General features: G+C 63.9%; 55 protein-coding genes and 2 tRNA genes (2 of these 57 running past the window's edge). 28 read left to right on the forward strand and 29 right to left on the reverse strand.

The features are described 5' to 3' along the window. Nucleotides 1-552, forward strand: the 3' end of a protein-coding gene (locus tag ACO055_RS02940) for a TRAFs-binding domain-containing protein (RefSeq protein ID WP_422061125.1). 1,212 nt of this gene lie to the left of the window's left edge; 552 of the gene's 1,764 nt are visible here — the last part of the coding sequence; the start codon falls outside the window, past its left edge; its stop codon occupies nt 550-552. Here the strand turns inward: ACO055_RS02940 and ACO055_RS02945 are convergent. After that, on the reverse strand, nt 544-1,842 hold the full coding sequence (locus tag ACO055_RS02945) for an RsmB/NOP family class I SAM-dependent RNA methyltransferase (protein WP_422061126.1): 1,299 nt from the start codon (nt 1,840-1,842) through the stop codon (nt 544-546). The genes ACO055_RS02940 and ACO055_RS02945 overlap by 9 nt on opposite strands. A 73-nt stretch (nt 1,843-1,915) precedes the next feature. On the opposite strand from ACO055_RS02945, the gene ACO055_RS02950 reads away from it, so the two are divergent. Next, nucleotides 1,916-2,098, forward strand: coding sequence for a DUF1674 domain-containing protein (locus ACO055_RS02950; RefSeq protein WP_422061127.1), 183 nt, complete (start codon nt 1,916-1,918; stop codon nt 2,096-2,098). A 17-nt stretch (nt 2,099-2,115) separates the two neighbouring features. Here the strand turns inward: ACO055_RS02950 and ACO055_RS02955 are convergent, their stop codons facing one another. From ACO055_RS02955 to ACO055_RS02965, 3 genes are all read right to left on the reverse strand, one after another. Next, nucleotides 2,116-2,670, reverse strand: coding sequence for a cytochrome b (locus ACO055_RS02955; RefSeq protein WP_422061128.1), 555 nt, complete (start codon nt 2,668-2,670; stop codon nt 2,116-2,118). A gap of 12 nt (nt 2,671-2,682) precedes the next feature. Next, nucleotides 2,683-3,465 (reverse strand): SapC family protein, encoded by a 783-nt coding sequence (locus tag ACO055_RS02960; RefSeq protein WP_422061129.1) that lies wholly within the window; start codon nt 3,463-3,465, stop codon nt 2,683-2,685. Between the two features lie 137 nt (nt 3,466-3,602). Next, the gene (locus ACO055_RS02965; RefSeq protein ID WP_422061130.1) at nt 3,603-5,027 is read right to left on the reverse strand and encodes an FAD-binding oxidoreductase; all 1,425 of its coding nucleotides are present in this window, start codon (nt 5,025-5,027) and stop codon (nt 3,603-3,605) included. Nucleotides 5,028-5,210: 183 nt separating this feature from the next. Here ACO055_RS02965 and ACO055_RS02970 point away from each other — a divergent pair, with 183 nt between their 5' ends. Together ACO055_RS02970 and ACO055_RS02975 are read left to right on the forward strand one after the other, a co-directional pair. Then, complete coding sequence (locus tag ACO055_RS02970) at nt 5,211-5,729, forward strand: hypothetical protein (protein ID WP_422061131.1); 519 nt, start codon at nt 5,211-5,213, stop codon at nt 5,727-5,729. Nucleotides 5,730-5,845: 116 nt separating this feature from the next. Then, a complete protein-coding gene (locus ACO055_RS02975; protein WP_422061132.1) occupies nt 5,846-7,246 on the forward strand; it encodes a DEAD/DEAH box helicase in 1,401 nt (466 codons plus the stop codon). Between the two features lie 12 nt (nt 7,247-7,258). On the opposite strand, the gene ACO055_RS02980 is transcribed toward ACO055_RS02975, so the two are convergent. Further along, the gene (locus tag ACO055_RS02980) at nt 7,259-8,275 is read right to left on the reverse strand and encodes an NADP-dependent oxidoreductase (protein ID WP_422061133.1); all 1,017 of its coding nucleotides are present in this window, start codon (nt 8,273-8,275) and stop codon (nt 7,259-7,261) included. 92 nt (nt 8,276-8,367) lie between these two features. Here ACO055_RS02980 and ACO055_RS02985 point away from each other — a divergent pair. Continuing rightward, a tRNA-Ala gene (locus tag ACO055_RS02985) sits at nt 8,368-8,443 on the forward strand. Between the two features lie 310 nt (nt 8,444-8,753). Here the strand turns inward: ACO055_RS02985 and ACO055_RS02990 are convergent. The 4 genes from ACO055_RS02990 to ACO055_RS03005 form a co-directional block, all read right to left on the reverse strand. Next, nucleotides 8,754-9,800 (reverse strand): aspartyl/asparaginyl beta-hydroxylase domain-containing protein, encoded by a 1,047-nt coding sequence (locus ACO055_RS02990; RefSeq protein ID WP_422061134.1) that lies wholly within the window; start codon nt 9,798-9,800, stop codon nt 8,754-8,756. A 53-nt stretch (nt 9,801-9,853) separates the two neighbouring features. After that, nucleotides 9,854-10,762, reverse strand: a complete 909-nt coding sequence (locus tag ACO055_RS02995; RefSeq protein WP_422061135.1) for a DUF4349 domain-containing protein — start codon at nt 10,760-10,762, stop codon at nt 9,854-9,856. A 72-nt stretch (nt 10,763-10,834) separates the two neighbouring features. Further along, on the reverse strand, nt 10,835-13,123 hold the full coding sequence (locus ACO055_RS03000; protein ID WP_422062399.1) for an ATP-dependent helicase: 2,289 nt from the start codon (nt 13,121-13,123) through the stop codon (nt 10,835-10,837). 56 nt (nt 13,124-13,179) lie between these two features. Then, on the reverse strand, nt 13,180-14,046 hold the full coding sequence (locus ACO055_RS03005) for a Rossmann-like and DUF2520 domain-containing protein (RefSeq protein ID WP_422061136.1): 867 nt from the start codon (nt 14,044-14,046) through the stop codon (nt 13,180-13,182). Nucleotides 14,047-14,174: 128 nt separating this feature from the next. Between ACO055_RS03005 and ACO055_RS03010 the strand changes: the two genes are divergently transcribed. Continuing rightward, complete coding sequence (locus ACO055_RS03010) at nt 14,175-15,434, forward strand: MFS transporter (RefSeq protein WP_422062400.1); 1,260 nt, start codon at nt 14,175-14,177, stop codon at nt 15,432-15,434. On the opposite strand, the gene rsmD is transcribed toward ACO055_RS03010, so the two are convergent. Further along, nucleotides 15,431-15,973, reverse strand: a complete 543-nt coding sequence (rsmD, locus tag ACO055_RS03015; RefSeq protein ID WP_422061137.1) for a 16S rRNA (guanine(966)-N(2))-methyltransferase RsmD — start codon at nt 15,971-15,973, stop codon at nt 15,431-15,433. The two genes, ACO055_RS03010 and rsmD, sit on opposite strands and share 4 nt — an antisense overlap. Then, entirely contained in the window at nt 15,973-16,821 is an 849-nt protein-coding gene (locus tag ACO055_RS03020) for a pseudouridine synthase (protein WP_422061138.1), read from the reverse strand. Before ACO055_RS03020 ends, rsmD begins: the two co-directional genes overlap by 1 nt. Nucleotides 16,822-16,975: 154 nt before the next feature. Here ACO055_RS03020 and ACO055_RS03025 point away from each other — a divergent pair, with 154 nt between their 5' ends. Both ACO055_RS03025 and ACO055_RS03030 read left to right on the forward strand, forming a co-directional pair. Next, nucleotides 16,976-17,413: a response regulator gene (locus ACO055_RS03025; protein ID WP_422061139.1), complete on the forward strand. Its 438-nt coding sequence runs from the start codon at nt 16,976-16,978 to the stop codon at nt 17,411-17,413. Nucleotides 17,414-17,515: 102 nt separating this feature from the next. Continuing rightward, nucleotides 17,516-19,075: an AmpG family muropeptide MFS transporter gene (locus ACO055_RS03030; RefSeq protein ID WP_422061140.1), complete on the forward strand. Its 1,560-nt coding sequence runs from the start codon at nt 17,516-17,518 to the stop codon at nt 19,073-19,075. Here the strand turns inward: ACO055_RS03030 and ACO055_RS03035 are convergent. The 8 genes from ACO055_RS03035 to purB all read right to left on the reverse strand — a co-directional run bounded on the left by ACO055_RS03035 (nt 19,072) and on the right by purB (nt 26,649). Then, on the reverse strand, nt 19,072-20,412 hold the full coding sequence (locus ACO055_RS03035; protein ID WP_422061141.1) for a bifunctional folylpolyglutamate synthase/dihydrofolate synthase: 1,341 nt from the start codon (nt 20,410-20,412) through the stop codon (nt 19,072-19,074). The two genes, ACO055_RS03030 and ACO055_RS03035, sit on opposite strands and share 4 nt — an antisense overlap. Nucleotides 20,413-20,547: 135 nt before the next feature. Beyond that, on the reverse strand, nt 20,548-21,399 hold the full coding sequence (gene accD / locus ACO055_RS03040; RefSeq protein WP_422061142.1) for an acetyl-CoA carboxylase, carboxyltransferase subunit beta: 852 nt from the start codon (nt 21,397-21,399) through the stop codon (nt 20,548-20,550). Next, entirely contained in the window at nt 21,396-22,187 is a 792-nt protein-coding gene (trpA, locus tag ACO055_RS03045) for a tryptophan synthase subunit alpha (RefSeq protein ID WP_422061143.1), read from the reverse strand. Before trpA ends, accD begins: the two co-directional genes overlap by 4 nt. Beyond that, a complete protein-coding gene (trpB, locus tag ACO055_RS03050; protein ID WP_422061144.1) occupies nt 22,184-23,419 on the reverse strand; it encodes a tryptophan synthase subunit beta in 1,236 nt (411 codons plus the stop codon). The genes trpA and trpB overlap by 4 nt, the downstream gene beginning before the upstream one ends. 98 nt (nt 23,420-23,517) lie before the next feature. After that, entirely contained in the window at nt 23,518-24,150 is a 633-nt protein-coding gene (locus tag ACO055_RS03055) for a phosphoribosylanthranilate isomerase (protein ID WP_422062401.1), read from the reverse strand. A gap of 105 nt (nt 24,151-24,255) precedes the next feature. Beyond that, nucleotides 24,256-24,930 (reverse strand): orotidine-5'-phosphate decarboxylase, encoded by a 675-nt coding sequence (gene pyrF / locus ACO055_RS03060; protein ID WP_422061145.1) that lies wholly within the window; start codon nt 24,928-24,930, stop codon nt 24,256-24,258. After that, nucleotides 24,927-25,271, reverse strand: a complete 345-nt coding sequence (locus ACO055_RS03065; RefSeq protein ID WP_422061146.1) for a lipopolysaccharide assembly protein LapA domain-containing protein — start codon at nt 25,269-25,271, stop codon at nt 24,927-24,929. Before ACO055_RS03065 ends, pyrF begins: the two co-directional genes overlap by 4 nt. Nucleotides 25,272-25,338: 67 nt before the next feature. After that, on the reverse strand, nt 25,339-26,649 hold the full coding sequence (gene purB / locus ACO055_RS03070; protein ID WP_422061147.1) for an adenylosuccinate lyase: 1,311 nt from the start codon (nt 26,647-26,649) through the stop codon (nt 25,339-25,341). A 199-nt stretch (nt 26,650-26,848) separates the two neighbouring features. On the opposite strand from purB, the gene ACO055_RS03075 reads away from it, so the two are divergent. After that, the gene (locus ACO055_RS03075) at nt 26,849-27,337 is read left to right on the forward strand and encodes a calcium-binding protein (RefSeq protein ID WP_422061148.1); all 489 of its coding nucleotides are present in this window, start codon (nt 26,849-26,851) and stop codon (nt 27,335-27,337) included. Nucleotides 27,338-27,409: 72 nt separating this feature from the next. Here ACO055_RS03075 and radC read toward each other — a convergent pair whose 3' ends face one another. Then, nucleotides 27,410-28,105, reverse strand: a complete 696-nt coding sequence (gene radC, locus ACO055_RS03080; RefSeq protein WP_422061149.1) for a RadC family protein — start codon at nt 28,103-28,105, stop codon at nt 27,410-27,412. 173 nt (nt 28,106-28,278) lie between these two features. On the opposite strand from radC, the gene ACO055_RS03085 reads away from it, so the two are divergent. The 8 genes from ACO055_RS03085 (at nt 28,279) to ACO055_RS03120 (ending at nt 34,792) form a co-directional block, all read left to right on the forward strand. Next, a complete protein-coding gene (locus ACO055_RS03085; RefSeq protein ID WP_422061150.1) occupies nt 28,279-31,422 on the forward strand; it encodes an intermembrane phospholipid transport protein YdbH family protein in 3,144 nt (1,047 codons plus the stop codon). A 20-nt stretch (nt 31,423-31,442) separates the two neighbouring features. Next, on the forward strand, nt 31,443-31,631 hold the full coding sequence (locus tag ACO055_RS03090; protein WP_422061151.1) for a YnbE family lipoprotein: 189 nt from the start codon (nt 31,443-31,445) through the stop codon (nt 31,629-31,631). A gap of 9 nt (nt 31,632-31,640) precedes the next feature. Then, complete coding sequence (locus tag ACO055_RS03095) at nt 31,641-32,039, forward strand: YdbL family protein (protein WP_422061152.1); 399 nt, start codon at nt 31,641-31,643, stop codon at nt 32,037-32,039. Between the two features lie 232 nt (nt 32,040-32,271). Continuing rightward, nucleotides 32,272-32,601: an AtpZ/AtpI family protein gene (locus ACO055_RS03100; RefSeq protein ID WP_422061153.1), complete on the forward strand. Its 330-nt coding sequence runs from the start codon at nt 32,272-32,274 to the stop codon at nt 32,599-32,601. 61 nt (nt 32,602-32,662) lie between these two features. Next, nucleotides 32,663-33,415 carry a F0F1 ATP synthase subunit A gene (locus tag ACO055_RS03105; RefSeq protein ID WP_422062402.1) on the forward strand — a complete coding sequence of 251 codons (753 nt, stop codon included), beginning with the start codon at nt 32,663-32,665 and terminating at the stop codon, nt 33,413-33,415. Between the two features lie 42 nt (nt 33,416-33,457). Beyond that, nucleotides 33,458-33,688: a F0F1 ATP synthase subunit C gene (locus ACO055_RS03110; RefSeq protein WP_037515205.1), complete on the forward strand. Its 231-nt coding sequence runs from the start codon at nt 33,458-33,460 to the stop codon at nt 33,686-33,688. Nucleotides 33,689-33,756: 68 nt separating this feature from the next. Continuing rightward, nucleotides 33,757-34,254, forward strand: coding sequence for an ATPase (locus ACO055_RS03115; RefSeq protein WP_422061154.1), 498 nt, complete (start codon nt 33,757-33,759; stop codon nt 34,252-34,254). Beyond that, nucleotides 34,247-34,792, forward strand: coding sequence for a F0F1 ATP synthase subunit B (locus tag ACO055_RS03120; RefSeq protein WP_422061155.1), 546 nt, complete (start codon nt 34,247-34,249; stop codon nt 34,790-34,792). Before ACO055_RS03115 ends, ACO055_RS03120 begins: the two co-directional genes overlap by 8 nt. Before the next feature lie 80 nt (nt 34,793-34,872). Here the strand turns inward: ACO055_RS03120 and ACO055_RS03125 are convergent, their stop codons facing one another. Beyond that, nucleotides 34,873-35,658, reverse strand: coding sequence for an SDR family NAD(P)-dependent oxidoreductase (locus ACO055_RS03125; RefSeq protein WP_422061156.1), 786 nt, complete (start codon nt 35,656-35,658; stop codon nt 34,873-34,875). A gap of 21 nt (nt 35,659-35,679) precedes the next feature. After that, nucleotides 35,680-36,399: an SDR family oxidoreductase gene (locus ACO055_RS03130; RefSeq protein ID WP_422061157.1), complete on the reverse strand. Its 720-nt coding sequence runs from the start codon at nt 36,397-36,399 to the stop codon at nt 35,680-35,682. Between the two features lie 71 nt (nt 36,400-36,470). Between ACO055_RS03130 and uvrC the strand changes: the two genes are divergently transcribed. The 7 genes from uvrC to ACO055_RS03165 all read left to right on the forward strand — a co-directional run bounded on the left by uvrC (nt 36,471) and on the right by ACO055_RS03165 (nt 43,049). Further along, a complete protein-coding gene (gene uvrC, locus ACO055_RS03135; protein ID WP_422061158.1) occupies nt 36,471-38,405 on the forward strand; it encodes an excinuclease ABC subunit UvrC in 1,935 nt (644 codons plus the stop codon). A gap of 13 nt (nt 38,406-38,418) precedes the next feature. Further along, nucleotides 38,419-38,811 (forward strand): PaaI family thioesterase, encoded by a 393-nt coding sequence (locus tag ACO055_RS03140; RefSeq protein WP_422061159.1) that lies wholly within the window; start codon nt 38,419-38,421, stop codon nt 38,809-38,811. Beyond that, nucleotides 38,799-39,536: a DNA repair protein RecO gene (gene recO / locus ACO055_RS03145; protein ID WP_422061160.1), complete on the forward strand. Its 738-nt coding sequence runs from the start codon at nt 38,799-38,801 to the stop codon at nt 39,534-39,536. The genes ACO055_RS03140 and recO overlap by 13 nt, the downstream gene beginning before the upstream one ends. 93 nt (nt 39,537-39,629) lie before the next feature. Next, nucleotides 39,630-40,631, forward strand: a complete 1,002-nt coding sequence (gene leuB, locus ACO055_RS03150) for a 3-isopropylmalate dehydrogenase (RefSeq protein WP_422062403.1) — start codon at nt 39,630-39,632, stop codon at nt 40,629-40,631. A gap of 5 nt (nt 40,632-40,636) precedes the next feature. Then, nucleotides 40,637-41,842, forward strand: coding sequence for a trans-sulfuration enzyme family protein (locus ACO055_RS03155; RefSeq protein WP_422061161.1), 1,206 nt, complete (start codon nt 40,637-40,639; stop codon nt 41,840-41,842). Between the two features lie 17 nt (nt 41,843-41,859). Then, the gene (apaG, locus tag ACO055_RS03160) at nt 41,860-42,261 is read left to right on the forward strand and encodes a Co2+/Mg2+ efflux protein ApaG (RefSeq protein WP_422061162.1); all 402 of its coding nucleotides are present in this window, start codon (nt 41,860-41,862) and stop codon (nt 42,259-42,261) included. Continuing rightward, nucleotides 42,258-43,049 (forward strand): LysR family transcriptional regulator, encoded by a 792-nt coding sequence (locus ACO055_RS03165; RefSeq protein ID WP_422061163.1) that lies wholly within the window; start codon nt 42,258-42,260, stop codon nt 43,047-43,049. Before apaG ends, ACO055_RS03165 begins: the two co-directional genes overlap by 4 nt. A gap of 4 nt (nt 43,050-43,053) precedes the next feature. Here ACO055_RS03165 and ACO055_RS03170 read toward each other — a convergent pair whose 3' ends face one another. Beyond that, nucleotides 43,054-44,367 carry a serine hydrolase gene (locus ACO055_RS03170; protein WP_422061164.1) on the reverse strand — a complete coding sequence of 438 codons (1,314 nt, stop codon included), beginning with the start codon at nt 44,365-44,367 and terminating at the stop codon, nt 43,054-43,056. Nucleotides 44,368-44,377: 10 nt separating this feature from the next. Next, a complete protein-coding gene (parE, locus tag ACO055_RS03175) occupies nt 44,378-46,357 on the reverse strand; it encodes a DNA topoisomerase IV subunit B (RefSeq protein WP_422061165.1) in 1,980 nt (659 codons plus the stop codon). 168 nt (nt 46,358-46,525) lie between these two features. Between parE and ACO055_RS03180 the strand changes: the two genes are divergently transcribed. Next, nucleotides 46,526-47,359, forward strand: a complete 834-nt coding sequence (locus ACO055_RS03180; RefSeq protein WP_422061166.1) for an outer membrane protein — start codon at nt 46,526-46,528, stop codon at nt 47,357-47,359. A gap of 54 nt (nt 47,360-47,413) precedes the next feature. On the opposite strand, the gene ACO055_RS03185 is transcribed toward ACO055_RS03180, so the two are convergent. Together ACO055_RS03185 and ACO055_RS03190 are read right to left on the reverse strand one after the other, a co-directional pair. After that, entirely contained in the window at nt 47,414-47,806 is a 393-nt protein-coding gene (locus tag ACO055_RS03185; protein WP_422061167.1) for a PaaI family thioesterase, read from the reverse strand. Continuing rightward, complete coding sequence (locus tag ACO055_RS03190; protein WP_422061168.1) at nt 47,803-48,486, reverse strand: GcrA family cell cycle regulator; 684 nt, start codon at nt 48,484-48,486, stop codon at nt 47,803-47,805. The genes ACO055_RS03185 and ACO055_RS03190 overlap by 4 nt, the downstream gene beginning before the upstream one ends. 109 nt (nt 48,487-48,595) lie before the next feature. Here ACO055_RS03190 and ACO055_RS03195 point away from each other — a divergent pair, with 109 nt between their 5' ends. Next, complete coding sequence (locus ACO055_RS03195; RefSeq protein WP_422061169.1) at nt 48,596-49,468, forward strand: ABC transporter permease; 873 nt, start codon at nt 48,596-48,598, stop codon at nt 49,466-49,468. A gap of 18 nt (nt 49,469-49,486) precedes the next feature. Here ACO055_RS03195 and hspQ read toward each other — a convergent pair whose 3' ends face one another. Beyond that, nucleotides 49,487-49,873: a heat shock protein HspQ gene (gene hspQ / locus ACO055_RS03200; RefSeq protein ID WP_422061170.1), complete on the reverse strand. Its 387-nt coding sequence runs from the start codon at nt 49,871-49,873 to the stop codon at nt 49,487-49,489. A gap of 173 nt (nt 49,874-50,046) precedes the next feature. Between hspQ and ACO055_RS03205 the strand changes: the two genes are divergently transcribed. Beyond that, nucleotides 50,047-50,673 carry a Yip1 family protein gene (locus ACO055_RS03205; RefSeq protein WP_422061171.1) on the forward strand — a complete coding sequence of 209 codons (627 nt, stop codon included), beginning with the start codon at nt 50,047-50,049 and terminating at the stop codon, nt 50,671-50,673. 64 nt (nt 50,674-50,737) lie between these two features. On the opposite strand, the gene ACO055_RS03210 is transcribed toward ACO055_RS03205, so the two are convergent. Together ACO055_RS03210 and ACO055_RS03215 are read right to left on the reverse strand one after the other, a co-directional pair. Beyond that, a tRNA-Ser gene (locus ACO055_RS03210) sits at nt 50,738-50,827 on the reverse strand. 92 nt (nt 50,828-50,919) lie between these two features. Next, the gene (locus ACO055_RS03215) at nt 50,920-54,162 is read right to left on the reverse strand and encodes an amidohydrolase family protein (protein ID WP_422061172.1); all 3,243 of its coding nucleotides are present in this window, start codon (nt 54,160-54,162) and stop codon (nt 50,920-50,922) included. A gap of 137 nt (nt 54,163-54,299) precedes the next feature. On the opposite strand from ACO055_RS03215, the gene ACO055_RS03220 reads away from it, so the two are divergent. Further along, nucleotides 54,300-55,407, forward strand: the 5' portion of a protein-coding gene (locus ACO055_RS03220) for a CaiB/BaiF CoA transferase family protein (RefSeq protein ID WP_422061173.1). The gene runs 71 nt beyond the window's last position; 1,108 of the gene's 1,179 nt are visible here — the first part of the coding sequence; it begins with the start codon at nt 54,300-54,302; its stop codon lies beyond the right edge, outside the window.

A 55,407-nucleotide genomic window follows, 5' to 3' on the forward strand; every position in this document is an offset into this window, starting at 1 on the left:
CCCGAGGGGACACGGCGCGGCTTATATGCGATCCTGTTCGCCGACTTCGCCGGTTTCTCGAAGCTCGGCGAGGCCGAGCTACCGATTTTCGCGGCCGAAGTGATGGGCGGGATCGGCCGTATTCTCGACGATTTCGGCGGCGCCGTGCTGTTCCGCAATACCTGGGGCGATGCAGTTTACGCGATTATCGACAATCCCGCGACCGCGGCGCGAATTGCGCTGGCGATGCAGGAAAAGCTCAATGTGTTGCCTGCGGGCCTCGGCCTGGAAGGCCACAAAGCCGGAATGCGAACCGGCATTCATTTCGGCCCCATCTATCGCGGCGTCGATCCCATCGTCGGCAACGAACTTTGGTATGGAACCGAAGTGACGCGAACGGCACGCATCGAGCCGGTCACGCTCGTCGGGCAGGTTTATTGCACCCAGCCGCTCGCCGCGATGCTAGCGCTCGAAAGCGCGCGCGATTTTGACTGCGACTATGTCGGCAAGGTTCAGCTGGCCAAGGATTATGGCGAGTTGGCGCTCTATCGCCTTTCTCGCCGTTCAAGCTGAAGGGGCGCGGAGCTTCGCGACGAAAAAGCCGTCGAGTCCGCCCACATCGGCAAGCATGCCGGGAAGGGTACGAATGAAGCCGCTGGCATCAGGCTCGATCCCGTCGGGCAGCTCATCGGGGGACGCCGGTTCGATGACCCAGTCGGGATGCCGTTCGAGGAATGCCGCGACCTGATTTTCACCTTCGGCCTTTTCGAGCGAACAGGTCGCATAGACAAGCCTGCCGTCGGGCTTCAGCCAACCAGCGGCGCGGTCGAGAAGCTCGGCCTGAAGCGCCGCCATTTCCTCAATCTGGCGCGGTTCGATCCGGTGAAGAACGTCGGGATGCCGGCGTGAGATGCCCGTTGCGGTACAGGGGGCATCGAGCAGTATAGCGTCGACGCGCCCCTCGGGCTCCCATTTGCGAACGTCGCCCTGCACGACCTCGGCAGGAAGGCCGGTGCGCGCCAGATTGTCGGCCAGCCGGACAATTCGCTTGGCGCTTGAATCCACCGCGACGACGTCCCAGCCGGCAGCCGCCAGCTGCATCGTCTTGCCACCCGGCGCTGCGCACAGATCAAGCACGCGGCGTCCTTCGCCTTTGCCAAGCAGGCGTGCGGGCAGGCTGGCCGCCAGATCCTGTATCCACCATCCGCCTTCGCCAAAGCCGGGCATGGCCTCGACGGCCTGACCGCGTGGCAGGCGGCGGTGAAGCGGCGCGAGTGTCGGTGCGTCAATCCATTCGTCCGCGCCCGGTTCGACCGCAAAGCTGAGGTCGACCGGCGGGGCAATGCTCCATGCCGTCGCGGCCGCCGCAACAATATCCTCGCCCCATTGCCCAGCCCAGCGCTCGGCGACGGCTTCAGGCAGATTGGCGCTTTCGGGAAGCTCCCAGCCATCCTGCTGCGCGCGCGACAAGATGGCATGTACCAGTCGCCGTGGACCGCCCGCCACCAGCGGCAGCGCCGTCGCGACCACGGCATGCGGCGGAGTCTTGAGGACAAGCAATTGCGCGAGCGCGAGCCGCAACACGGCGCGCGACTTCACATCGTCGGGAAGCACCTGCGATGTCGCGCCGTCGATCAACGCATCGATGTCGCCCATCCAGCGCAGCGTTTCGGACACGATCGCGATTGCGAACGCACGGTCGGCTGGTGCAAGCCCCTGCGTGGCGGCGTGCGACGCAACGTCGAGCGGATCGCCGCGGCGCAACACGGCATCGATCAGGCGCAGCGCGGCGCGCCGCAGCCCGGTGCCCGGAGGATCGGCTTCAGCCGGACCACGACCGCGGCGAGGGCGGCGATCAGCCATGGTTATGGTTGGCTTGCGGCAAGGGACGTCCTATGTTGGGCCGGTCATGGCCAAAAGCAGCGAAACAAACGATATGGGCGGTACGCCCCGTGCGACCAAGCGCCCCGCCCATGTCAAGGCGCCGGCGAACTGGACGAACGCTCCGCTGCCTGCGCCCGAACCGATCCACGAAGAGAAAGCCGAGGATCAGCCCGGCGGTCGCAACCCCGTGCGCTATGGCGACTGGGAGCTCAAGGGCATTGCGATAGACTTCTGATCGTCGCCGCCCCGCGATCAAAGGGGATTCATTCGCGCGAATAGCCGGTCGCGATCGATAAACTGATGCTTCAACGCAGCGACGATATGGAGCGCGACCAGCGCCAGCATCATCAGCCCGAGCGTTTCGTGCCGGTCGTGCAGCACATCGGCGACCGCTTTGCTCGGCGCGGCGATCGACGGAATGGTGAACAGCCCGAAGAAATCGATGGGCCGGTCGGCGGCTGACATCCACACCCAGCCCGACAGCGGCAACAGGATCAACAGGGCATAAAACAGGAAATGGACGAGACCGCTCGTCCACCGCTGCCACGACGGCATCGCCGCGGGTAGCGGTGGCGCCCTATGTGTCAGCCGCCACAATAGCTGGAGCAACGTCAGCGCCAGGATCGCCATGCCCAGCGCCTTGTGGACGCCCATTGCCGCGCGATGAGCGTCGCGCGGCAGGCCTTCGGTAAGCATGGCGAGGCCGATATTGGCGACGACTGCCAGACCGATCAGCCAATGAAGCCATATGGCCACCTTCGTGTAGCGCGGACCGGCGGTCGTTCCGGCTTCGGCGTTGGTGGCCACGGGTCAGTCTCCTCAGGCGACGGGGTTCGGAACCTCGAGGATTTCGGGCACCTTTCCTGCGCGAACCTGTTCGGCAAACACATCGCGCATCAGCTGAAGCGAAAAGAGATGTGCGAAGATCAGGCCGAGGCTGCCGTTCTGCATCATCTTGCGCAGGACGTCGCCGCGCAGCTCGCGCAGCTTGTTCTCGTCGACCATCTGGAAGCCGCGATAGATATAGGGCTTGTCGCTGCCTTCGGGCTGGATCGCAACTTCACCGTCCATCAGGAGGTCGGCCTTCTTGAGTTCTTCCATGAAGAAACCGGTGCGCTGGCCCGCTTCCTCGAAATTCTTGCAGAATTCGAGCACAGCGTTGACGGGGGCGGTCGGCTGGCCATTTTCGAACAGCGCATCGCCTTCGTCGAACTGACCGATCGCGCCCGAGCTGGGGTCAAAACACAACGAAAGGTCTTCGCTGTCGGGATTGAGGCGCGCGAGCAGGAACGGATAGCGGCGGATATAGGCGGGGACATAGACCGGATTGATCAGCTTGCCATCGGCATCGACGAAGGTGTTCACGCCCTCGTTGAGGCCCATCAGCGCGAGCGGCACCGGATTGTCGCCTGCCGAGAAGACGATCGGGAAAAAGCGGCATGCCGATACGAACTCGTCCGACGTCAGCGGAACCGCGTGCTGGTTGACGAGGAACTCGGCATTGTCGAGCGGACGCGCGTGAAAGTCTGCATGATCGACGCTCGAAAGCGGAACTAGATCCTTGTAGAAGAGCGGCAGGTTGTTGTCGGGCGCGGTCGCCATGATGAAACTCCAGGTAAAATGCCCCAAGACAGTTGGGGTGAAAAAGCCAATGGCGCGCCTTATTGGCCCGCGCGCCGCGACGCAAGGGCAGATGGCCCCATTTATCGCGCAGGGTAGAACCTACTCCAAAAGCCTAGTCAGCCGATCAGCTTTCCCGGATTGAACAGGCCGGCGGGATCGAGGCCGGCCTTGATCGCGCGGAGCGCCGCAAGGCGCGCAGGACTGTCGAGCTCGGCCAGGATATCGCGTTTCATCTGGCCGATACCATGCTCGGCCGAAATCGATCCGCCAAGCTCAATGACATGCTCATACACAAGGCGGCTTGCGGCAGCACCATGTCCGGCAATCCAGGCAGCGCCATCGACGTCGACTGGGGGTTGGACGTGATGATGGATATTGCCGTCGCCAAGATGGCCGAACGACACCGCCCGGGCACCCGGAAAGGCGGCGTCGAGGCGTCCGGGATTGTCGGCGATGAACCGCGGCATCAAATCCACCGGGACGCTGACATCATGTTGCAAGGCGGGCCCCTCGGCACGCTCGGCCTCCGAGATGGAATCGCGCAGGCGCCAGAAATCCTCGCTCTCGCGGTCGTTTTTGGCGATTGCGACGTCTCCGATCAGGCCTGCGTCGAGTGCGGCGGCCAGTTCAGCTTCGAGCACCGCCGCCAGTGCGTTGTCGTCATCGCCGGCGAGTTCGACCAGCACATGCCATCGATGAGTGCTCGACAGCGGATGCCGCGTCTGTGGAATATGGCACAGGACGGCTTCGACGCAGCGTTCCGGGATGATCTCGAATCCTTCGAGCGGCGCGCCGATGGCGGCGTCGAGCCGACGCAGCAGCACAAGAGCCATGTCGGGCGATTCGAGCCCGATCCACGCTGTTCGCCGTGCCGCTGCCGCCGGCACGAGGCGTAGGCTGGCGGCGGTCACAATACCCAGCGTCCCTTCGGCGCCGCAGAACAGATGCCGCAGATCATAACCGCGATTGTCCTTCTTCAGCGGCGCTAGCCCGTCGAAAATGCTGCCATCGGGGAGCACCGCCTCTATTCCCGCGACCAGCGCGCGCATTGTGCCGTGGCGAAGCACCTGCGTTCCGCCTGCGTTGGTCGACACCAGCCCGCCGATTGTCGCCGATCCTTTGCCGCCAAGCGTCAGCGGAAAACGCAGCCCCCGATCCAGCGCGGCGTTGTGGAAATTCTCGAGTATCACACCCGCCTCGGCAACGGCGATGCCTGCCTTAACGTCGAACACGCGAATCTGGTTCATTCGCCTCAGGCTCAGCAGGATCTGATCGCCGGTCGCATCCGGTGTTGCTCCGCCCACCATGCCGCTATTGCCGCCTTGCGGGACCAGCGCCGCTCCTTCCGAAGCGCAAAGCCGGACGACCGCGGCCACCTCTTCGGTCGTGGAAGGCGACAGCAACGCCGCAGCGGCACCGTGATATTTGCCGCGCCAGTCGGTCAGCCACGGCGCCATCGTGTCGGGATCGACGGTGTATCCCCTCGACCCCAACAGGTCCGACAATGCTCGAAGCAGCGCGGGCGAGGGTGGACGTCTCATGCAGCTGGGCTTCCGGAAATGATTGGCAGCCGACGCCTGGGGCATCGACAGCAATTCATTTGGTGTTCAATCATGGTTGTTAAAGCGGGCATGGACGAATATCGAATTTTCGTCCAGCATCGATGCGGGAGCCAAAGTGAACATCATTTTCCGTCAGGTCGCCGAAGGGATGGCAGCACGGTCGTGCTGACGGTCGCGGCCCTGTGGATGATGGTGGCGGGTCCCGCGGCCGAGGGGCCGGCGTTGCCCGATGCACCTGTGGCGGTTGCGATGCCCACCCCCGACGCATCCTCCTCGTTCTGGCAGGTCGTGATCGAGCAGCAGCTTATCATTCGTGTTCCTGCGCAACGATCGTCGCTCAACAATTTCGGCGCCGCGCTGATCCGTGACGTCCGCGTTCGGCAGGTGCCGATGGAGTGGAAGGAAAAGAAGGCGCCGAAATGCGTCGCGATGCGAAATATCCTGGGCATGCAGGCAACCGAGCGCGACAGCATCGACATCATCACGCGGCAAAAGCAGCGGCTGCGCGCCCAGCTCAACCGCGGCTGTCGGGCGCTCGATTTCTATGCCGGCTTTTACATGCAAGGCACCAAGGACGGCCAGCTTTGCGAGGATCGCGACCAGATTCACGCACGTACCGGTGCGAAGTGCGAGATCGATAAATTCCGCCTGCTGGTGGCGGTGCCGCGCGACGAGGATTGATCGCACGCGGATTCGCCGCCTTTTCTTGACTTTTCATTACCGTTTCCCCAATGGCCCCCGCAGTAACGGTTGGCGTGGGACGCCGTGCTGACACATTTTCCGGACAGTTTGACCTTATGAAATTTGCCGACCTCGGCCTTTCCGATGAACTTTTGCGCGCCGTTACCGAATCCGGCTACGACGAACCGACGCCGATTCAGGCGGGCGTGATCCCGTCGGTCCTGATGATGCGCGACATCATCGGGATCGCGCAGACTGGGACGGGCAAGACCGCGTCCTTCGTGCTGCCGATGATCGACATACTTGCCCACGGCCGAACCCGCGCGCTGATGCCGCGTTCGCTGATCCTCGCACCGACGCGCGAACTCGCGGCGCAGGTAGCGGAAAATTTTGAGAAATATGGCAAGTATCACAAGCTCTCGATGGCCTTGCTGATCGGCGGCGTGCAGATGGGCGATCAAGTCAAGGCGCTCGAAAAGGGCGTCGACGTTCTGATCGCCACGCCCGGCCGACTGATGGATCTGTTCGAGCGCGGCAAGATATTGCTCACGGGCTGCAACCTGCTCGTGATCGATGAAGCGGATCGCATGCTCGACATGGGCTTCATCCCCGACATCGAGAATATCTGCACCAAGCTGCCTGCGAATCGGCAGACGTTGCTTTTTTCGGCGACGATGCCGGCGCCGATCAAACGGCTCGCCGACAAATTCCTGTCGAATCCGAAGACGATCGAGGTTGCGCGTCCAGCGAGCCGGAACGAGAATATCGAACAATTCCTCGTCAAGACGTCGGAGCGCGGCAAGAAGGATGCGCTCCGCGACCTGATCGAGGTCGAGGACATCTCCACCGCGATCGTCTTTTGCAACCGCAAGACGACGGTTCGCGAACTGGCGAAATCCTTGCAACGCTTTGGCTACAAGGCGGGCGAGATTCAGGGCGACATGGACCAGTCGAGCCGCACCGCCGAACTCGACCGGTTCAAGAAGGGCATCATCAATATCCTCGTCGCATCCGACGTCGCGGCACGCGGCCTTGACGTCAAGGGCGTCAGCCATGTGTTCAATTTCGACGCGCCTTGGCACCCCGACGATTATGTCCACCGCATCGGCCGAACAGGCCGCGCCGGTGCCCAGGGCCGCGCTTTCACGCTGGTCACGCCCTCGGACGACGAAGCGATCGACAGCATCCAGAAGCTGACCGGCTATACCATTCCCGTTCATGGCGGCGGCGCCCCGAAGGCGCAGGCTGCGAAGCCCGAAGCCGAGGCAGAAGAGCGTGAGCCGCGGCGCGCCGGCGGCCGATCGGAACGTGGCGGTCGTGGCAGGGGCGCTGCGGCAAGACCCGCAAGCGAACCGAAGCCTGCGGCCGAAGCCCGTCCAGAAGCACCGAAGCCCGCGCCGCAGAAGAAAGCCCCGGTCCGCAAGCCTGCCCCCGCGGCACGCCAGAATGATGACGGCCCCGACGACGGCTGGAACGGGCCGATGCCGGGGTTCCTGTCGGTCGGTTTCGACAGCTGAGGCGGTTGCTCGTCAGAGTCTGACGAGCATCTTTCCGATATTCTGACCCGAGAAGAGGCCGAGGAAGGCGTCGGGGGTGGCTTCGAGCCCGTCGCGCACGGTTTCACGGATCGTCACTGCGCCGCTCGCGATCAGGCCGCCCATGTCGGCATAGAATTCCTCCATGCACTCGATGAACTGGTCGGTGTAGATAAAGCCTTCCATCCGAATCCGCGCCGGGATCGAGCGGATCAGATATTTCATCTCCTGCGCCTTGCCGTCGTTGTAGACGTCGATCATCCCGCAGATCGCAAAACGGGCGAAGTCGTTGGCGACGGCAAAGGCCGCGTCGAGATGCTCGCCGCCGACATTGTCGAAATAGACGTCGATGCCCGGCTTGCCGAGGGCTTCGAGCGCCTTCGCAAGTTGAGGCAGCACCGCGCCTGCCTTGTAATCGATCACCGCATCGGCGCCGAGGTCGTCGACCCAGGCGCATTTGTCGGCGCCGCCCGCCGAGCCGATGACGGTCATTTCGCGCGCTTTGGCGATCTGGACGACGGCTGAGCCAACCGCGCCACCCGCGGCCGATACAAAGACGGTATCACCGGGCTTTGCTGCCGCGACGCGGAGCAGGCCGATCCAGGCGGTGCCGCCGGTGAGGCCCATATTGTGAAGGAAAGTCTGAGGCGACATGCCGCGCGCGATCAAGTCGGCAGGCAATTTGTTGGGCATCATGTCGAGCCCGATGATCCCGCCGTCCCGCCAGCCGCCCATGTGGAGAATGAGGTCGCCCGGCGCGAAGCCATCCAGCGTGCTTTCGAGCACTTCGCCGATCGCGCCGCCGGTCATCGGCTGGTCGATCTGGAAACTTGCCGAATAGCTTTTCGCATCGTTCATCCGACCGCGCATATAGGGATCGACCGACAGCCAAAGATTGCGCACACGAAGCTGATCGGGTTCGAGCGGCCCATCGGGAAGATCGCGCAGCGCAAAATTGTCGATTGTCGGCAGTCCTTGCGGACGGCTGGTCAGATGCCATGCCTTGGCCATAGTCCCCACACCCCTTTTATCCGGCGTCCATGGCGATGCTCAGAAAAGCCGTTGCCACTGTCATTCTGTGTCGTTAAGAGCCGCCCGGTCGCGGGGCCGTAGCTCAGATGGGAGAGCGCTGCAATCGCACTGCAGAGGTCAGGGGTTCGATTCCCCTCGGCTCCACCAGCGACTTTTCCCCAAGAGCCTGTGCTGTCCAAGACCGGGTCATATTTGTGACTTGCGGCGTTCGTGAGCCGCGCAAAACCGCCGAACTTCATTCCGGAATTGCATTGTAAGCGGCGTCACGCGCGCCCTTAAAGCCACAAAAGCCCCGGACGTAACGCCCAAAACTGTGTCCTTTGTGGCTTTAGGGCCATCGCCGACGGCTGATCGGTTGATCCGAAAATGGGCGACTTGCGGGGCGGTTGTGAGACGGTGCATGGGGGGCAGGTTACCGCGACCATATTTTGTAGGACAGAAGATTTTTAGCGCCTGTTCATTCGCTGTAGCTGTCGATGGCCGAAAAGATGCGCGTCAGCTGATCGCGCTCGTCGGGCGAGATGTCGGGACGCCAGATTTCGAAGAGCAATATGGTGCGATCGCTTGTGCCGCGGTTCCACGCTTCATGCTCGAAGCTGTCGTCGAAAATCATCAGTTCGCCCTCGCGCCAGCTTCGCGTGTCCGCGCCGACACGAAGGCCGCAACCGTCGGGGACGATCAACGGCAAGTGGCATATCAGGCGGGTATTGAGCATACCGTGATGCGGCGCGATGTGCGTCCCCGGTTTGAGGCGCGAGAAGAGCGCGAGCGGGGCACGGCCCGGAATGATCGGCTGCGGCGCATGGGCGAGCGCCGCCAACGCCTGGGGGCAAATTTCGGCCATGCCGTCGGCCACTTCGCCATCTTTCCACAGCCACGCCGCTCCCCAATCGGGCTTGTCGAGCAGCGGGTTGTTGGGGGGCGGGCGATCGGCGCTCGCGGTAACATAGGGGCCAAAATGATCGCCATTTTCGTCGATCAGCGCCGATAGCTCGGCGCGGATCGCATCGGTCGCGGCCTCGACTGCCGGGACCCAGTCAAACGCGCCGCGTTCAAAAAAAGCGCGTTGGGGGAGGCCGGGGAAATAGAACATGCTTGGCTGCTGCAGATAAAGCTGCTGCTCGCCTGCCAGCATGCGCAAAGCTTCGGCGACGCGCGGCGTCGCATTACGCTGATCGATGCCGGTATCGCGAAGCTGGCCGAGAAGATGATCGGCAAAGGCGCGCTCGGTGGCCGCCAGAAATTCCTCGGCACGCTGGAGTCCGGGGTGCAGCGCTGTCGCAACGCTCCGTGCCTGCGCGGCGGTGCCGAGAGCCAAACGATAGAAACTCCCGGCAGCGCGATCATCCTGCTGTCGCCGCTTGAGTTCAGCCATCGCGAGAATGGCAGCGATATTGCCGCGATCGGTTCTGATCGCGTCATCGAGCGCGGCGGTCTCCGCCGCGACGTCGCCGCGGCGATGGGCGTCGCGCGCCTGGTCCAGCCATGTCATTTGCCCCGTCATGGCCTAAGCCATACCGCGGCACCGGACCTTTGCAAGCGACGCCCTGCCTTGCGTCAGCTTGCGGGCGGGGAGGCGGGATCGCTTGTCCCGGGCTTGTCGCGCATTTGCCGTCGGACGGCGACCATGAAGCGGCTGCGCCAAGCAGCGACGACCAGCGCGAGAAGGATGCCCCAGGGCAGCAGCACGGCGCCGAGCGTCAGGATGAAGGACAGTGCGGTGCAGCCGCTGCGCATCAGCGTTTCGCCCGCGCTGGCGAAGGGGTTTTCGTGGCCGATGCCAGGCAATCCGCCGTCGCTGACATAGTTGAACGCGAGGCTTATCCACGCGATGCGCGCTTCGCCCGAGCGGCGACTCTGGCGTTCGGATCCGAGTTCACCGCGCAGCTGGCCGATCTGCGCAAGCAGTTCGGCGCGCTCGCGCTTGTCGAGACCGCCTGCTTTCAACCGCTGCTCGAGCCGCGCAATCTCGGCCTCGGAGCCGGCGCTGCGTTGCTGCGACGCCAGAATTTCGGTGCCGACATCTTCACCCGCCACGCTCGCGTCGGCGAGCACGCCTTCGGCTTTCTCGACGCTTGCGATAGCATTGGCGCCAAATTTGCGCGCGATGCCGGGATCGAGTTTGAACTGCGTCTGCGCCTCGACAAGCTTTTCGTCGCTCAGCTGATAGCGGACATCGACGATCCGGCAGCGCTGCACCCCGAGGGTTTCGCACGCGGCGGCATGCTCTTCCTGAATTTTCGAGATGCGATCGTCAGCGAGGCGAAAGGTATAGGCGTAATCGAAGGCGACGCCGGGGGCAGCGTCGACTCCGATCCGCGGCGTGGCGGCCGCATCGGCTGCGCCCTCGCTTTCTGCGACGGCTTGTGCGGCTGGGCTTTCGGTTGCGGCGACATCCTCGGCCGACTTTTCCGAGCAGCCGACCAGGGCGAGCGCCATCGCGCCCGCTAAGAGCTTATTTTTCATGAAGTTTCTCCCAATGCGACTCACTGATCGCAGGAGATGGCATATCATAACCGATATAGTTGACAATGAAAATCAGGCGGCGCGAACGAAGCCGTCGAGAACCTTCTTGCTGCCAGCCTGGTCGAACTCGACGTCCAGCTTGTTGCCGTCGATGTCGACAATCTCGCCATAGCCGAACTTTTCGTGAAACACGCGCATGCCGATCGCGAGATCGGAGCGCGGCTTGGCGCCGACCGAGGCGGCGGGCCCTTTTTCGCTGGGGGCCGGCGCCCGCGTGACGGTCGACGATGACGCGACTGCGCGCTGCCATGCCGGACCGCGCGTCATGATCCGCGACGGCTGCCGCTCTGCGACATGCGCAAAGGGATCCCCCTGCGCCGACCAGTTTGCACGCCAGAGGCTCGCGCCGCCACCAAAGCTGTTCTCGCTGTCGACATGCTCTGCCGGAATCTCGCCGATGAAGCGGCTGGGAATGCTGCTCATCCACTGACCATAGATGCGGCGGTTCGCGGCGTGGTAGATGCTGGCGCGCTGGCGTGCCCGGGTGATCGCGACATAAGCGAGGCGGCGTTCCTCTTCGAGGCTGGCGGTCCCGCCCTCGTCCATCGAGCGCTGCGACGGGAAGACGCCATCCTCCCACCCAGCCAGAAAGACATGGTCGAACTCGAGGCCTTTTGCAGCGTGGATCGTCATGATCGTCACCGTTTCGGTCTCGTCGTTCTGGTCGCGGTCCATCACGAGGCTGACGTGCTCGAGAAATTCTTCGAGCGTTTCATACTCCTCCATGGCGCGGACGAGTTCGGAGAGGTTTTCGAGCCGCCCGGCGGCTTCGACGCTGCGATCGGCCTGGAGCATCGCGGTGTAGCCCGACTCGTCGAGGATCAGCTGGGTCAGCTCGGGATGCGACAGGGTATTTGCCTTGCTTTGCCAGTTGCGCATCTGGGCGACGAAATTGGCGAGCTGGCGGCGTGCCTGCGCGGTGAGTTCGTCGGTTTCGGTGATCCGCGACGCCGCATGGAACAACGGCGCGCGCTCATGGCGCGCGAACTGGTGGATGCGTGCAAGCGCCTTGTCGCCAAGCCCACGTTTCGGAACATTGACGATGCGTTCGAACGCAAGATCGTCGGCGGGCGACTGCACGAGGCGCAGATAGGCCAGAGCGTCGCGGATTTCGGCGCGCTCATAGAAACGGAAGCCGCCGACGATCCGGTACGGCATGCCTATCGCGATAAAGCGATCCTCGAACTCGCGTGTCTGGAACTGTGCGCGGACGAGGATGGCGGTGCGGTCGAGGCTAATCTTGCGATGCTGGAGGGTTTCGAGCTCTTCGCCGATGCGGCGTGCTTCCTCCGGCCCGTCCCAGACGCCGACGACGCGCAGCTTGTCGCCCGCGTCGAGATCGGTCCACAAGGTCTTGCCGAGCCGGTCGCTGTTCTGGGCGATCAGCGCCGAGGCGGCCGCGAGGATTTGCGGCGTCGAGCGATAATTTTGCTCGAGCCGGATCACCGTCGCGCCGGGGAAGTCCTTTTCGAAGCGGAGAATGTTCGCGACCTCCGCGCCGCGCCACGAATAGATCGACTGGTCGTCGTCGCCGACGCAGCAGATATTCTTTCGGGTCTGCGCGAGCAGCCGCAGCCAGAGATACTGGCTGGCGTTGGTGTCCTGATATTCGTCGACGAGGATATATTTGAAGCGTTGCTGATAATGTTCAAGCACGTCGCGATGCGTCTTCAGGATCACGAGCATGTGGAGCAGAAGGTCGCCGAAATCGCAGGCGTTGAGCGTCTTCAGCCGCGCCTGATAGAGCGCGTAGAAATGCTGGCCCTTGCCATCGGCATAGGATTCGCGATCGGCAGCATCGAGGTCGCCGGGCACGAGGCCGCGGTTCTTCCATTTGTCGATGAGGCCGGCGAGTTGGCGCGCGGGCCAGCGCTTCTCGTCGAGTCCCTCGGCCTGGATCAATTGCTTCAACACGCGAAGCTGATCGTCGGTGTCGAGGATGGTGAAATTGCTTTGCAGCCCGACAAGCTCGGCATGACGGCGGAGCATCTTTGCCGCGATGCTGTGGAAAGTGCCGAGCCAGGGCATGCCCTCGACCGCGTCGCCGATCATGCGGCCGATCCGCTCGCGCATTTCGCGCGCGGCGCGGTTGGTGAACGTCACGGCCAGAATTTCGGAGGGCCATGCACGCCGCGTTGCGATGATGTGCGCGAGCCGCGCGGTGAGCGCCGCAGTCTTGCCGGTGCCAGCCCCCGCGAGCATCAGCACCGGGCCCTCGGTGGTGAGCACGGCTTGCCGTTGCGGCCCGTTGAGGCCGGCGAGATACGGCGGATCGGAAGCGTCGGGCAGAGAGGCGGAGATATCGGTCACGCGCGAACGATTAGGGAACAGCGGTCGGGCTGTCCAGTGCGGCGCGGCTAGACGAGCCTGCGCCGCAGAGTCGACGAAGCGTCGGGGGCGCCCGGACGTTCCAGTTCATCGAGGGTGGCGAGCGCCATCGCGCGATATGCCGGAAGCAGATCGGGACAATAGGCCTCCAGAGCATCGAGATGACCCTCGATCGTTTGATGATCGCCGCGGAGCAAGGGACCGGACAGTGCCGTGAAACCGTGCTCGAGGCTGTTTTCGAGCGACGCGCGAACCAGCGGTGCGAGCAGCGCCGCGGGATCATCGACGCCCGCCGTCGCCAGCGCGTGCGTCGCACCGCTCAACAGCGTGACGAGGTGATTCGACGCGTGGCAAAGCGCAGCATGATAGAGAGCGCGGCGCTCCTCAGGAATCGCGACCGCAGTGCCTTTCAGCAGGCCGACGATGCTCCTGGCAAGTTCGGCAGCGGCCGCAGTCGAGCCGGTGATTGCAAAGCGCGCACCCGCCATGCGGGCCACTTCGCTTTCGGGCTGTCCGGTAAAGGTCATCGCAGGATGGATGGCCGCGGTCAGCGCGCCCGCTGCTTGCAGGGGTTCCAGAACCGCCACGCCGCTGCGCCCGCTGACGTGAAAGACGAACGGGGTCTCATTGTCGGCGATCGCGGCGGCCAGCGCGTTGGCAACGGCGGCCAGTGCATCGTCCGAAACCGCGATGGCAATGACATCGCAGCTGCTTGCCACTTCACCGAGCGAAGCAGCGGCGGCGCCCGTCCGCAAGGCCGCGGCGGCGAGCTGTTCAGGCGATCGCCCCCACAGCAGGAGGGGTTCGGCCGAATAGGGCGCGAGGCCGAGCGCGAGCGCTTGCGCCACGCGGCCCGTACCGATGATGGCGAAGCGCCGAAATCGATGATTGTCCATGATTTCGGCGTTTAGCGCGTTCGCAGCGGCTTCGCCAAGGACCGCGATGCTGGTTCCGCTTGCGCGAAGCGGGCGATGGCGTCCAAAGCGACGCCGACAAACGATGGGGAGGGGCGTTGCCCGTGGATCTGGCACCATATCGCGCGCACCGGCGCATCCTGACGGCCAGCCTGGTCGGCACCGCGGTCGAATTCTATGACTTCTACATCTATGGCACCGCAGCGGCGCTGGTGTTCGGGCCGTTGTTCTTCCCCGAAAGCTCGGACTCGGCGCAGCTGATGTACAGCTTCATGACCTTTGGCCTGGCATTCTTTGCGCGGCCCGTCGGGGCGATCGTCTTTGGCCATTATGGCGACCGGATCGGGCGCAAGTCGACTCTGGTCGCATCGCTGATGCTGATGGGCGGATCGACGCTGCTGATCGCGTTTCTGCCGACTCATGCGATGGCGGGATGGGTCGCGCCGCTGCTGCTGTGCATCCTCCGCTTTGGCCAAGGTTTCGGACTGGGTGGCGAATGGGGCGGGGCGGCGCTGCTGGCGGTGGAGAATGCGCCACCCGGATGGGCTTCGCGCTTCGGCATGTTTCCGCAGCTCGGCGCCCCGGTGGGCTTCATCGCGGCGAATGGGCTGTTCCTCCTGCTGGGACTGGGGCTGAGCGAGGCCGATTTCACCAGCTGGGGCTGGCGAATTCCATTCCTTTTCTCGGCATTGCTCGTCGGGCTGGGGCTGTGGGTGCGGCTGAAGATTGGCGAGACGCCGGCTTTTGCCGAAGCGATCGGCACGGGAAAGCCCGTCGGGGTGCCGCTCGGCGAATTGTTCCGCAACCATCTGGTGGCGGCGCTGGCCGGCACCTTTGCGGTCGTGGCCTGCTTCGCCATCTTCTATCTCGCTACATCCTTTGCGTTGGCCCACGGGACGAAAGCGCTTGGCTATCCGAAGGAAACATTCCTGCTGATCCAGCTGGGCGCGATCCTGTTCATGGCGGGCGGCATCGTCTTTTCGGGATATGCGAGCGACGCGTCGAGCCCGCAGCGGGTGCTGACATGGGGCTGCGGCGCGACGGTGCTGGTCGGCTTCCTGTTCGGGCCGTCGCTTGCATCGGGAAGCTGGCTCGTGATCTTCACGGGGCTGGCGACCGCGTTGTTCGTGATGGGGCTGGTCTATGGACCGCTGGGCAGTTGGCTGACGTCGCTGTTCCCAGTGCATGTTCGCTATACCGGCGCGTCGATCAGCTTCAATGCGGGCGGAATATTGGGCGGCGCGCTCGCGCCGATCATCGCGCAAGCACTCGCCGATTGGGGCGGGACCGCAGTCGTCGGGCTCTATCTGGCGCTCGCCGGAATTGTCAGCTGGCTGGGGCTGCTGATGGTGCGGCGGCAGGCCGGTTAGGCAAGGCGCAGCAACGTCAGCTTTGCCCTGCCGACCTTGCGCTCGGTGTCGATTTCAAAACCCGCGACTTCGATGGCTTCGTCGTGCGCGGTTTCGACCGACACCCAGCTGTCGGCGTCGATCCAGCCGAGCCGGTTCATCTTGTCGAGCGCGACGCTGCCCGCGCCGGTGGCATAGGGCGCATCGAACATCAGCAGATCATAGGTCCGCTTGGCAGGGCCAAGGCCGAGCACCGATCCCGCGCGGATGTCGGCGCGCGAGGTGGCGCCGAGCGTCGAGAGGTTGCCCCGCAACGCATCCAGAGCGTCGCGATCCTGCTCGGCGAAAAGGCATATCTCGGCGCCGCGCGACAGCGCCTCGATGCCGAGCGCGCCCGATCCCGCGAAAAGATCGGCGACGTGCAGTCCCTCGAAGCTGCCAAGGCGGCTCGTCAGCATCGAGAAGAGCGTCTCGCGCGTGCGGTCTGCGGTGGGACGGGTGGCGTCGTTCTTCGGCGCGATCAGCTTGCGGCCACGCCATTCGCCAGCGATGACGCGCATCAGCCCATTCGCCGCCGAAACTGGAACAATTCGTCGCGCGCGACGAGCTCGACCTCGCCAATGGCGAGATCTTCCAGCGTGAACTGGCCATAGCGCGTACGGATCAGGCGGCTGACCTGCAGCCCGAAATGTTCGAGCACCTTGCGGACTTCGCGATTCTTGCCTTCGGTCAGAGTCATTTCGACCCACTGGTTCCGGCCGGTGCGGCGCTCGAGGTTGGCGTCGATCTTGCCATAGGTGACGCCGTCGATGGTGATTCCCATCGCAAGCTCCTCGAGCTGCGTCTGGCTGATGTCGCCAAAAGCCCGCGCGCGATAGGTACGCTCGACGCCGCTTGCGGGGAGTTCGAGCTGGCGTTTGAACTCGCCATCGTTGGTGAGGAGCAGAAGTCCCTCGGTATTATAATCGAGACGGCCGACCGGCATCAGGCGCGGCAGACCTTTCGGCAACAGGTCATAGATCGTCTTGCGGCCCTTGGGATCGCGCGCGGCGGTCAGGCAACCCGCGGGCTTGTGAAAGCGATAGAGACGCGTCGAGACCGGTTTGGCGACGGGGTTGCCGTCCACGGTCAGGCCTTCGAGCGAAGTCAGCAGGGGTGCGGGGTGAACGACGACTTCGCCGTTCAGCGCAATGCGGCCCTCCTCGACCATGCGTTCGACATCGCGGCGTGAGCCGACGCCGGCGCGCGCAAGCAGCTTGGCGATGCGCTGCGGCCCGTCCTCACGTTCGGGCTCGTCGACCTTGGGCTTGCGTGGCGGTGCCGCCACCCGCGCGGCGCGGCGACCTTTTGGAGCTTCGCGATCTGCGGGCGAGCGGGGCGTGTTTTTGGGTGGACGGCGGGTCGTCATCGGAACTGAAGAGGCCTTCATGTCGTTTTCGGAAAATAAGTGTTGCGTTGTGATCACGCTCATAGTCGGAAATGTGTCGCTTCGTCGATGGCAAGCAGAAGCAATCTTGCAGGAAAGGCCGGAGCGAGTCATGGCGACGTTAAAGGGAGTATCTATGCTCTTCGCGTCCCGCCCGTCGTGCATCAAGCGCCTGCTGGTCATCGAGGATGACCCGCTGACGGCGTTCGACAATGAGCACACGCTGAAACACAGCGGCTACGAGATCGTCGCGACGGTGGATTCGGGCGAGGCCGCCGTGGCCATCCTGGCGTCGGAACAGATCGACGCACTCGTCCTCGACCTGGGGCTGGCGGGCCATATGACGGGCCGCGAAGTGGCCAGGCTCGCCCGCGATCGCGGGATCGCGGTGCTGCTCGTCACGGGCGAATGCCCGAATGACGCCGAGGACATCGCCGTCGCCTGGCTGGGCAAGCCGCACAGCGCCGCAGCGCTTGTCTCGGCGCTGAAAGCGGTCGAGACGATGACGTGCCGGAACGAGAAGCCGCGCAAGGTCAGCGGTCTCACGACTTTCTGGCGACCCGAGGCCGCCTGAGCGCGACGAAGCGTCAAATAGCCGCTTCCAATTTGGGACCAAGCCTTTAGGCCCTGTCGCATAACAATGCGTCCGCCAAGCGGATGCGCGGGGAGCGACGGCATGTCAGTTGATTTAATCCGTTTCATCATCTTCGTCGCGATCATCGGCGGGCTGGTCGTCGGCGCGCTGTCGATTCCGGCGCTTCGCCCCTATCTGAGGAAAAACCCGATAGTCGCGTTTCTGCTCGGCATATCGAGCGGATTTCCACTGACGCTGCTGATCGCGACGATGACGTTCTGGCTTGCGAAGGTCGGGATCGATACGGCGACGATCGGCTTTGCCGTGGCACTCGGCATTCCGTACACGCTCAAATTTCTGTGGGCGCCGCTCGTCGACAAGCTGCCGCTGCCTTTTCTGACCGCGACCTTTGGCCAACGGCGCGGTTGGCTGTTCCTGATCCAGGCCCTGCTGTTCGTGTCGGTCTGGCAACTGGGCGCCAGCGATCCCAAGCCGGGTGACCTAGGGATGTTCGCGATCTGGGCGCTGATCACGGCGTTTCTGTCGGCAACCCAGGACATCGTTATCGATGCTTACCGTATCGAAATCCTCGACGAAGACGAGTTTGCGCATGGTACTGCCGCAAACCAGTTCGGCTATCGCACGGGTAATCTGATCGCGGGCGCCGGAACCATCTATTTCGCGTCGAGCGAAGGGCTGGGCCTTGGCTGGGCCACGGCTTATGGTTTGACGGGCTTCTGCATCGTGCCCGCCATCTTTGGCGCCTTGTGGGCGGGACCAGGAAAGTTCGTCGACCGTTTCGAGCAGGCGAGCGGGATGAAGCCCGGCCAATGGCTGACCGAGGCCGTGGTCAATCCTTTTCGCGAATTCCTGTCACGGCACGGCGCCTTTCTGATTCTGGGCTTCGTTCTCGTCTACAAGGTCGGTGACGCGATGGGGCAGACGATGCTCAGCCCGATGATCGTCGATATGGGTTTCCCTGATCTCGACTATGTTTCGGCCAGCAAATTATGGGGTTTCGGTGCCCTCATCGTCGGCTCGGCGCTTGGGGCGCCCTTCATCCTGTGGCTCGGGATGGGCCGCGCGCTGCTGATTTCGGGACTGATGATGATGTTCTCGAACGTCATGTTCATGATCCTGGCGGCGACCGGTAACAATTACTGGATGCTGGTTGCGGCAATCGTGACCGAAAATGTCACGAGCGGCATCGGCTTGACGGTCTTCACCACCTATCTGTCGGGCCTGTCGAGCATTGCCTATACTGCCACGCAATTTGCGCTGTTGTCGTCCTTCGCCGGGGTAGGCCGCACCTTCATGGCCGGCCCCGCAGGTATCGTCGCGGCCAAAATCGGATGGGTCGGCTTCTGGGGCTTTACGGTCGTCGCGGCGATCCCCGGCATGGTCCTGCTGTGGGTGTTGTGGCGCAAGGGATATGTCGTGCAGAGCATCCGGCAGTCCGAAGCGGTCGACGAGCAGCAACTCCGGCAGCCTGTGGGAGCCTGGCGGATCACTGGATTCGTGCTGATCGTGGTCGGGCTGGTCGGCATGCTGCTTTGGCAGCCACTCGAACTTGCGAACCACATTCTCGCGATTTCGGCAGCGGTACTCCTCGGCGGCGTCTTGCTGGCCTGGAAGGGCAAGCCTGCTGCGGCGAGCGCCTAATCTGGCGCCTCACCGTTGAGGTCGAGCACGACGCCGGCAAGATAGAGCGATCCGCAGATCAGCACATCGCCGGCGTCGCGGCACGCCGCGATATGGAGCAGGGCGGCGGCGACATCATCGCACGGCCGCGCGTTTGCAATACCAAGGTCGGATTGCACCCGGCGGCAAAGATCTTTGGGATCATGATGCTCGTGCCCCGGAATTGGCACCGCCTGGAATGATGCGATCCTGGGCGCGAAGGGACGCAGGAAACCGATTGCGTCCTTGTTGCTCAGAAGGCCGCACACGATGTGAAGCGGCGGCCGCTCTGCAAGCGCGCGGGCGAGCGCCATCCCGGCATCTGGATTATGCCCGCCGTCGAGCCAGATCTGTGAGTTGGGCGGCAGAAGAGCGGTCAACGGACCCGGGGAAAGCCGCTGCATCCGTCCGGGCCAGAATGCGTGGGCGATGCCCGTCGCGATCGCCGCGTCGTCTGGCTGCGGGCCAGGGGCCACGCGCAGCATGGCGATCGCAAGTCCGGCATTTCGCATTTGATGAGCGCCTGCCATGCGGGGACGGGGCAGGTCGCCGATCGAACGCACCTTCGACTGCCAGCGAAAGCCTGTCTCCGCCGTGTCGATGGCCCAGCCATCGCCTTCCGAAAAAAGCGTTCCACCGACAGCGGCCGCACGCTCGCTGACGAGCCTCATGACAGGCGCGGGGTACGCCAGCGTCGCCAGCGCCGAGCCCGGTTTGAATATCCCCGATTTTTCCCACGCAATGCGCTCCAGTGCCTCGACCGGCGTACCGTCCTCCGGCGCGAGCAGGAACGCCTCATGATCGATACCGAGCGATGCAATTCCGCAGACGGCAGGCGCCGGGATGATGTTGGTCGCGTCGAGGCGGCCGCCGAGCCCGACTTCGATGATGCAATCGTCGGCGGGGAAACGTGAAAAGGCCAGGAAGGCGGCGGCGGTGGTAACTTCGAAGAAACTCGCTTGCAGGTCGGCGGCGACGTCGAGCACCTCTTCGAGGAGCGATGCGAGCAGCGCATCGTCGATCAGCGTGCCGGCGATCCGGATACGCTCGTTGAAGCGGACGAGGTGCGGACTGGTATAGGCATGAACACGGCGACCCTGCGCTTCAAGGATGGCGCGCAAGAAAGCGCAGGTCGAGCCTTTGCCGTTGGTGCCCGCCACGTGGAAAGTGCGCGGCAGGTGGTCCTGGGGGTTGTCAAGACGGCGGCACAGCTCTGCAATGCGTTCGAGGCCGAGGATGTCGCGGCCCGGCGACAGCATGGCCAGACGGTCGAGCTGGGTCTGGACCGCGGGATCGGAGGAGCGGGCGTGGTCGGGCATGATGAATGGTTCAGCCTATCCAAATGCCGCTCGCCCCGAGCTTGTCGAAGGGCCGTTCCGTCTTTTGCCGCCGCAAGAAGAAGGACGGTGCTTCGACAAGCGCGGCACGAACGGACTTGCGGAGAGCGTTCTGGACTATGCCGCTTTCTCGGGCGCCAGATAGCCGATCAACCGGCCGAGCGTTTCGGGCAGGTCCTTGCGGTGGACGACCATGTCGATCATTCCGTGGTCGAGCAGATATTCAGCGCGCTGGAATCCTTCGGGAAGCTTTTCGCGGATCGTATTCTCGATCACCCGCTGCCCCGCAAAGCCGATCAGCGCCTTGGGTTCGCTGATCTGGATATCGCCGAGCATCGCATAACTGGCAGTGACGCCGCCGGTCGTCGGATCGGTGAGCAGCACGATATAGGGCAGGCCGGCGCGGCGCAGGCGCGCCAGCGCGACAGTGGCGCGCGGCATCTGCATCAGCGACAGCGTGCCTTCCTGCATGCGGGCGCCGCCCGCGGCCGTGATTGCGACATAGGGGCAGCCGCGTCGGATCGCTTGCTCGACCCCGGCAACGAAGGCTTCGCCGACGGCGACGCCCATCGAACCGCCCATGAAGGCGAAATCCTGGACGCCGATTACCACGGGCTGGCCGTCGATCTTGCCCGCCGCATTCTGATAGGCATCGCGGTCGCCGGTCTGCACGCGCGCCGCCTTGATCCGGTCGACATATTTCTTGGTGTCGCGGAACTTCAGCGGGTCTTCGGGCGCTGCGGGCGCGGGCAGAATTTCATGCAGCCCGCCGTCGAACAATTGCGCAAAACGCTCGGTCGCACCGATGCGGTCGTGATGGTCGCAGCGCGGGCAGACGTTGAGATTGTCTTCCCATTCCTTGACGAACACCATCTGCTGGCACTGGCGGCATTTGTGCCAGAGATTGTCGGCGGTATCGCGCTTGGCGGTGAAGGGCAGGGCGTTGCGAACGCGGTCGAGCCAGCTCATGCGGCGATCTCCTTTGCGCCGTGGATAGCATCGGCGAGCGAACGGGTGAAGGCCTCGACATGGGGTGCGGCGGCCTCGCCATGTTCGGCGATGATGTCGACGAAGGCCGAACCGACGACCACTCCATCGGCAACCTTTGCGATCTGTGCAGCCTGGTCAGGCGTGCGGACTCCGAAGCCAACCGCGACGGGAAGGTCGGTCGCGGCCTTGAGCCGAGCGACAGCCTCCTCGATGCTCGCCTGCGCTGCCTGCTGTTGACCGGTGATGCCCGCCACCGAAACATAATAGAGGAAGCCGCCGGCGCCTTCGAGGACGGCGGGAAGGCGCGCCGTGTCGGTGGTCGGGGTCGCGAGGCGGATGAGGTCGACTCTAGCGGCGCGAAGCGCGGGGCCGAGTTCGGGATCCTCTTCGGCAGGGATGTCGACGCAGATCACGCCATCAACACCGGCTTTTGCGCATTCGGCGGCGAACCAGTCGCCGCCGCGGATCGTCATCGGGTTGGCATATCCCATCAGGACGAGCGGCGTGCCCGGATGGCGCGCGCGGAAGTCGGTCGCGATCGCGAAGATATCGGCCGTGGTCGTACCCTTTGCAAGGCTACGCAGGTTTGCCTGCTGGATCGCAGGGCCGTCCGCCATCGGATCGGTGAAAGGCATGCCAAGCTCGACCACGTCGGCGCCGCCCGCGACGAGCGCGTCGAGGTTCGCGCGCGTGTCACCATCACCCGCTGTAATGAACACGACGAGCGCGGTGTGCGGCTTGGCGAAGGTGGCGGCGAAGCGAGTCACAGCTCCACCCCCAGCGCATCCGCCACCGTGAAGATGTCCTTGTCGCCGCGGCCCGAGCAATTGACGATGATGATCTTGTCCTGGCCCAGCGTCGGCGCGATGCGTTCGGCAGCGGCGATCGCGTGCGCGCTTTCGAGCGCGGGAATGATACCTTCCAACTTGGTGAGCTTCTGGAAGCTGGCGAGCGCTTCGGCGTCGGTGACGGGTTCATAGCGGACGCGGCCAATCTCGTGGAGCCAGCTATGCTCGGGACCGATGCCGGGATAATCGAGGCCCGCCGAGATGCTGTGCGCTTCGGTGATCTGGCCGTCGTCGTCCTGGAGCAGGTAGGTCTTGTTGCCGTGGAGGATGCCCGGGCGGCCGCCCGCGAGGCTGGCGGCGTGTCTGGCACCAAGCCCTTCGCCTGCCGCTTCGACGCCGACGATCTCGACGTCGGCATCGTCGAGGAACGGGTGGAACAGGCCGATCGCGTTCGATCCACCGCCGACGGGGGCGATCAGCATATCGGGGAGGCGCCCTTCGGCTTCGAGAATCTGTGTGCGGGCTTCGTCGCCGATCACCGACTGGAAATCGCGAACAAGTTCGGGATAGGGGTGAGGGCCAGCGACGGTGCCGATGATGTAGAAGGTGTCGTGGACGTTCGCGACCCAGTGGCGCAAAGCCTCGTTCATGGCATCCTTCAGCGTCTTGGCACCGCTTTCGACCGCGACCACCTCGGCACCGAGCAGCTTCATGCGAAAGACGTTTGGCTGCTGCCGCGCGACGTCGACGGCGCCCATGAAGATGGTGCAGGGCAGGCCGAACAGCGCCGCGACGGTCGCGGTCGCGACGCCGTGCTGGCCCGCGCCGGTCTCGGCGATGATCTTGGTCTTGCCCATGCGCCTGGCGAGCAGGATCTGGCCGATGCAATTGTTGATCTTGTGCGCGCCGGTGTGGTTGAGATCTTCGCGCTTCAGATAGATTTTCGCGCCGAAGCCTTCGCTGGCGCTCGCGCGCAGGTGATCGGTCAGCCGCTGGGCAAACCACAGCGGGCTCGGCCGGCCGACATAATGTTTCAGGAGATAGTCGAATTCGGCCTTGAACGCGGGATCGGCCTGTGCCGCCCGATAGTGGCGTTCGAGGTCGAGGATCAGCGGCATCAGCGTTTCGGCGACATAACGGCCGCCAAACTGGCCGAAATGGCCGCGTTCGTCGGGGCCGGTGCGCAAGCTGTTGGGAAGGGTCGCAGTCATCAGGGTTTCCATCGGCAAAAGTGGGGCACTCACTTCGAGATTGGTCTCAAGCGATCAGCGCCATCGTACCCCGATGCGCACCGTGAAAGGCAGCGACGTCAACATGCGGCGACCGCTTTAAGGAAAGCGGCGATCTTGTCCACATCCTTGACGCCCGGCGCGCTTTCGACGCCCGACGAGACGTCGACGAGCGGAGCGCCGGTAGCCGCGATCGCTTCGGCGACATTGGCGGGCGTAAGACCGCCGGCGACACCCCACGCCATCGCGTGCCGATGATTTTTGAGCAGCGACCAGTCAAATCTGGTGCCAGTGCCGCCCGGTAGCGCCGCAGCCGGCGCGTCGAAAAGGATGCGGTCGGCTGCGCCCTCATATTGCCTGATGCGATCCAGCGTGCCCGCGTCTTTCAGCCCGACGGCCTTCCAAACCTGCGCGGGCACAAGCTGCTTCACGCGCGCCAGCCATTCGGGCGTCTCGTTGCCGTGGAACTGGATGATGTCGGGGCGCACCTTGCTGAGCGCTTCGCCGGTCAGTTGCTGCGACGCGTTGACGAGGAGCAGCGCGACTTTGACCCGGCCTTCCGCGCGTTGGCGCAAAGCGGCGGCAGTCTTGAGATCGACGTGACGCGGGCTCGGCTCGTAATGGACGAGGCCGATATGCGTCGCGCCGTGCTCGATCGCGGCTTCCACCGCTTCGGGAGTGGAAAGGCCGCATATTTTAACCAGAGGAGGCATGTTCATCTTCATCCTGCCGTCATTCCGGCGAAGGCCGGAATTTCGACGCCGCGAAATAGCGCGAGGGTGGGATCCCGGCCTTCGCCGGGATGACGGGGTTTTCTGTTACAGCGTCGCTTCGATCTCGCGCGCGGCAAGGTCGGGGTCGGTCGACTGGCTGATCGGGCGACCGACCACCAGGATCGACGCGCCATCGGTCATCGCCTGCGACGGCGTGACGATGCGTTTCTGGTCGCCCGCTTTTCCGTTGGCAGGGCGAACGCCGGGGACGACAAAGAAGCCGCCCGGCCAGGCCTTGCGCGCGGCCTTCACTTCCTGACCGGAACATACGATGCCGTCGAGCCCGGATTCGCGCGCAAGCGCGGCGAGACGGACGACCTGATCGTGCGGCGTGCCGCCGACGCCGATGTCCTCGAGATCGGGGGCATCGAGACTGGTCAGAACCGAAACGCCGATCACTTTCGTGTTGAGACCCGCTGCCGCTTTCGCCTCTTCCATCATGGCCCGTCCGCCCGCGGCATGGACGGTGAGGATGGCTGGCTCGAGCGGCCGCAGCGCCTGAATGGCTTTGGCGACGGTGTTCGGAATGTCGTGAAGTTTCAGGTCAAGGAAGATCGGCAGGCCGATCTTCGCCATTTCATGCACGCCGTGATGACCGTTGGCGCAGAAGAATTCGAGGCCCAGCTTCAGCCCGCCGACATGATGCCGAACCTTCTGCGCCAGCGTCAGCGCGGCATCGAGGTGCGTCGTGTCGATGGCGAGATAGATCGGCGATGTCATGGCTTGTCCGTCGAGAAAAGGTCGGAGGGGGCGGATGCAGATGCGCTGACCGGCGTTGCCGGAGCGACCGGTTCGGCCGGACGGTTGGCGAGGGCGCGCATGTCCGCCAACTGGCGCTCGCTGCTGTCGAGGCGCCGTTTCAGCGACCAACGCGTGGTCCTGAGCGCAATCCACATCGGAACCATGCCGATCAGGAAACTCGCGAGAATGAGCACCGGCAATTTGGTGTCGAGCACCTGGCCCGGCCAGATCGTAACGGTCACCGGAATCCAGTTCGCCATCGCAAAGATGACCAGCACAGCGGTCAGCAAGACCCAGATGATCGTCCGCAGGATTCCCACTTTGCATTGCTCCTCTTTGGTCCGGCGGCCAGCCTAGGCGAGATTGGCGCGCGTTTCCAGTGTGGCGCTAGCCAAACACCCGGGCAAAGATCGTGTCGACATGCTTCATGTGATAACCAAGGTCGAACAGTGCGGTCAGTTCGTCGGCCGACAGCTTCGCAGTGACGTCGGCATCGCCCTTCAGCAATTCGAGCAACGACAATTGTCCGTCCGATTCCCACACCTTCATCGCGTTGCGCTGAACGAGGGCGTAGCTGTCCTCGCGGCTCGCCCCGGCCTGCGTCAGCGCGAGCAACACGCGCTGCGAATGAACGAGACCACCCATGCGGTCGAGATTCTTTTGCATCCGCTCGGGATAGACGAGCAGCTTGTCGACGACGCCGGTCAACCGCGCGAGCGCGAAATCGAGCGTGATCGTCGCGTCGGGGCCGATGAAGCGCTCGACCGACGAGTGGCTGATATCGCGCTCGTGCCACAGCGCGACATTTTCCAGCGCCGGGACGACGGCGCTACGCACCATGCGCGCGAGGCCCGTGAGATTCTCGGTCAGGATCGGGTTGCGCTTGTGCGGCATTGCCGAAGAGCCTTTCTGGCCCGGCGAGAAATATTCTTCGGCTTCCAGCACTTCGGTGCGCTGGAGGTGGCGGACTTCGGTCGCAAGGCGTTCGATTGACCCGGCAACAACGCCAAGCGTCGCAAAGAACATCGCGTGGCGGTCGCGCGGAATGACCTGCGTCGACACGGGCTCGATCGACAGGCCGAGCTTCGCGGCAACATGCGCTTCTACGCGCGGGTCGATATTGGCGAACGTGCCGACGGCGCCCGAAATCGCGCAGGTCGCGATTTCTGCGCGGGCGGCCACGAGCCGCGCCTTGCAGCGATCGAACTCGGCATAGGCCTGCGCCAGCTTGAGCCCGAAGGTTACAGGTTCGGCGTGGATGCCGTGGCTGCGACCGATGGTCGGCGTCAGCTTGTGCTCGAAGGCCCGGCGCTTGATCGCCGCGAGCAGGGTATCGAGGTCGGCGACGAGAATATCGGCCGCTTGGCTGAGTTGTACCGAAAGGCAGGTGTCGAGCACGTCGCTCGACGTCATGCCCTGATGCATGAAGCGCGCTTCCTCACCGACATTCTCGGCAACCCAGGTCAGAAAGGCGATAACGTCATGCTTGGTGACCGCTTCGATCGCGTCGATCGCCTCGACGTCGATTTTCGGATTCGTCGCCCACCAATCCCACAAAGCTGTCGCGGCGGACTTCGGCACGGTTCCCAGTTCGGCGAGCGCGTCGGTGGCGTGCGCTTCGATCTCGAACCAGATGCGAAACCGATTCTCCGGCGACCAAATGGCGGTCATGTCCGGCCGGGCGTAACGCGGAACCATTGATATTCCTTCCATTTCCGTCGTTTCACCGCAACTTCGCTGCGGGATCGCGACAGGGCGCCCCCTAGCAGGGGTGAGGCGTTTCGCCAATTGTCCCTGCACGGCAACTTAGGTCGTCGCGCGGCCGTTGACCCTATGCCCCTTCACGACAGGCCGTCGATCGCAATGTCTGGTCGGCCGCCGCTACAGGAGAAATATCATGTTGAAACAAGCCCTTTTGATTGGTGCCGCTGCGATCAGCTTCCCCGCATTGGCCCAGAATACGCCGCCCGCCGACACGACCGCGCCGCCGGCCACCGAGCAGGTCGATCCGTCGACAATTGCACCGGCACCGGCACCTGCCGAGCCGGCAACCTCGGAACCGGCCACAGCTGCAACGTCGGCCACGGCGCCCACGGAAAGCGCGCAGCCCGCGCCCACTTCGGCCGGTGCCGCAACTCCGGCACAGATCGCGCAGATCGTCGATCACGAGTTCGGTACCTATGACGCCGACAAGAGCAACGACCTGAACGAGACGGAATTCGCCGCGTGGATGAAGAAGCTGCGCACCGCGACCGATCCCACGATCGACCCGGAATCGGAGCAGGTGAAAAGCTGGGTTGGCCAGGCCTGGGCTGCCGCTGATGGCGACAAGTCCGGCAAGGTCAGCAAAGTTGAATTGACCGGTTTCCTGTCGCGCGGCGCCTGATTTATTAGACGTCCCGGATGGAGCGGTGCAGCCGTCGGAGCGATCCGGCGGCTGCATCCGTTCGGTCGCCCGTCACAGAAGCCCCATCGCCCGCAGGCTGCGATAGTCGCTCCCCCCGATAATGACATGGTCGTGCAATATGATGCGGAGCTTGCCCGCCGCTTCGGCAATATCGCGGGTCATCGCGATGTCCTGTCGGCTCGGCTCGGGATTGCCGCTTGGGTGATTGTGAACAACGATCAACGCTGCGGCGCCCAGTTCCAGCGCGCGCTTCACGACCTCGCGGACATAGATGGCCGATTGATCGATCGAGCCTTCGCTCGCCACCTCGTCGCGGATGAGCATGTTGCGCGAATTGAGATAGAGAATGCGAACGCGCTCGATTTCGATCGGCCCCATATCGGCGCGCAGCCAGTCGAGCAGCGCGTCCCAACTGGACAGCAAGGGTTTGTCCCGAAATTCGCCCTTGAGCATCCGCAGGCTCGTCGCCTGGACAATTTTGAGCGCCGCGATGGCACCGTCGCCCATACCATCGATGCGGCGAAGCGATTCGGGATCGGCGGCGATGAGTTGTGCCAGCGATCCGAACTCGCGGAGAAGTGCTTTTGCCAGTGGCTTGGTGTCGCGGCGCGGAATGGCAAGCGCGAGGAGATATTCGACCATCTCATAATCGGCCATGCTCTCGGCATCGCCCAACAGGCGCGATCGCAGCCGCGAGCGATGCCCCATATGATCTGGCGTTGACGCGTCCCCCATCGGTGTGGGCATAACCAGCTTGTTCGGCGCACTCAACGCCCATAAGGTTTGCCGCCTATGGCACCGTTCCCATTATTGCAGCCAATTGCGCCATTATGGCGTTATCTGCCTGCAAGGAATGTGATTGATGGTCCGGTGCAGAATGTCATGACGTCATCCGCGGCTCCGCTGGTATTGCCTGCGCCATGAGCGAGACCGACGGCCCGGCGCGGCCGCATTTCCGGACAATCCTGTTCAAGAAACGCTGGATGACCGCTGGCGCGGTCGTCGCGCTGGCCGCCGCGCTGTGGTTGGCGCGTGAGCCGATTGCCGATCGCGTCATTCGCGATCAGCTCGACAGTCGCGGTATTCCCGCAAGCTATCGAATCGAGGACATCGGCGTTCGGTCGGAGCGGCTGTCGAATCTGGTCATCGGCGATCCCGCCCATCCCGACCTGACCGCGAAAAGCGTCGAGGTTTCCATCGGCTATGGATGGTCGGGCCCTTATGTTTCGGGCCTGCGCGCCGACGGCGTCCGGCTCTATGGACGCTTCGTTGATGGCCAGATCTCGCTCGGTTCGCTCGACAAGTTTCGCGATCCGGCCGACCAGACGCCCTTTGCCTTGCCCGATCTTTGGGTCAGGCTGGCCGATGCCCGCGCGCGGGTCGAAACCCCGTGGGGCAATGTCGGCGCCGCGCTGAACGGAAGCGGCAATCTGCGCAAGGATTTCCTGGGCCAGCTTGCGCTTGTAGCGCCAGATATTGTCGCGGCAGGGTGCGCGGCGCGCGGGACGACCTTCTATGGCACGGTGCGGGTACGCAATGTGCGGCCGACGCTGACGGGCCCGTTACGCGGAAAATCTGTGACCTGTGCCGATGGCAGCGTTACCGCGCTGTCGCCGCAAATTGCCCTCGACGTTTCCCTGTCCGAAAACCTGCAAAGCTGGCGCGGCACCGTGGACGCGAGCATCGCGCGGCTTGCCGCAGCGTCGCTGACCGCCGACCGGCTCGCTGCAAAGGCGGCGTTCGACGGCACATCGGCTGCGACGACAATCGATGTCGATGCCAGCATGGCGCAGCTTCGCGGCACCGATTTCGCCGCGAATACGGTTGCCGTGACGGCCAAGGGCGTCGTCGGCAGCAAGGCACCCTTAATCGACGGGCGCCTCAGATTTACCCGCGCGCGCGCCAGTGCCGCGCTTCAATCGTCGATCATGGGCAGTGTGAAGGGGCTGACCGGCAGTCCCGTCGGACCTGTCGCGAGCCGCGCTGCGGCCGCGCTCGCGCGCATGATCGCCGACGTCGGCGGCGAGGCTGCGTTTGCTTTGCGGGGCGAAGGCAAAGATGCGCGGATAGACCTGCTCGCACCGGCGCTGGCAAGCGCCAGCGGCGCGCGCTTCACGGGCAGCGCCGACAGCCGCATTTCCTATATTTTCGGCGTGCCCGCGGTGGTTGCCAATGGCAGCTGGACCTTTGGCGGCGGCGACATCCCGTCGGGCAAGCTGGCGCTCGATCGCCGCGCAGACGGCACAGTCAGCGGACTTGCCAGCTTCGACGCCTATGTTGCAGGCGATGCCCGGTTGGCGTTGGCGCCAGTCCGCTTTTCGGGCGACCGCAGCGGGCTGCTCCGCTTTGCAACCAAGGCCGAGCTGTCGGGGCCGATCGGCGACGGGCGCGTGGACCGGCTGAGCATTCCGCTTGCCGGCGCGCTGGCACCGACCGGCGCGCTTGCCCTCAACGGCGGCTGCACGCGCGTTGGCGTCGACCGACTAGCCGTTTCAGGCTTCAGGATCGGTGCGACGGGCATCGATCTTTGCAGCAGCGCCGGAGCCCCCTTGCTCAGCGCCGGGCCGGGCGGACTGCGCGGGACTGTCCGCATTCCGGCGGTTCGGTTGCGCGGTACGAGCGGTTCGTCGCCTTTTGCTCTCGATGCGCGGAACGGCGAGATCGACTTGGCGTCGCTGCGCTGGGCGGTCGCGCTCGCCGACGTTCGGCTGGGGCAGGGCGACGGCGTAACGCGCTTCGCCGCCAAACGCATTGCGGGACGGTCGACGCCGCAGGGGATGGCCGGGGAACTCGCCGGCGCAAGCGGCAAGATCGGCCCGGTGCCGCTCAACATGAGCGACATCGGCGGCCAATGGCGATGGGCTGGCGGGGCGTTGACGTTGAATGGCGGGCTGGTCCTGACCGACGCCGACCCCGACCCACGATTTTCGCCGCTGGCAAGCCACGATGCCAAGCTGCGCTTTGCGGGCGGCGTGATCGACGCCACCGCGGGCTTCCATGAACAGAAGAGCGGGACGAAGATTCTCGACACCGTCATTCGCCACCGGCTGGGTGACGGCAGCGGGACGGCAGATTTGTTCGTGCGTGAACTCCGCTTCAATGATAATTTCCAGCCCGATCAGCTGACGCATCTCGCTTATGGCGTCGTGGCGAACGCGCAAGGGTCGGTGGTCGGTGACGGGCATATCGCCTGGTCGCCGCAGGGCGTCACCAGCCGCGGTACCTTTGCCACCGCGAACATGGATCTGGCGGCGGCATTCGGGCCGGTGACGGGCCTGACGACAACATTGGTCTTTGACGATCTCATCGGGCTCAAGACCGCGCCCGGCCAGAAGGCGCGGGTCGGGTCGATCAATCCGGGCATCCCGGTCCTCGACGGCGAGATCGAATATGAGCTGCTCGGCGATAATCGCGTGCGCGTCGAAGGCGGACGCTGGCCGTTCGCAGGCGGCGAGCTGTTGCTGCACCCGACGACGCTGAATTTCGCCGCCGATCAGCCCCGGCGCCTGACTTTCGATCTGGTCGGAGTCGATGCTGCGATCTTTCTTCAGAATTTCGGCTTCGACAATATCAATGCGACGGGCAAGTTCGACGGCACCCTGCCGGTCGTGTTCGACGGGCTTGGCGGACGGATCGAAAATGGCCGTATCGACGCGCGCGGCGGCGGCGGGACGCTTGCCTATGGCGGCGAGCTGTCGAACCATAATCTGGGCGCCATCGCCAATTTCGCCTTTGGCGCGCTGCGCAGCCTGAAATATGATGATCTGACGATCGTGCTGAACGGGGACCTTGACGGCGAAATGGTGACCGACATCCGTTTCGGCGGCGTGGGGCAGGGCGAAGGCGCCACGCGCAACATCCTGACCAGACAGATCGCGAAGATACCGCTTGTGTTCAACGTCAAGATAACCGCCGCGTTTCGCGAGCTGCTCGGATCCGCCCGAAGCTATTATGATCCGACTGGCTGGTTGAAGGACAATCTGCAGGAAATCATGGAACGCGAAGCCGCGGCCAACGCTTCGCCCCCCTCCGTTCAGGCACCAGAAAGCGAGCTCGTGCAATGACAGGTACAAGATATGATGCGATGAAACGGATCATCGGACGGTGCCCGGTGGTGCTGATCGGAATGGCGGGGCTTTGCGGCTGCGTCCAGATCGCCACCCCCGACAAGCCGATCGAGATCAATCTCAACATCAACATCCGGCAGGAAATTGCAGTAAAGCTGGATGGTGATGCGAAAAAGCTTATTGAACAGAATAGCGAGATATTCTGACGAGGTGGAATGATGACAAAGTTTTGGAAACCGGCGGGTTGGGCGATGGCCGCGATTGCGGCGACGACAGCGGTCGCTGTCGCGGTGCCTTCGGCAATGGCGCAGCGCGACCCTGCCTATGAAGCCGCGCGCTCGGGTGGACAAATCGGCGAGCAGCCCGATGGCTATCTGGGCTTTGTGTCCACGCCGACACCGGCAGTGCGCGACATGGTCAACGACATCAATATCAAGCGCAAGGCCGCCTATACCAGCGGCGCCCCCGCAGGCAGCACGATCGCGCAGTTCGCCTTTATCACCGGTTGCAACCTGATCGCGAAGACCAGGCCGGGCGAGAAATACAAGGCGCCCGACGGACGATGGCTGACCCGCGATGGGGGGGAGCCGGTTCGTGATGGTAATTGCCCGTAAGATCTAGCGATACGCAAGCGGCCCGCGGGCCGCATATGCCGCCGCGCCCCTAAACGCGGCGGCATTTTTGCGCGCTCCGGGTGCAGCTCCATTGTGCATCTGCGTACAAGCATTGACTTCATCGGGCGTCATTCCTAAACGGGCCGCGCCTTAGGGGTCCCCCGAATTTTCGGGCCTTTTTTCGCAGGCGGAATCCGAGACTTTCGGTTCTGTTTCAGGAGGATGGCACAAGATGACGGGGAACGGCAGCGATCCTGAACCAGCTTCGGAGGATTCGCGCCTGGTCTCGCTCGAAGAGCGATTGGACCGGGCCGAAGCCGCAGAAGCGAAACGGACCGCAGTGAACGCCGGACCGGAGACCGATGCGAACTATAAGCTCGGGAACCGCGTTCTGGCCGAACTGATCGGCGGGATTGGTGGCGGCGCGCTGGTCGGTTGGGTGATCGACCGTTTCGCCGGCACAGCACCCTGGGGCCTGTTGGTCGTGCTCTTTCTGGGAGTGGTCGTGGCCTTCAGAAACATATTTCGGATTGCGAATGTCCGGCCCACAAAGCCGGATTGACGCAGGATTGACTGGGATTTAGGCGAGGTATCGCGTGGCGGAACAAGGCAAAGTGGACCCGATGCACCAGTTCGAGGTGCAGAAGATTTTCGACATGTTCCATGTCGGCAATCATGAGGTCGCCTTTACGACGAGCGCGCTCTGGATGATCGTCGCCGGCCTGCTGCTGTGGGTCTTCATGATCGGCGGCATGAAGCGCCAGCTCGTTCCGGGCCGCTGGCAGGTCGCGGTCGAAGGCTTCACCGGCTTCATTACCAGCATGATGAACGCGAATATCGGCCCCGAAGGCCGGAAATATACGCCTTATGTCTTCTCGCTCTTCATGTTCATCCTGATGCTCAACGTCATCGGCCTCGCGCCGCTCGGGCTGTTCGGCATTCACCCGTTCACCGTGACGAGCCATTTCACGATCACCGGCTTTTTGGCGATCCTGAGCTTCGCGATCGTCCTGATCGTCGGTTTCTGGCGCCACGGCCTGCATTTCTTCTCGCTGTTCGTGCCGCATGGCACGCCGATCTGGCTGATGTGGCTGATCCCCGTGATCGAGCTGGTCTCGTTCCTGGTCCGTCCGTTCAGCCTGGCGCTGCGACTGTTCGTTGCGATGACCGCAGGTCACGTTCTGATGAAAGTGTTCGCATCGTTCATCATCGACGGTCTGGCAGCGAGCCCCGCGATCGGCGTGGGCGTCGGCATCCCCAGCATGGCGCTGATGGTCGGGATCAGCGGTCTCGAACTGCTTGTCGCCGGCATCCAGGCTTATGTTTTCGCGCTGCTCACGTCGCTCTATCTGAACGACGCGATCAATCTGCATTGATATTTCAACTGTATAATCTTCGTTTTTCCCAAGGAGTATAAAATGGACGTTCAAGCTGCTTCGCTCATCGGCGCCGGTCTGGCCGCTATCGGTGCCGGTATGGCTGCCATCGGTGTGGGCAACGTGTTCGGTAGCTTCCTCGAAAGCGCGCTGCGCAATCCGGCTGCGGCCGACGGCCAGCAGGGCCGCCTGTTCATCGGCTTCGCGGCCGCCGAACTTCTCGGCCTGCTGTCGTTCCTTATCGCGATCCTGCTGTACCTGAAGGCAGCGTGATTTCGTCTGCGGGGCTGGCTCGTTAGAGCCGCCCCGCGACCAGTTTCCTTTGTCGGTCGAGAGTATCCATGCCTCAAATCAGCCAATTCGCTGAAAACTGGTATGCCGCATCGCAGATTTTCTGGGTGCTGCTGACCTTCGGCTTCGTCTTTCTGGTCATCGGCCGCGGCATGCTGCCGAAGATCGAGGCGACGGTGGACGCGCGCGACCGCAAGGTTGCCGACGATCTGGCGGCTGCAAAAGCCGCGCACTCGGCGGCTGACAGTCTTGAAGAAAGCTATCGCCAGCAGAGCGACGCCAGCCGCGCTGCGGCGCAAAAGGCCGTCGCCGATGCGAAGGACAAGGCCGCGCGCGACGCCGAAAAGCGTCTCGCAAAGGTCGATGCCGATCTGGGCGAAAAGCTGAACGCCGCCGAGGCCGATGTCGCCGCCGCCCGCAAGTCGGCGATGGCGGAGATCGAATCGGTTGCTGCCGAAGCCGCGAGCGACCTGGTGGCAAAGCTGTCGGGCGCCAAAGTGGTGGCGGCAGATGCAAAAGCAGCGGTGAAAGCGGTACTCCATGGCTAATTTCCTGACCATTCTGTCCGAAGCCGCCGGCGAAGCGCATGCCGAGCCCGTCTCGTTCGGTTTCGTCGATGCGACGGCGTGGGTGTCGATCGCGATGACGATCTTCATCGGCATTCTGCTGTGGAAGAAAGTGCCGGCGATGGTCGCCGGGATGCTCGACAACAAGATTGCCGAGATTTCGAAGCAGCTGAAGGAAGCCGAACAGCTTCGCCTCGACGCCGAATCGTTGAAGGCCGAGTATGAGGCAAAGCTCGCTCGCGCGGCCAAGGAAGCCGACGAGATGCGCGCTCGCGCCGAAGCCGAGGCCGAAACGCTCGTCGCCAAGGCCAAGGCCGACGCGACGGCATTGATCGGTCGTCGCAAGCAAATGGCCGAGGACCGCATCGCTGCGGCCGAAGCCAATGCGCTCGCCGAGGTTCGCACCGCGACTGCCAAGGCGGCAACGGACGCGGCCGCCAGGCTGATCGCCGAAAAGCATGACGCGAAAGCCGACAAGTCGCTTGTCGATGACGCCATCGCGGCGGTCGCCAAAAGCTGACCCCTTCGACATCGTCGATACCAGAGCGCCCGCGGATCTCCGCGGGCGTTTTGCTGAATCCAACGGGGCTTATGCGCCGTCTATGTTCTGTAGCGCTGCGCGAGCGTAGGCGATTGCCCCTGAAACGCCGCCAGATCGGCGCGGAATATCGCATCGAGCAATTCGGATTGCTCGACTCCCGGCGCGCAAACGGTTTCGCCAAGCTCGAGACCGCGCAGACTTCCCGCCACCAGATCTTCGGCCGTCATGCGGGGAAGGGCGCTGAGATCCATACCCTGCCGCTCGTGAAATTCGGTTGCGACGAGGCCGGGGCAGAGGGCCTGGACGCGAATTCCGGCAGCCCCCAGCTCTTGATCCAGCGCCTGTGACATCGCGATGATATGCGCCAGGGTGCCGACATATATGGCCCGCCCTGGCGAATGGCCCAGCGGCGCTGGTCCGGAAAATCCCAGCATTCCGGCGACATTGATGATTGAGCCCCCTTTGCGTGCCACCATGCCGGGCGCTGCTGCATGCGCCAGCAGCGTCGTCGCGACGACCTTGACGTGCAGAAGCTCCGTCGCCTTGCCGGCGGGCAGTGCGGTAAAGGCCATGTAGTGCGATACGCCGGCGTTGTTGACGAGCAGGGACAAGTCCTCGTTCGCACAGATTTCGGCGACACGCCCGATGCCCTCGTCCGTGCCGAGATCCGAAACGACGACGCGGACCGTCACGTCGGACAGTTCGGCGGCAAGTTCATCCAGCCGGTCGCGGCGCCTGCCCACAACCACCAGATCATATCCGGCGGCGCCAAGCTGGCGCGCGAAGGCGCGCCCAATGCCGGAAGACGCACCGGTGACGAGCGCAAGCCTGTTCAAGTCATTCATAACGGAACCTCCAGCACATGATCAGAACCGGATCATGATGCGCCGCGCCAGCGCAGGCGAAACGCTGTTCACCATCTGCAACAGCTTCACCATGCCCGCGTTGACCTCGCTTTGGCCCGACCGGATTCCAGCGACGATCTCGGCCGCGCAATCGTGGGCGCTCATTTTCTTGCCAGCACGGCCTGCGGTCATATTGGTCTCGACGACAGGCGGCAGCGCCTCGATCACTTGAACATTGCTGTCCTTGAGCAGGTGGCGGATCGCCTGGGTGTAACTGCGAAGTCCGGCCTTGGTCGCGCAATAGATCGACCCGCCGGCGCGCGGCGCGATGGCCAGGCCCGAGGTGACGTTGAACATCGCCGCCGCGGGTTGAGCGCGCAGCGTCGGCAGCAAACGCGTGCAAAGTGCGATGGGCGCGTCGAGATTGGTGCGAATGCAGATTTCGGCGCTGTTCAGCGTCGCGGCGTCGTCGAGTTCATATTCACTGCCGACGCCGGCATTGTTGACGAGCAACGCGAGCGGTTTGCCCGCAACGCCGTTCACGACCGCGTCGACGCCAGAGGCGGTGGAAAGGTCGCTGGCGATCGTTCCGAAGCCGAGCGCCGCCATCGCCTGCAATTTTTCGGGCGAGCGTCCGGTGACGATCACCTCGGCGCCCGCACCCTGTAATTGCAGCGCGATCTCGCGCCCGATCCCGTCGCTGCCGCCTGTAACCAAAGCGAGCTTGCCGCGAACATCCATCAGACCCCTCCCATGTTCTTTTACCTCGCACACTATGGCGGGTCGCACCGCCTTCGCCTACATGCAAAATCATGGCTCGCCCCAACGCTCCCGACCGATTCAACGAAGAGAAATCCGCCTATGTCGTTCGCGGCAGCGGCGAGGAAGGCGACAAGCCCGATCTGGAGCGCGGCGCCGAGGCAATCCGCAGCGTCGTGCGCAAATTGCCGACGCGGCCCGGCGTCTATCGCATGCTCGATGCGCGCGGCGACGTCCTGTATGTCGGCAAGGCACGCGCGCTGAAAAACCGCGTGACCAACTATACGCAGGTCGCGAAGCTGCCGCAGCGGTTGCAGCGCATGGTGTCGCAGACGCGGGCGATGGAGATCGTCACGACGAACAGCGAAGCCGAGGCGCTGCTGCTCGAAGCGCAACTGATCAAGCGGTACCGCCCGCCGTACAATGTGCTGCTGCGCGACGACAAAAGCTTTCCGTTCATCCTGCTGCGCACCGACCATGACTTCCCGCGCGTCCAGAAGCACCGCGGCGCGCGGCGTGCCAAGGGCCGTTACTATGGACCGTTCGCGAGCGCGGGGTCGGTACACCGCACGCTCAATGCCTTGCAGAAGACGTTCCTGCTGCGCAGCTGCACCGACAGTTTTTTCGCGAACCGGTCGCGGCCGTGCCTGCTCTATCAGATCCGCCGTTGCTCGGCGCCGTGCGTCGATCGCATCTCGAAAGAGAATTATGCCGATTTGGTCGGTGACGCGCAGGACTTTCTGGAAGGGCGCTCGACCGCCGTGCAGAAGCGCCTTGGCGACGCGATGACGACGGCGTCCGAGGCGATGGACTTCGAGCAGGCGGCAGTGCTGCGCGACCGACTGAAGTCGCTGACCTTCATTCAGGGTAGCCAGTCGGTCCACGCCGACGGGCTTGGCGATGCCGACGTCTTCGCGCTCGCCGCGAAGTGCGGCCAGCTCTGCATCGCGGGATTCTTCATCCGCGGGGGCCAGAATTGGGGGCATCGCAGCTTCTTTCCGGCGCATATCGCGGGCGTGCCCGAAGGCGAGGTGCTCGAGAGTTTCCTGATGCAATTTTACGAAGGCGTGCCGCCGCCAAAGCTGATTTTGGTCGATCGCGAACCCGACGAATGCGAACTGCTCGCCGAAGCGCTCGGCGAAACGGCGGGGCGCAAGGTCGAGATCAGCGTCCCCCAGCGCGGCAATCGCAAGCGCCTGCTCGATCAGGCGGTGCGCAACGCGGGCGAGGAGCTCGACCGGCGGCTCGCCGAGAGCAGCAGCCAGGCGAAACTTGGGCGCGAGCTGGCCGATCTGTTCGATCTGGACGAGCCGCCGCAGCGTATCGAAATCTATGACAACAGTCATATCCAGGGCACCAACGCGCTCGGCGCGATGGTCGTCGCGGGCCCCGAAGGCTGGATCAAGGGCGCCTATCGCAAGTTCAACATCAAGCGCGCAGAGACGATGCCAGGCGACGATTTCGCGATGATGCGCGAGGTATTCCAGCGCCGCTTTGCCCGCGCGATCGAGGAAGACCCAGAGCGCACCAGGGGCGAATGGCCCGACCTGGTGCTGATAGACGGCGGCAAAGGACAGGTGTCGGCCGTCGCGTCGGTCTTCGCCGAGCTGGGGATCGACGACCTGACCTTCGTCGGCGTCGCCAAAGGGCCGGACCGCAATGCGGGGCGCGAGACTTTCTACTACCCCGACGGACGCGAATTCACGCTGCCCACGAACAACGCGGTGCTGTTCTATATCCAGCGGCTGCGCGACGAAGCGCACCGCTTTGCGATCGGTGCGCACCGCGCGAAGCGATCGAAGGCGATGGGCTCGTCACCGCTCGACGAGGTGCCGGGGATCGGACCGTCGCGCAAAAAGGCCCTGCTGATGCATTTCGGCACGGCGCGCGCGATCAAGAGTGCGAGCCTGGAGGACCTCAAAAAGGCGCCCGGGGTCAGCGCCGCGGTCGCGCAGGCAGTGTATGACTTCTACAATCCGGGAAGCTGAGAGAGGAACGACGATGGATTTTGCGGCGACGATGCCGCTCGCGGGAACGCTGGGCGTGACGATTCAGGAAGGCAGCAAGGAGCGCGTCGCGGGCAAGCTGCCGGTGCGGGCCGAGATCTGCACCGCCGGAAACATCGTCCATGGCGGCGCGATCATGGCGTTCGCGGACTGTCTGGGCGCGGTCGGGGCCTTCCTGACCTTGCCCGAAGGCGCAAGCGGTACGACGACGATCGAGAGCAAGACCAATTTTCTTGGCGGCGGCCCGCTCGGATCGGTGCTCGTCGGCGAAGCGACTCCGGTAAAGATCGGCAAGCGGCTGTCGGTGTGGCAGACGCGCATCCGCACCGAAGCCGGCGCCGACGTCGCGCTGGTGACGCAAACCCAGCTGGTGCTTTGGCCAGCCTGAGCGCCGATGCGATCGTCTGCGCCGTCCGGGCGCATGGCGAGCATGGCGCGATCGTGCGTGCTCTGACGCAGGACGCCGGGCTGGTCGCGGGCTATGTGCGGGGTGGGCGGTCGACGCGGATGCGGCCGATCCTGATGTCGGGCAATCTTGTCGCCCTCGAATTGCGCGCGCGAACCGAGGAGCAGCTTGCGGGAGCGACCGCCGAGCTGCTGACCAGCCGCGCCCCCTTGCTGGCCGAGCCGCTGCCTTCCGCGGCGATCGACTGGGTCACGAGCGTGACCGCAGCCATCTTGCCCGAAAGCCAGCCCTATCCCGCGCTATATTCGGCGCTGTCCGCCGTCCTCGACGCGATCGGAGCGGCGTCGTCGGCGCGCCAATGGGCCGCAGCGCTGGCGCGCTACGAGCTGTTGTTGCTCGCCGAATTGGGGTTCGGGCTGGACCTCGACGAATGCGTCGCGACGGGGTCGGCCAGCAATCTGGCCTTCGTCAGTCCCAAGTCGGGGAGTGCGGTGAGCGTCGGGGCAGCGGCGGGCTATGAAGACCGGCTGTTCCGGTTGCCCGCCTTTCTGCGCGGCGCCGATACGCCGCCTTCGATGGGCGATGTGCTCGACGGGCTGGTCATCACCGGGCATTTTCTCGACCGCGACCTGCTCGACGGGCGCAACCGCGACTTGCTGAGCGTAAGGGAAAGATTGATCGACCGGCTGGGCAGGGCGGTTGCGTGACGCGCTGACGCTGTCTAAGCGGCTCGCAACAAGCGAAAGGGCGACATAGTGCAAATCCTGCTGCTGGCTGGCGACGGTATCGGTCCGGAAATCATGGCGGAGGCCGAGAAGGTGCTTGCCGCGATGGCTCTGCCCGTGACGCTCGACCGCGCACTGGTCGGCGGTGCCGCCTATGAAGCGACGGGGCATCCGTTGCCGCCCGAAACGCTGGCCAAGGCCAAAGCCGCCGACGCGATCCTGTTCGGTGCCGTCGGCGATCCGCGGTTCGACACCGTCGACCGGCATCTGCGCCCCGAACAGGCGATCCTTGGGCTGCGGTCCGAACTCGGCCTGTTCGCCAACCTCCGCCCCGCCAAGCTGTTCGCCGGGCTCGAAGACAGCTCGGCGCTGCGCCCCGAAGTCGCTGCGGCCATCGACCTGCTGATCGTCCGCGAGCTGAACGGCGATGTGTATTTCGGCGAAAAGGGCACGCGGACCACTCCGGGCGGCGAGCGCGAAGGCTATGACGTCATGTCGTACAGCGAGAGCGAAGTGCGGCGCATCGCGCATGTCGCCTTCCGCGCGGCACAGGGGCGGGCGAAGCGCCTGTGTTCGGTCGACAAGGCGAATGTGCTCGAAACCTCGCAGCTGTGGCGCGACGTGGTGATCGAGGTTTCGGCCGATTATCCCGATGTCGCGCTGACCCATATGTATGTCGACAACGCCGCGATGCAGCTGGTGCGCAATCCCGGCCAGTTCGACGTGGTCGTCACCGGCAACCTGTTCGGCGACATCCTGTCCGATCAGGCGTCGATGTGCGTCGGATCGATCGGACTGCTCGCCTCGGCGTCGCTGAGTGCGGGCAAGCAGGGGCTGTACGAACCGATCCACGGCAGCGCCCCCGACATCGCGGGCAAGGCCATCGCCAACCCGCTGGCGATGATCCTGTCGCTCGCGATGCTGCTGCGCCATTCGGGCGACGACGAGGCGAGCGCGGCGCGGATCGAGGCGGCGGTCGCCAAGGTGCTCGCCGACGGTTGCCGCGGCGCCGATCTTGGCGGTACGATGCGCACGGCCGAACTGGGCGATGCGGTTGTTGCAGTTTTGAACGGGTAAGTGACATGAAGAAGACGACAGGCCTTGATCGCAGCAAGACGCGCAATTGGCACCCCGCGACGCAGGCCGTGCGCGGTGGCACATGGCGCAGCGAGCATGGCGAGACGTCCGAAGCGCTCTTCCTGACCTCGGGATACACCTATGACAGCGCCGAGGAAGTGGCGGCGCGCTTTGCCGGCGAAGCGCCGGGCATGACCTATTCGCGCTTGCAGAACCCGACCGTGGCGATGCTCGAAGAGCGGATCGCGCTGATGGAAGGCGCCGAGGCGTGCCGCACACAGGCGACCGGCATGGCAGCGATGACCACCGCCTTGCTCTGCCAGCTGTCGGCAGGCGACCATATCGTTGCGGCGAAGGCCGCGTTCGGCTCGTGCCGCTGGTTGATCGACAGCCTCTGCCCGCGCTTCGCGATCGAGACGACGGTCGTCGACGGGCGTGACAATGATGCGTGGGAGAAGGCGATCAAGCCGAACACCAAGGTCTTCTTCTTTGAGACCCCGGCGAACCCGACGATGGACATCGTCGACATGAAGTTCGTGTGCGATCTGGCGAAGGCGCACGGCATCACGACGGTCGTCGACAATGCTTTCGCGACCAGCGCGCTCCAGCGCCCGCTCGACTTCGGCGCGGATGTCGTCGCTTATTCGGCAACGAAGCTGATGGAGGGACAAGGGCGCGTGCTGGCGGGGGCGGTTTGCGGGACCGAAAAGTTCATCAACGACGTGCTGCTGCCGTTCCAGCGCAACACCGGGCCGAACCTGTCGCCCTTCAACGCATGGGTGGTGTTGAAAGGACTCGAAACGCTCGATCTGCGCGCGCATCGGCAGTCGGAGAATGCGTTGAAGGTGGGCAAGTTTGTCGAAGGCCGCGTGCCGCGCATGCTCCATCCGGGCCTTGCCAGCCATCCGCAGCATAATCTGGCGATGAGCCAGATGGACGCGTGCGGACCGATCTTCTCGTTCATCCTGGAGGACAGGGCGCAGGCGATGGCGATGCTCAACGCGCTCGAGCTTGTCGATATCAGCAACAATATCGGCGACGCGGTCAGCCTCTGCTGTCACCCCGCATCGACGACGCATTATGGCGTGAGCGCCGAGGCGCGCGCCGATATGGGAGTGGTCGAAGGGATGCTCCGGATCAACATCGGGCTTGAAGATCCGCGCGATGTCATCGCCGATCTGGACCAGGCATTGACCAGGGTCGGGCTTTGAGCGACCTTGGCCGCATCATGATCGACTCCTTCTTCCCCTTTTCAGCGACCACGGGGTCGATCACGGTTCGCGTGTCGGTCAGCTATCTGCCCGAACAGTCGCATCCGGCGCTCGGGCGCTGGTTCTGGGCCTATCATGTGCGGATCGAAAATCATGGCGAGTTGACGGCGCAACTGCTGACGCGCCACTGGCGGATCAGCGACGGTCGCGGTCAGGAAAGCGAAGTCGAAGGTGAAGGGGTCGTCGGCGAACAGCCCTTGATCGGCCCCGGCGGTGCGTTCGACTATGTTTCCGGCTGCCCGCTCCCGACCCCCGAAGGGTCGATGGTCGGCAGCTATATGATGGAGATCGGCGACGGATCGCAGATGCTCGTTGCGATCCCGCATTTCCCGCTCGTGGCGCCAGCGACCGCGTCATGAAGCGCACGCACCTGCCCTTGAACGCGCTTCGCGTTTTCGATGCTGCTGCCCGGCACTTGAGCTTTACGCGTGCCGCCGATGAGCTGGCCGTGACGCCTGCCGCGGTCGGGCAACAGATCCGTGCGCTGGAGGATATGCTCGGCGTCGTGCTGTTCCGCCGGACGCCCAAAGGGCTCGAACTTACTGGCGAAGCCAATGCGGGGCTCGACGCGCTGCGGCAGGGCTTCCTGCAATTCGAGGAATCGGTGCGCGCGATGCAGGCGGGGCAGTCGTCGCAATCGCTGACGATCGCCGCGCCGCGCGACATCACCGCCAAATGGCTCGCGCCGCGGCTCGCACGGTACAGCCAGCAGGCGCCCGATGTGCGCTTTACGCTGGTGTCCGCCGACGGCGGGATCGATTTCACCGAAGCGAACCTGGATCTCGCAATTTTCTGGACCGACGGAACTGGCGAGCACGAAGGCGTCGCGCTTTCCGACCCGTTGATGGTCACTGTCGCCGGTCCGGGCAGCGAGAGCGATACGCGCATTGCCTGGCCGGGCTGTCCGGTCGACGAGGGCGAGCCTGCCCTGCGGCTGGGCGATGCCGGCCTGGCGATCGATGCCGCCGCAAACGGGCTGGGGCAGGCAAATGTCCCCGCGATGCTTGCCGAGGCCGATATCGCGTCGGGTCGCGTCAGGCTGGTCCGCGAAGCCTTTGCCGTAAAGCGTAGCTATTGGCTTGTTGCCCCGACGCCGCAGTGGCGCCAGGCCAAGGTCAAGGCGCTTGTGGCGGCACTGACCAGCTGACCCGCTATCTTGCGGCGAGTGCCAGCAGGCGCGTCACAAATCCGACCAAGTGACTGGTGTCAACATTGGCTTCGGGGTTGTTCCAGCTCGCCGTGACGACCATCCATTTGCCGTCGGATTTTCGCTGGCCCAGCAGGCTCATCGACATCACGCCGTTTTCGGAGCCACCCTTGTAGCCTAAATAGCGCCAAGGCTCGCCCGCGGTGGGTCCGACGCCGTTGTTGATCGCCATCGCCGCCATCGCTGCTTCGGACTTTCGCGCCCGCAGGTCGATCATCAGCCGCGCAATATCGTTGGGCGACGCGAACCATTCGAGAGTATCGATAAACCGTGGCCCGGCTGTAAAGCTGACGCCGTCAACATTTTCCAGTACCAGCCGATTTGCGTTGGTTTCGACGATCTTGCGCTGCCCGGCATCATCGTTCTGCACGAAAGCGTCGCGCAAATTGGCGAAATTATTGCCCTTGAGCGCGAACGCCTCGACCGTCGTCAGAAATGGTATGTTGCGCGACGGATCGGCGTGTCCCGCCGCGCGCATCCGCGCCTGGATCGCATCGCGGCCGAGGAGGTGGATCAGCGTGTCGGCGGCACCATTGTCACTGACCGAAATCATCCAGTTTGCGAGCGTTTGCACCGTGACTGGCGTGTTCACAGGCCAGTTTGCCGTGGCCACCGACGAAAAGCTCAAGTGGGCGAGGGGGACAACATCGGACCAGCGCCGCTTGCCCGCCTCGACCTGCGCCGCCAGTTCGTCGAGAATATAGAGTTTGAAAGTCGATCCGACCGCGAATTGGCGATCGACTTGCGCACTCGCGACTGGTCTGACCACCGCGCCGTCGATTTCGGCCACGAGAAAGCCTGTTTGACCGGGCAGAGCGTCGATTTCCGCGGCAACGCGATCATAACTGTCGTCGGCCATCGTAAAGCTGATCAGACGCAGGCCCGTTACGCGGTCGTCGGGCGCGACACCCACATCCAGAACGACGGTCGCTGCGCCCTTTTCGAAAAGCAATTGAAGCGTCCCCGACCGGCCATCGGCCGAAACCGCCTGTTCGGCGGTGACCGCTCGTCCATATTGGGCCACCAAGCCAGCGGTCATCGCCTTGAACTGACCTTCGGAGATGGCCGTTTGAAAAGATGGTGCAAAATAGTCGGCGAAGGCGATGTTACCGTTGATAACATCGACCAGTTGCGCCGTGCGGCGCTCAAATGCGGTTGTTGTTACCGCCTGACTTTCGGTGGTTTGCGCCGATATGGCGGTCGGCGCCTGCATCGCCAACAGACCCATCGCGGCAGCTACTCGCCATTTCCCGCGCATATCCGCCCCCTCAGGCGTCGATCGCCGCCTCATCGAGGCTTGCCGCATTGGCCTGGATGAACTGAAAGCGATGTTCGGGATGCTTGCCCATCAGCCGGTCGACCAAGTCCTTGACAAGATGGCGTTCCTCATACTCCTGGGGCAGCGTAACGCGCAGCATCGAGCGTGTCGACGGGTCCATCGTCGTTTCCTTGAGCTGGTTCGGATTCATCTCGCCAAGACCCTTGAAACGGCCGACTTCGACCTTTTTCCCCTTGAATATGGTAGCTTCCAGTTGCGCACGATGCGCATCGTCCCTGGCATAGGCGGAGGTCGCACCAGCGGTCAGGCGATAGAGTGGGGGCTGGGCAAGGTAGACATGGCCGTTACGAACGATGTCGGGCATCTCCTGGAAGAAGAAAGTCATCAAAAGCGTGGCAATGTGAGCGCCGTCAACATCGGCATCGGTCATGATGACGATCTTCTCGTAGCGCAGCCGTTCGGAATCGCAATCCTTGCGCATCCCGCAACCCAAAGCGAGCGCGAGATCGGCAATTTCCTGGTTCGCGCGGATCTTGTCGGCGCTTGCGCTCGCGACATTCAGGATTTTGCCGCGGATCGGCAGGATAGCCTGCGTCTTGCGATCGCGCGCCTGCTTGGCGCTGCCACCTGCGCTGTCACCCTCAACGATAAATAATTCAGTGCCTTCTGGACCATTGTTGGCACAGTCCGTGAGCTTTCCGGGAAGGCGAAGCTTGCGGCCGCTCGTCGCGGTCTTGCGCTTGACCTCGCGTTCGGCCTTGCGTTTCAGCCGCTCGTCCATCCGTTCGAGGATCAAACCGAGAAGCGCGCGGCCGCGATCCATATTATCCGACAGAAAATGGTCGAAATGGTCGCGCACGGCATTTTCGGTCAGGCGCGCCGCCTCGGGGCTTGAAAGCCGGTCCTTGGTCTGGCTCTGGAATTGCGGGTCGCGGATGAACACCGACAGCATCATCTCGCCGCCATTGAAGACGTCCTCGGCGGTGATCTGCGCCGCCTTCTTCTGCCCGATCAGTTCGCCGAAGCCGCGCAGCCCCTTCGTCAGTGCCGAACGGAGACCTGCTTCATGGGTCCCACCTGCGGGCGTGGGAATGGTGTTGCAATACCAGCTATAGCTGCCGTCGGACCATAGCGGCCAGGCGATCGCCCACTCGGCGCGGCCTTGGTCGCCCGGAAAGTCCTGGCGCCCCACAAAGGGTTCGGCGGTCGCGCACTCGCGCGTGCCGATCTGTTCCTTCAGGTGATCGGCGAGACCGCCCGGAAATTGGAACACAGCCTCTTCGGGCGTGTCGTCACCGATCAGTTCGGGCGCGCATTTCCAGCGGATTTCCACGCCGGCAAAAAGATAGGCCTTCGATCGGGCGAGGCGGTAGAGCCGCTGCGGCTTGAAGCGGCCATGCTCGCCAAAAATCGCGACATCGGGAACGAACGACACGCTGGTGCCGCGGCGATTGGGAGTAGGGCCAAGTTCCTCGAGCGGCCCTTGCGGCGCGCCTTGGGAAAAACGCTGTCGATATAATTGCTTGGCGCGCGCAACTTCGACAATGGTTTCACTCGACAGCGCGTTGACGACGCTGACGCCGACGCCGTGCAGGCCTCCCGATGTCGCATAGGCCTTGCCTTCGAACTTGCCGCCCGAGTGCAGGGTAGTGAGAATGACCTCCAGCGCGGATTTGCCCGGAAACTTTGGATGTTCGTCGATCGGCATGCCGCGGCCGTTGTCGATAACGGTCAGGCGGTTGCCCACATCGAGAGTGATTTCGATGCGCGTCGCATGACCGGCGACGGCCTCGTCCATGCTGTTGTCGATGACCTCGGCTGCGAGGTGATGGAGCGCGCGCTCGTCGGTGCCGCCGATATACATGCCGGGGCGGCGGCGGACGGGTTCAAGCCCTTCGAGCACCTCGATCTGCGAGGCGTTATAGCTTTCTGCCGCCGGCTGGCTGCTGTCGAACAAATCGTGACTCATGGCCTGGCTATAGGGGGCGGCGAAGCTGGCTGGCAAGCGTGGTTTTGGAGGTAAAGGCGGGGCCGCTCCCGGCTCGGCTCGTCGCATTTTCGGTATCGTGACGAAACTTGGCCCGTCATTGCGTGTTTCTCCGCCGACTGAAAAGTCATTCAAAAAACGGAGAAAATAATGAAACTCGCAGCTCTCCTTGCCGCTTCGGCGGCATCCTTGCTGGCCGTGCCGGCAATCGCCCAGGACAATCGTGACACGACGAAGGACTTCAACGGCCCCTATATCGCGATCGGCGGCGGCGGGACGTTGCAGGGCAGCGACCGCGGCGAAACGCTGGTTTTCGACACCAACCGCGATGGCACCTATGGCGACACCGTCAATACCGCGGCTGGCGCAAACGCTTTTTCGCCGGGCTTCTGTAACGGTGCGGCAACCGGCACAGCGAATCTGGGATGCCGGAACGACAAGGACGGTCCCGAATATTTCGGCCGTCTTGGCTATGACCGGCGCATGGGCAATTTCGTTCTCGGCGCCGTGATCGAAGGCGGTCGCAGTGTCGCGCGCGACAGCGTCAGCGGCTTTTCGACCACGCCCGCGAGCTATACGATGAGCCGTGAGGCCGATTATCAGGCAAACGCGCGTTTGCGCGCGGGTTATACCCCCGGCGGCGGCGCACTCTTCTATGTCACCGGCGGCGGCGCTTATGCGAAGCTGGACAACCGGTTCACCACCACGAACGGCGCCAACAGCTTTGCCGACAATGGCCGAACCAACGCCTGGGGCTACACCGCGGGCGGTGGTGCCGAGATCATGGTGACCAACCATATCGCGATCGGGCTCGAGTATCTCTACACCGACGTGAAGGACAAGGATTATGTCGTGAATGTCGGGGCCGGGACCGCGGCGCCGACCAACCCGTTCCTGCTGAATGGCGGAGGGACCGATATCCAGCGTAGCGATCCCCATTTCCGCACGCACAGCGTGCGCGGGACTCTCAGCTTCCGCTTCTGACCTCTTGGGAAGTGGAATGGGAAGGCGTCGGACCGTTGGTCCGGCGCCTTTCGCCTATTGCGGCGCTGCAAAGATCGCGAAATTGCCGTTCGCGCTGCTGACGAGCTTGCCATCCTGATACAGCCGCGCGTCGATATTTGCGATACGCTTGCCGCGATGCAGCACTTCGGCCTCGCAGGTCAGCAGGCCTTCGACGACACGCGCGTGATAGTTGAACTTGATCTCGAGCGTCGCGCACCACTGGTCGTCGGGAAGCAGGCTGGTGATCGCGCCGCCCATCGCCGAATCGGCGAGCGAATAAGCGACGCCGCCGTGCGCCGCCCCCTGCGGGTTGAAATGCCGCTCGCGCTCGATATCGATCGCCATCACGCAGCGACCATCGCCGCGCTCGACCATTTTCAGGCCGAGCGTCGTTGCGAAATGGAAATCCTGCCCGAAGGGCTTCAACGGACGCGCGGTCCGCCGAACGGCGGGGGCGGGGGCGGGCGACGCGTGCCGCGCGGCAGCTGCGCCTGATAGGCACGGCCGCAATGCTCGACGCAATAGGGGAAGCCGGGGTTTACCGCGACACCACAGAAGTGGAAGTCAGGCTCGCCCGGATGCCCCATCGGCCAGCGGCAGATGCGGTCGTTGAGATCGAGCAGGCTCGTCTTGTCGGCGATCTCGGCGCTCGGCTTCGCCGGCACCAGACGGCGCGGCGGCGCCGGCGGGATCGGTGCCTGCTGATCGCCGGGACCCTGGCGGATGAAGCCGCCGGGCCCGATCGACACGATGCGCGGCGCATCGGGCTTGCGCACGACCTCGACGCCATCCTCGTCCGATGCTTCGGCGGCCGGCTGCGGATCGGGCTTGGGTGCCGCTGCGACCGGGCGCGGCGCGATCGGCGCTGCGGCGCGCGGTGCAGGGGCCGGCGATGCAGCCTTCGGCGCGGCGGGCGCCTTTGCGGGCTTGGCCGCCTTTTCCGTGGCCTTTACCGGCGACGGGCGCGATTTCAGGCCCAGACGGTGCGCCTTGCCGATCACCGCGTTACGGCTGACGCCGCCAAGCTCGTCGGCGATCTGGCTGGCGGTCAGGCCCTTTTCCCACATGTTGCGCAATTGTTCGATGCGCTCATCGGTCCATGACATTTCTTATATTCCTCATCATTCACGCAGCGGGCGGTTCGGCGATCGCGAAAGACCGCGTCCTCACTGCCCAGCTTGCGGTAAGATCGGGGAGGCGATAGGCGAGAACGCCATGAACGACCAGCCCCAAATTTCGCATCCCGACTCGGCGAATTCCGCCGCCGCTCCGACATTTGCCGAACCCGGCGTTCCGCAAATCCGGGCGCTGAACGTGCCCGGCCTGCAGGCCCTATATGTCAAGGAGGTGCGGCGCTTTTTCAAGGTCCAGCTCCAAACAATCTGGGCGCCCGCCATCACGACGCTCCTTTTTCTCGTCATTTTCACCGTCGCGCTGGGCGGCGCGGGGCGAACCGTCATCGGCGTTCCCTTCGCCGATTTCATCGCGCCGGGGCTGATCATGATGGCGATGCTGCAGAACAGCTTCGCCAATTCGAGCTTTTCGCTGCTCGTCGGCAAGATCCAGGGCACGATCGTCGACTATCTGATGCCGCCGCTCGCGGTCGGCGAGTTGATCATCGCACTCATCGGCGCGGCGGTGACGCGCGCAATCCTCGTCGGCTGCGCGCTATGGCTCGCGATGTTGCTGTGGCCGGGCGTCCACGTCGTTCCCGAGCATCTCTGGGCAGTCGCGCTGTTCGGCATCCTTGGCGCGATGATGCTCGGCTTCCTTGGCCTGATCACCTCGGTCTGGGCCGAAAAGTTCGACCATGCCGCGGCGGTGACCAATTTCGTCGTGACGCCGCTCGCGCTGCTGTCGGGCACCTTCTACTCGATCGACCGCCTGGCGCCCTGGTTCCAGACGGTCGCGCACGCGAATCCCGTCTATTATGCCATCATGGGCTTTCGCTACGGCTTTATCGGGACGGTCGATTCGACGATCGCCAATCCGGTGCTGACCGCGGCGCTGTTCCTGATCGCAGTGAACGCCGTGCTCGGCGTGATCACCTATCGCCTGCTCGTTTCGGGGTGGAAGCTGAAAGCCTGATCGGCCGACGACGCCGGATCAGTGCCGGTGAATGGGGCGCACGCGGTAGCGGCCCTTCACCAGCCCGTCGAACATCGCGTCGATCTGCGGATGATCGACCGGGCCATGCTCGGCGTCGCTGACCAGATTCTGCTGGCTCACATAGGCAATATATGACGAATCGTCATTTTCGGCGAGCAGGTGATAATAGGGCTGCTCCTTCGCCGGACGAATGTCCTCTGGGATCGCGTCGTACCATTCATCGCTGTTCGCAAAGACCGGATCGACATCGAAAACGACACCGCGAAAGTCGAACATGCGGTGGCGCACGATGTCGCCCGGCCCGAAACGGGCGCGCTCGATCAGCGGTGCGGCGACATGCGACGGGATCGAATCCTGGAAATCGGGAGAGGTTTTGGACGTCATTCCTTCAATCTATGGCTATTTACGCGTGTTTCAAGTCCGTTACACTCACCCTTGACTGCGGCGGCCCGAATCCGGACTGTGACCGGGGTTACAGATGAGTTGGCCGGTGGCGCTAGATTGCCCTCCTGGCCTTTGCATTGGCGGGCCGCTTTGGCCGAGGGGAGATCCATTTCATGACCGACGCACCTTTGAACAACTTGCCGCCCGCCGCTTCGGGTATCATCCAGCGCGCAAAGGATATTCTCCTCAAGCCGAACGAGATCTGGCCCGTCATCGCCGCCGAGCCCGCGACGACGCAGTCGATCTATGTTCCCTATGTGCTGGTTCTGGCGGCGCTTGGGCCGCTTGCCGGCTTTATCGGGCAACAGGTGTTCGGGATCACGATGTTCGGGGTGACCTATCACCCGCCCTTGGTCAGCGCGCTTGTCATGGCGATCGTATCCTATGGCCTTTCGCTGGCGACGACCTTCATCCTGGCGCTGGTGATCGACGGGCTGGCGACGAACTTCGGTGGCGAGAAAAATCAGGTCCAGGCGCTGAAGGTTGCGGCCTATGCGGGAACCGCTGGCTGGGTCGGCGGCATCTTCGGAATCTTGCCGGCGATCGCCATCATCGGGCTCTTGTTCGCCCTCTATGGCCTGTATCTTCTGTACCTCGGCCTGCCTGTGCTGATGAAGGTGCCGCAGGACAAGGCGCTCGTCTATACGATCGTCGTCGTCGTCGTTTATGTCGTGCTGTTCCTGATCGTCGGCGCAGTCGTCGGGGCGCTCAGCGCGCCTTCGCTCGTCACCATCCGGTAACCGCGCCACAGGCCGCCTCGGCGTAGCGCCGGGGCGGCGGCATGTGGTCAAAATCAGGGAAAAATGGAGGAGAGTGAGGGATTCGAACCCTCGGTACCGTTGCCGGCACTTCGCATTTCGAGTGCGACGCTTTCGACCACTCAGCCAACTCTCCTCGCTGAGAGGAGACGCCCCTAGCGGCGGCTCGCGAGACTTGCAACCCTCTCGTCACAATTTCGCGATCCGCCGGTCAAGGGCGATGATCGATCAGGGCTTGTCGGCTTCCCACCAATAGGCCTGGCGCTTGCGGTCCCCCGTCTCGACCTCGTTCATCGTCAGCGGATCGTAAAGCCGCCCGCCGAGCATCACGCGGTGAATCTTCTCGGTATTGCGGATATCCTGCGTCGGGTCGGCGTCGAGGATCAGCAAGTCGGCAAGCTTGCCGGGCTCGAGCGATCCAACATCCTTCGCATATCCCAGGGAGGTTGCAGGCATGATCGTCGCGGCGCGCAGCGCGTCGACGTTGCTCCAGCCCCCGCGCACGAACGACCAGATTTCCCAATGGGCGCCAAGGCCCGCCTGCTGGCCGTGCGCACCGATCGACACCATCCGCCCCGTCGCGGCGATCTTCGCGGCTTCGCGTGCGCTGTCGTCGTCAACATAGTCGCTGTCGGGCGAAAGCACGCGGCGCTTGTTATCGGCGCCCAGCACCGTCGGCGGAATGTGCCGCGCGACGATGGGCTGTTCCCAGACATTGGTGTGCGCGCGCCAATAGGGGTCGCCCGCAGGGCCACCGTAGGTGACGACCAGCGTCGGCGTGTAATCGGTCTTGGTCTGCCCCCAAAGCTGCACCAGATCCTTGTAGAAGGTGTGGAGCGGAATATTGTGCTCGACGGTCGAATTGCCGTCCTGGATCAGCGTCAGATCCATCGTGTAGAGCGAACCGCCCTCGGGCACGACCTCCATCCCTTCGGCCTGCGCCGCCTTCACCACCATCTGGCGCTGTTCGCGCCGCGGCTGGTTATAGTTTTTGACGCTGTGTGCACCCTGCGCCTTCAGGCGACGGACATGCGCGAGTGCGTCTTCGTAGCTGTCGATCTCGGCATAAATGCCCGCTGCTTTCGCCCCATAGATGACCTCGCCGGTCGAAAAAATGCGCGGTGCCAGGATGATTCCGGCGCGCTGCATCTCCGACGAGACAAAGATTTCGGACGCGCGCGACGAGGGGTTGTGGCTCGTCGTTGTGCCCATCGCGAGATTGACGATCTCGGACCAGTTCTGCTGCGGCACCAATTCGTCGTCGCCGTGCGGCCCGTGGGCGTGGGCATCGATGAAGCCGGGGAGGATCGTCTTGCCGGTTGCGTCGATCGTTACGGCACCGGCGGGAACGGTGACGGCGCCCGCCTGACCGACCGCAGTAATGCGGTCGCCCTCGATAACGATAGCGCCATTTTCGATGATGCCGCCGTCGGTCGCCGCCATCGTGACGATCTTCGCCCCGGTGATGACGACCGTGCCTTTGTGCTTCGAGGCGGCTTCGGCCATCGAGAGCGACACGCCGCTGGTCGGCGGCGTGAATTTAGCAGGCTTGCTGTCGCCGGCAGGGGCACTGGCGAAAAAGCTGCCAAGGTCGGCGCTGAACAAGGTCGCGCCGCGCGTCCAATGCAGCCTCTTTCCTCCATCGGACCAATGCATATAGTCAGCGCCACTGTCGCTGGCACGCGTGACCGGCATCGCGCCGCCCGACGTCGACAGCGACACATCCTGGCCGCCCGGCATCAACGGCGTGACATAGGCGTCATAATTCTCGCGGAAGGCGAGGGTGTGGCCGTCCGGAGAGACCTCATAATCGCTCACCAGTTCGCCGCTCGCATGGACGCGCTTGTCCTGGCCGTGAAGGTCCGTGCTGACGAGCTGGCTCTTGCCATCCGACGAGGTTACCATGAAGACGCGGTCGCTTGCCGCACCGAATTGCGGTTTTGCTCCATTGTCGCTGACTTTCTCGGGCGCGCCACCACTTGCCGCGACACGGTAGATGCCCGGATTCTCGCCCCAGCGTTCCGACCGCAACCCGCCGCCCGCCCGCTTTTCAAACGCGATGATCTTGCCGTCGGGCGAGAAGCGCGGCTCGGCATAATGGCCCGGAACCGTCGTCAGCTTGCGCGGCGATCCGCCGCCGGCGCCCACCACCTGAATTTCGCCTAGACCGGCGTCGGTCCATCGCACGAAGGCGATCTGCTTGCCGTCGCGCGACCAGCTGGGCCACAGTTCGAAGCCATTGTCCTTTGCCGTCGTCAACCGCCGCGCCGTGCCGCCGGTTGCGGGTTTGACCCATAGCTTGCCGAGCGTTTCGAACACGACAGTGCGGCCGTCCGGCGAGACTTCGGCCCAGCGCGGCATCTGGGTGTTGAAGTTGTCGGGAGCGACATCGACCGTCGGATGCGTTGCATCGATGATCACACGGTCGTCATTCACGCTGAACGGGATGACCCGCGCGTCGCCGCCGCTTGCATTCACGCGGCGGAGCTTGCCGCCCGCCCAGAAAACGACATCCTTGCTGTCGGGGGTCCAGCTCATGTTCGGATAGACGCCGGTGACGGCCCAGGTTTCCTGAACATCCTGGTCGAGGGCGTCATAGACTTTCTTTTCAGCGCCCGACGTGAGGTCCTTCACATAGAGCTTCGACTGCGTGCCCTCGCGCCGCACGAACGCGAGCCGCTTGCCATCGGGAGAAGGCGAGGGGCGCACCGCGCCGCCCGCGCCCGACGCGACAGTCGTGACCTCGCCGTCGTTCAGGTCATAGCGCTCGATATGAAAGAGGTCGGTATTGCTGTCCTGAGCATATTCGAAGATCGGCCCCGGCGTGACGTTGCGCGTATAATAGACGCCCTTGCCGTCGGGCGCGAAGGTCGGCTCGCCGAGTTCTTTCTGATGGCGCTCGCTAGGCTTTTTGACGAGCGGAACGCCCGCACCACCCGAGATGTGATACATCCACACTTCGCCCGTGCCGAGCGAACGGCCCGTCGTGAAATGCTTTTTCGCGACAATGAACTGGCCGTCGGGGCTCCAGCTCGGCTGGTTCAACAGGCGGAATTCTTCCTTGCTGAGCTGGCGCTTGTCGCTGCCGTCGCGGTTCATCAGCCAGATATTGTCGCCGCCGCCGCGATCCGAGACGAAGGCAATGCGTTTTCCATCGGGCGAGAACCGCGGCTGATGCTCATAGGCCAGGCCCTCGGCGATGCGCGTCGGCGTCCCGCCCTCGATCGGCATCGTATAGATGTCGCCGAGCAGGTCGAAAGCGATCGTGCGACCGTCGGGCGCGACATCGACGTTCATCCAGCTGCCCTCGTCAACCGCGATCGGCACCTTGTGCGTCGTCATGCCGGGCGGCGCGTTGACGTCCCACTTCTCGGGCTTGGCGTCGGTTGCAGGAACGGCAGGCGCCACCTGCGCCCAAACCGAAGTCGAACAGGCCAAAGTCGCCGCAAGAGCGAGAACGAAGCGCGCCATGAAATTATCCCCTGTTGAAATATATGGCGACCATATGGCGCGGTTGCCAAGTTGCAAGGACAGGTTTCGACGAAGCGCTGGCACGGTCGACGGACGGCTGCTAGCGCCAGGGAAACAAGCGATAGGGGAGGGCCAGCGTGCCGCTGAAGGGAATAAGGGTACTCGATTTCGGCCGCTATATCGCGGGCCCCTATCTTGGCGCGTTGCTCGCCGATTATGGTGCGGACGTGATCCGCATCGAAGCCCCCGGCGGCAACGAAGATCGCTTCTCGGTTCCGGTCGCCCCCGACGGGTCGGGCGCGATGTTCCTGCAGATGAACCGCGGCAAGCGCAGCCTGACCCTGAAACCCGGGAGCGAAGAAGGGCGCGAGATTGTAAGGCGACTGGTCAGCACCGCCGATGTCGTTATCGCGAACATGCCCGACGAGGCGCTCGAAAAGCTCGGGCTCGATTACGCGACGCTGTCGGCGCTCCGTCCCGAGATCATTCTGGTCACCGCCTCGGCCTTCGGCAACGAGGGCCCGCTCGCGCAGCATGTCGGCTTCGACGCGGTCGGGCAGGCGATGTCGGGCGCGGTCGTGATCGGCGGCAGCGAGGGTCAGCCCTCGCGGGCGCAGGTCAATTATATCGATTTCACGACGGCGCTCCATTGCGCCTTCGGCGTCATGCTGGCACTGAGGGAGCGCGAACGGACGGGGCGCGGGCAGCGCGTTTCGGGGTCGCTGCTGGGCAGCGCGCTCGCGATTTCGAACGGACTGACCATCGATCATGCAATGAACGGCATCGACCGCGGCATGATGGGCAATCGCGCTTTCAGCTCGGCACCAACCGACATCTTCGCGACGCGCGACGGGTGGATCATGACCCAGATCGTCGGCAACCCGATCTTCGCGCGCTGGGCGAGGCTCGTCGGGCGGTCCGAATTGATCGACGACCCGCGTTTCGCGTCGGACATATTGCGCGGCGAAAATGGCGCCGAACTGAGCGCGATCATGGCCGACTGGTGCGCGAGCCGCACCAACGCCGAAGCCCTCGAAGAATTGGGCGAAGGCCGGGTTCCCGCAGGTGCGGTGCTGAAACCCTCGGAAGCGCTGGCGCATCCACAGGTCGTCGCGACCGGGCTCGCCGAGCCGATGCACTACCGTGATACTGCCAAAGCGGCGCCGGTGGTGCGCGCACCGATTACGCTGTCCGAAAACGCGAAAGTCCCACTCGTATCGGCACCGCAGGTGGGCGAGCATAGCG

The organism is Sphingopyxis sp. (assembly GCF_965227415.1).
Lineage (GTDB): Bacteria > Pseudomonadota > Alphaproteobacteria > Sphingomonadales > Sphingomonadaceae > Sphingopyxis.

Coding starts and splice junctions, on each gene's coding strand:
- ACO055_RS02945 (WP_422061126.1), bottom strand. CDS start 1,842: ATGGCTGATCGCCGCCCTCGCCGCGGTCGTGGTCCGGCTGAAGCCGAT.
- ACO055_RS02950 (WP_422061127.1), top strand. CDS start 1,916: ATGGGCGGTACGCCCCGTGCGACCAAGCGCCCCGCCCATGTCAAGGCG.
- ACO055_RS02960 (WP_422061129.1), bottom strand. CDS start 3,465: ATGGCGACCGCGCCCGACAACAACCTGCCGCTCTTCTACAAGGATCTA.
- ACO055_RS02965 (WP_422061130.1), bottom strand. CDS start 5,027: ATGAGACGTCCACCCTCGCCCGCGCTGCTTCGAGCATTGTCGGACCTG.
- ACO055_RS02975 (WP_422061132.1), top strand. CDS start 5,846: ATGAAATTTGCCGACCTCGGCCTTTCCGATGAACTTTTGCGCGCCGTT.
- ACO055_RS02980 (WP_422061133.1), bottom strand. CDS start 8,275: ATGGCCAAGGCATGGCATCTGACCAGCCGTCCGCAAGGACTGCCGACA.
- ACO055_RS02990 (WP_422061134.1), bottom strand. CDS start 9,800: ATGACGGGGCAAATGACATGGCTGGACCAGGCGCGCGACGCCCATCGC.
- ACO055_RS02995 (WP_422061135.1), bottom strand. CDS start 10,762: ATGAAAAATAAGCTCTTAGCGGGCGCGATGGCGCTCGCCCTGGTCGGC.
- ACO055_RS03005 (WP_422061136.1), bottom strand. CDS start 14,046: ATGGACAATCATCGATTTCGGCGCTTCGCCATCATCGGTACGGGCCGC.
- rsmD (WP_422061137.1), bottom strand. CDS start 15,973: ATGCGCGTCATCGCTGGCGAATGGCGTGGCCGCAAGCTGATCGCGCCG.
- ACO055_RS03020 (WP_422061138.1), bottom strand. CDS start 16,821: ATGACGACCCGCCGTCCACCCAAAAACACGCCCCGCTCGCCCGCAGAT.
- ACO055_RS03025 (WP_422061139.1), top strand. CDS start 16,976: ATGCTCTTCGCGTCCCGCCCGTCGTGCATCAAGCGCCTGCTGGTCATC.
- ACO055_RS03030 (WP_422061140.1), top strand. CDS start 17,516: ATGTCAGTTGATTTAATCCGTTTCATCATCTTCGTCGCGATCATCGGC.
- ACO055_RS03035 (WP_422061141.1), bottom strand. CDS start 20,412: ATGCCCGACCACGCCCGCTCCTCCGATCCCGCGGTCCAGACCCAGCTC.
- accD (WP_422061142.1), bottom strand. CDS start 21,399: ATGAGCTGGCTCGACCGCGTTCGCAACGCCCTGCCCTTCACCGCCAAG.
- trpB (WP_422061144.1), bottom strand. CDS start 23,419: ATGACTGCGACCCTTCCCAACAGCTTGCGCACCGGCCCCGACGAACGC.
- ACO055_RS03055 (WP_422062401.1), bottom strand. CDS start 24,150: ATGCCTCCTCTGGTTAAAATATGCGGCCTTTCCACTCCCGAAGCGGTG.
- pyrF (WP_422061145.1), bottom strand. CDS start 24,930: ATGACATCGCCGATCTATCTCGCCATCGACACGACGCACCTCGATGCC.
- purB (WP_422061147.1), bottom strand. CDS start 26,649: ATGGTTCCGCGTTACGCCCGGCCGGACATGACCGCCATTTGGTCGCCG.
- ACO055_RS03075 (WP_422061148.1), top strand. CDS start 26,849: ATGTTGAAACAAGCCCTTTTGATTGGTGCCGCTGCGATCAGCTTCCCC.
- radC (WP_422061149.1), bottom strand. CDS start 28,105: ATGCCCACACCGATGGGGGACGCGTCAACGCCAGATCATATGGGGCAT.
- ACO055_RS03085 (WP_422061150.1), top strand. CDS start 28,279: ATGAGCGAGACCGACGGCCCGGCGCGGCCGCATTTCCGGACAATCCTG.
- ACO055_RS03090 (WP_422061151.1), top strand. CDS start 31,443: ATGAAACGGATCATCGGACGGTGCCCGGTGGTGCTGATCGGAATGGCG.
- ACO055_RS03095 (WP_422061152.1), top strand. CDS start 31,641: ATGATGACAAAGTTTTGGAAACCGGCGGGTTGGGCGATGGCCGCGATT.
- ACO055_RS03100 (WP_422061153.1), top strand. CDS start 32,272: ATGACGGGGAACGGCAGCGATCCTGAACCAGCTTCGGAGGATTCGCGC.
- ACO055_RS03105 (WP_422062402.1), top strand. CDS start 32,663: ATGCACCAGTTCGAGGTGCAGAAGATTTTCGACATGTTCCATGTCGGC.
- ACO055_RS03110 (WP_037515205.1), top strand. CDS start 33,458: ATGGACGTTCAAGCTGCTTCGCTCATCGGCGCCGGTCTGGCCGCTATC.
- ACO055_RS03115 (WP_422061154.1), top strand. CDS start 33,757: ATGCCTCAAATCAGCCAATTCGCTGAAAACTGGTATGCCGCATCGCAG.
- ACO055_RS03120 (WP_422061155.1), top strand. CDS start 34,247: ATGGCTAATTTCCTGACCATTCTGTCCGAAGCCGCCGGCGAAGCGCAT.
- ACO055_RS03125 (WP_422061156.1), bottom strand. CDS start 35,658: ATGAATGACTTGAACAGGCTTGCGCTCGTCACCGGTGCGTCTTCCGGC.
- ACO055_RS03130 (WP_422061157.1), bottom strand. CDS start 36,399: ATGGATGTTCGCGGCAAGCTCGCTTTGGTTACAGGCGGCAGCGACGGG.
- uvrC (WP_422061158.1), top strand. CDS start 36,471: ATGGCTCGCCCCAACGCTCCCGACCGATTCAACGAAGAGAAATCCGCC.
- ACO055_RS03140 (WP_422061159.1), top strand. CDS start 38,419: ATGGATTTTGCGGCGACGATGCCGCTCGCGGGAACGCTGGGCGTGACG.
- leuB (WP_422062403.1), top strand. CDS start 39,630: ATGGCGGAGGCCGAGAAGGTGCTTGCCGCGATGGCTCTGCCCGTGACG.
- ACO055_RS03155 (WP_422061161.1), top strand. CDS start 40,637: ATGAAGAAGACGACAGGCCTTGATCGCAGCAAGACGCGCAATTGGCAC.
- apaG (WP_422061162.1), top strand. CDS start 41,860: ATGATCGACTCCTTCTTCCCCTTTTCAGCGACCACGGGGTCGATCACG.
- ACO055_RS03165 (WP_422061163.1), top strand. CDS start 42,258: ATGAAGCGCACGCACCTGCCCTTGAACGCGCTTCGCGTTTTCGATGCT.
- ACO055_RS03170 (WP_422061164.1), bottom strand. CDS start 44,367: ATGCGCGGGAAATGGCGAGTAGCTGCCGCGATGGGTCTGTTGGCGATG.
- parE (WP_422061165.1), bottom strand. CDS start 46,357: ATGAGTCACGATTTGTTCGACAGCAGCCAGCCGGCGGCAGAAAGCTAT.
- ACO055_RS03180 (WP_422061166.1), top strand. CDS start 46,526: ATGAAACTCGCAGCTCTCCTTGCCGCTTCGGCGGCATCCTTGCTGGCC.
- ACO055_RS03190 (WP_422061168.1), bottom strand. CDS start 48,486: ATGTCATGGACCGATGAGCGCATCGAACAATTGCGCAACATGTGGGAA.
- ACO055_RS03195 (WP_422061169.1), top strand. CDS start 48,596: ATGAACGACCAGCCCCAAATTTCGCATCCCGACTCGGCGAATTCCGCC.
- hspQ (WP_422061170.1), bottom strand. CDS start 49,873: ATGACGTCCAAAACCTCTCCCGATTTCCAGGATTCGATCCCGTCGCAT.
- ACO055_RS03205 (WP_422061171.1), top strand. CDS start 50,047: ATGACCGACGCACCTTTGAACAACTTGCCGCCCGCCGCTTCGGGTATC.
- ACO055_RS03215 (WP_422061172.1), bottom strand. CDS start 54,162: ATGGCGCGCTTCGTTCTCGCTCTTGCGGCGACTTTGGCCTGTTCGACT.